The sequence below is a fragment of the Streptomyces apricus genome (genome assembly GCF_008369065.1).
GTDB lineage: Bacteria > Actinomycetota > Actinomycetes > Streptomycetales > Streptomycetaceae > Streptomyces > Streptomyces apricus.
In genome coordinates, this window is sequence record NZ_VDFC01000040.1 from 83320 (window position 1) to 133941 (window position 50622).

Annotated in this window: 48 protein-coding genes, 1 tRNA gene and 4 pseudogenes; 20 read left to right on the forward strand and 33 right to left on the reverse strand. The window is 69.7% G+C overall.

Going from position 1 to position 50622, the window contains the following annotated elements:
* Positions 1–29: 29 nt before the first annotated feature.
* Positions 30–584 carry a hypothetical protein gene (locus FGF04_RS13275; protein WP_149511513.1) on the reverse strand — a complete coding sequence of 185 codons (555 nt, stop codon included), beginning with the start codon at positions 582–584 and terminating at the stop codon, positions 30–32.
* Positions 585–742: 158 nt separating this feature from the next.
* Here FGF04_RS13275 and FGF04_RS13280 point away from each other — a divergent pair, with 158 nt between their 5' ends.
* From FGF04_RS13280 to FGF04_RS13290, 3 genes are all read left to right on the forward strand, one after another.
* Positions 743–1933: a sensor histidine kinase gene (locus FGF04_RS13280; RefSeq protein ID WP_149511514.1), complete on the forward strand. Its 1191-nt coding sequence runs from the start codon at positions 743–745 to the stop codon at positions 1931–1933.
* Positions 1930–2571, forward strand: a complete 642-nt coding sequence (locus tag FGF04_RS13285) for a response regulator (protein WP_149511515.1) — start codon at positions 1930–1932, stop codon at positions 2569–2571. The genes FGF04_RS13280 and FGF04_RS13285 overlap by 4 nt, the downstream gene beginning before the upstream one ends.
* 105 nt (positions 2572–2676) lie before the next feature.
* Positions 2677–4515: a glycoside hydrolase family 18 chitinase gene (locus tag FGF04_RS13290; protein WP_149511516.1), complete on the forward strand. Its 1839-nt coding sequence runs from the start codon at positions 2677–2679 to the stop codon at positions 4513–4515.
* A 110-nt stretch (positions 4516–4625) separates the two neighbouring features.
* Here FGF04_RS13290 and FGF04_RS13295 read toward each other — a convergent pair whose 3' ends face one another.
* From FGF04_RS13295 to FGF04_RS13410, 24 genes and pseudogenes are all read right to left on the reverse strand, one after another.
* Positions 4626–5072, reverse strand: a complete 447-nt coding sequence (locus FGF04_RS13295) for a DUF2550 domain-containing protein (RefSeq protein WP_149511517.1) — start codon at positions 5070–5072, stop codon at positions 4626–4628.
* Positions 5073–5200: 128 nt separating this feature from the next.
* Positions 5201–5575, reverse strand: coding sequence for a F0F1 ATP synthase subunit epsilon (locus tag FGF04_RS13300; RefSeq protein ID WP_149511518.1), 375 nt, complete (start codon positions 5573–5575; stop codon positions 5201–5203).
* A 129-nt stretch (positions 5576–5704) separates the two neighbouring features.
* The gene (gene atpD, locus FGF04_RS13305; RefSeq protein ID WP_149511519.1) at positions 5705–7141 is read right to left on the reverse strand and encodes a F0F1 ATP synthase subunit beta; all 1437 of its coding nucleotides are present in this window, start codon (positions 7139–7141) and stop codon (positions 5705–5707) included.
* Entirely contained in the window at positions 7141–8058 is a 918-nt protein-coding gene (locus tag FGF04_RS13310) for a F0F1 ATP synthase subunit gamma (protein ID WP_149511520.1), read from the reverse strand. Before FGF04_RS13310 ends, atpD begins: the two co-directional genes overlap by 1 nt.
* Before the next feature lie 21 nt (positions 8059–8079).
* Positions 8080–9669, reverse strand: coding sequence for a F0F1 ATP synthase subunit alpha (gene atpA, locus FGF04_RS13315; RefSeq protein ID WP_149511521.1), 1590 nt, complete (start codon positions 9667–9669; stop codon positions 8080–8082).
* Positions 9670–9810: 141 nt separating this feature from the next.
* Positions 9811–10626: a F0F1 ATP synthase subunit delta gene (locus FGF04_RS13320; RefSeq protein ID WP_149511522.1), complete on the reverse strand. Its 816-nt coding sequence runs from the start codon at positions 10624–10626 to the stop codon at positions 9811–9813.
* Complete coding sequence (locus tag FGF04_RS13325) at positions 10623–11177, reverse strand: F0F1 ATP synthase subunit B (RefSeq protein WP_149511523.1); 555 nt, start codon at positions 11175–11177, stop codon at positions 10623–10625. The genes FGF04_RS13320 and FGF04_RS13325 overlap by 4 nt, the downstream gene beginning before the upstream one ends.
* Positions 11178–11221: 44 nt before the next feature.
* On the reverse strand, positions 11222–11458 hold the full coding sequence (locus FGF04_RS13330; protein ID WP_067273352.1) for an ATP synthase subunit c family protein: 237 nt from the start codon (positions 11456–11458) through the stop codon (positions 11222–11224).
* A gap of 74 nt (positions 11459–11532) precedes the next feature.
* Positions 11533–12354: a F0F1 ATP synthase subunit A gene (gene atpB / locus FGF04_RS13335; protein ID WP_149511524.1), complete on the reverse strand. Its 822-nt coding sequence runs from the start codon at positions 12352–12354 to the stop codon at positions 11533–11535.
* 225 nt (positions 12355–12579) lie between these two features.
* The gene (locus tag FGF04_RS13340; RefSeq protein ID WP_149512250.1) at positions 12580–13017 is read right to left on the reverse strand and encodes a hypothetical protein; all 438 of its coding nucleotides are present in this window, start codon (positions 13015–13017) and stop codon (positions 12580–12582) included.
* 297 nt (positions 13018–13314) lie between these two features.
* Positions 13315–14649, reverse strand: a complete 1335-nt coding sequence (locus FGF04_RS13345; RefSeq protein WP_149511525.1) for an MraY family glycosyltransferase — start codon at positions 14647–14649, stop codon at positions 13315–13317.
* Positions 14650–14775: 126 nt separating this feature from the next.
* Positions 14776–16032, reverse strand: coding sequence for a serine hydroxymethyltransferase (locus tag FGF04_RS13350; protein ID WP_149511526.1), 1257 nt, complete (start codon positions 16030–16032; stop codon positions 14776–14778).
* 128 nt (positions 16033–16160) lie between these two features.
* Positions 16161–16841, reverse strand: coding sequence for an arsenate reductase/protein-tyrosine-phosphatase family protein (locus FGF04_RS13355; protein WP_149511527.1), 681 nt, complete (start codon positions 16839–16841; stop codon positions 16161–16163).
* Positions 16838–17485, reverse strand: a complete 648-nt coding sequence (locus tag FGF04_RS13360; protein ID WP_149511528.1) for an L-threonylcarbamoyladenylate synthase — start codon at positions 17483–17485, stop codon at positions 16838–16840. The genes FGF04_RS13355 and FGF04_RS13360 overlap by 4 nt, the downstream gene beginning before the upstream one ends.
* A 111-nt stretch (positions 17486–17596) precedes the next feature.
* The gene (prmC, locus tag FGF04_RS13365) at positions 17597–18442 is read right to left on the reverse strand and encodes a peptide chain release factor N(5)-glutamine methyltransferase (RefSeq protein WP_149511529.1); all 846 of its coding nucleotides are present in this window, start codon (positions 18440–18442) and stop codon (positions 17597–17599) included.
* A 66-nt stretch (positions 18443–18508) separates the two neighbouring features.
* A complete protein-coding gene (prfA, locus tag FGF04_RS13370; RefSeq protein WP_149511530.1) occupies positions 18509–19585 on the reverse strand; it encodes a peptide chain release factor 1 in 1077 nt (358 codons plus the stop codon).
* A gap of 149 nt (positions 19586–19734) precedes the next feature.
* Positions 19735–19956 (reverse strand): 50S ribosomal protein L31, encoded by a 222-nt coding sequence (gene rpmE / locus FGF04_RS13375; protein ID WP_010984345.1) that lies wholly within the window; start codon positions 19954–19956, stop codon positions 19735–19737.
* Positions 19957–20168: 212 nt separating this feature from the next.
* Entirely contained in the window at positions 20169–21263 is a 1095-nt protein-coding gene (locus FGF04_RS13380) for an LCP family protein (protein WP_149511531.1), read from the reverse strand.
* Positions 21264–21480: 217 nt separating this feature from the next.
* The gene (rho, locus tag FGF04_RS13385; RefSeq protein WP_149511532.1) at positions 21481–23598 is read right to left on the reverse strand and encodes a transcription termination factor Rho; all 2118 of its coding nucleotides are present in this window, start codon (positions 23596–23598) and stop codon (positions 21481–21483) included.
* A 385-nt stretch (positions 23599–23983) separates the two neighbouring features.
* Positions 23984–24901, reverse strand: coding sequence for a homoserine kinase (thrB, locus tag FGF04_RS13390; RefSeq protein WP_149511533.1), 918 nt, complete (start codon positions 24899–24901; stop codon positions 23984–23986).
* A gap of 268 nt (positions 24902–25169) precedes the next feature.
* The gene (gene thrC / locus FGF04_RS13395; protein ID WP_149511534.1) at positions 25170–26228 is read right to left on the reverse strand and encodes a threonine synthase; all 1059 of its coding nucleotides are present in this window, start codon (positions 26226–26228) and stop codon (positions 25170–25172) included.
* A 6-nt stretch (positions 26229–26234) separates the two neighbouring features.
* Positions 26235–27533, reverse strand: coding sequence for a homoserine dehydrogenase (locus FGF04_RS13400; RefSeq protein ID WP_149512251.1), 1299 nt, complete (start codon positions 27531–27533; stop codon positions 26235–26237).
* A 153-nt stretch (positions 27534–27686) separates the two neighbouring features.
* Positions 27687–29078 carry a diaminopimelate decarboxylase gene (lysA, locus tag FGF04_RS13405; protein WP_149511535.1) on the reverse strand — a complete coding sequence of 464 codons (1392 nt, stop codon included), beginning with the start codon at positions 29076–29078 and terminating at the stop codon, positions 27687–27689.
* 89 nt (positions 29079–29167) lie between these two features.
* Positions 29168–29590, reverse strand: a pseudogene (locus tag FGF04_RS13410) (DALR anticodon-binding domain-containing protein); the annotation flags it as partial.
* A 92-nt stretch (positions 29591–29682) separates the two neighbouring features.
* On the opposite strand from FGF04_RS13410, the gene FGF04_RS13415 reads away from it, so the two are divergent.
* From FGF04_RS13415 to FGF04_RS13425, 3 genes are all read left to right on the forward strand, one after another.
* A tRNA-Arg gene (locus FGF04_RS13415) sits at positions 29683–29754 on the forward strand.
* Positions 29755–30319: 565 nt separating this feature from the next.
* Positions 30320–30658, forward strand: a complete 339-nt coding sequence (locus tag FGF04_RS13420; protein WP_149511537.1) for an effector-associated constant component EACC1 — start codon at positions 30320–30322, stop codon at positions 30656–30658.
* Positions 30659–30665: 7 nt separating this feature from the next.
* Complete coding sequence (locus tag FGF04_RS13425) at positions 30666–32426, forward strand: caspase, EACC1-associated type (protein WP_268893773.1); 1761 nt, start codon at positions 30666–30668, stop codon at positions 32424–32426.
* A gap of 378 nt (positions 32427–32804) precedes the next feature.
* On the opposite strand, the pseudogene FGF04_RS13430 reads toward FGF04_RS13425, so the two are convergent.
* A pseudogene (locus FGF04_RS13430) lies at positions 32805–33496 on the reverse strand (transposase).
* 557 nt (positions 33497–34053) lie between these two features.
* On the opposite strand from FGF04_RS13430, the gene FGF04_RS13435 reads away from it, so the two are divergent.
* Complete coding sequence (locus FGF04_RS13435) at positions 34054–34413, forward strand: hypothetical protein (RefSeq protein WP_149511539.1); 360 nt, start codon at positions 34054–34056, stop codon at positions 34411–34413.
* 80 nt (positions 34414–34493) lie between these two features.
* Here FGF04_RS13435 and FGF04_RS42050 read toward each other — a convergent pair whose 3' ends face one another.
* On the reverse strand, positions 34494–34667 hold the full coding sequence (locus tag FGF04_RS42050; RefSeq protein ID WP_408055614.1) for a site-specific integrase: 174 nt from the start codon (positions 34665–34667) through the stop codon (positions 34494–34496).
* A gap of 441 nt (positions 34668–35108) precedes the next feature.
* On the opposite strand from FGF04_RS42050, the gene FGF04_RS13445 reads away from it, so the two are divergent.
* Positions 35109–35372, forward strand: coding sequence for a CopG family transcriptional regulator (locus FGF04_RS13445; RefSeq protein WP_149511540.1), 264 nt, complete (start codon positions 35109–35111; stop codon positions 35370–35372).
* Positions 35369–35625, forward strand: a pseudogene (locus FGF04_RS41045) (DNA-binding protein); the annotation flags it as partial. The gene FGF04_RS13445 and the pseudogene FGF04_RS41045, both read left to right, overlap by 4 nt.
* Positions 35626–35659: 34 nt before the next feature.
* On the opposite strand, the gene FGF04_RS13455 reads toward FGF04_RS41045, so the two are convergent.
* A complete protein-coding gene (locus FGF04_RS13455; RefSeq protein ID WP_235882321.1) occupies positions 35660–36232 on the reverse strand; it encodes an ATP-binding protein in 573 nt (190 codons plus the stop codon).
* Between the two features lie 249 nt (positions 36233–36481).
* Here FGF04_RS13455 and FGF04_RS13460 point away from each other — a divergent pair, with 249 nt between their 5' ends.
* The 3 genes from FGF04_RS13460 (at position 36482) to FGF04_RS13470 (ending at position 38541) form a co-directional block, all read left to right on the forward strand.
* Complete coding sequence (locus FGF04_RS13460; protein WP_149511542.1) at positions 36482–37366, forward strand: helix-turn-helix domain-containing protein; 885 nt, start codon at positions 36482–36484, stop codon at positions 37364–37366.
* Positions 37363–37566: a DUF397 domain-containing protein gene (locus FGF04_RS13465; protein WP_149511543.1), complete on the forward strand. Its 204-nt coding sequence runs from the start codon at positions 37363–37365 to the stop codon at positions 37564–37566. The genes FGF04_RS13460 and FGF04_RS13465 overlap by 4 nt, the downstream gene beginning before the upstream one ends.
* Before the next feature lie 144 nt (positions 37567–37710).
* Positions 37711–38541, forward strand: coding sequence for a DUF4142 domain-containing protein (locus FGF04_RS13470; protein WP_149511544.1), 831 nt, complete (start codon positions 37711–37713; stop codon positions 38539–38541).
* 115 nt (positions 38542–38656) lie between these two features.
* On the opposite strand, the gene FGF04_RS13475 is transcribed toward FGF04_RS13470, so the two are convergent.
* Positions 38657–39460: a nuclease-related domain-containing protein gene (locus tag FGF04_RS13475; RefSeq protein WP_149511545.1), complete on the reverse strand. Its 804-nt coding sequence runs from the start codon at positions 39458–39460 to the stop codon at positions 38657–38659.
* A 91-nt stretch (positions 39461–39551) separates the two neighbouring features.
* On the opposite strand from FGF04_RS13475, the gene FGF04_RS13480 reads away from it, so the two are divergent.
* The 4 genes from FGF04_RS13480 to FGF04_RS13495 all read left to right on the forward strand — a co-directional run bounded on the left by FGF04_RS13480 (position 39552) and on the right by FGF04_RS13495 (position 43728).
* Entirely contained in the window at positions 39552–40061 is a 510-nt protein-coding gene (locus tag FGF04_RS13480; protein ID WP_149511546.1) for a protein-tyrosine phosphatase family protein, read from the forward strand.
* A gap of 215 nt (positions 40062–40276) precedes the next feature.
* On the forward strand, positions 40277–40639 hold the full coding sequence (locus tag FGF04_RS13485) for an SH3 domain-containing protein (RefSeq protein ID WP_149511547.1): 363 nt from the start codon (positions 40277–40279) through the stop codon (positions 40637–40639).
* 117 nt (positions 40640–40756) lie between these two features.
* Complete coding sequence (locus tag FGF04_RS13490; RefSeq protein WP_149511548.1) at positions 40757–42253, forward strand: FtsW/RodA/SpoVE family cell cycle protein; 1497 nt, start codon at positions 40757–40759, stop codon at positions 42251–42253.
* A gap of 17 nt (positions 42254–42270) precedes the next feature.
* Positions 42271–43728 (forward strand): penicillin-binding transpeptidase domain-containing protein, encoded by a 1458-nt coding sequence (locus FGF04_RS13495; RefSeq protein ID WP_149512252.1) that lies wholly within the window; start codon positions 42271–42273, stop codon positions 43726–43728.
* Positions 43729–43776: 48 nt separating this feature from the next.
* On the opposite strand, the gene FGF04_RS13500 is transcribed toward FGF04_RS13495, so the two are convergent.
* The gene (locus FGF04_RS13500; protein ID WP_149511549.1) at positions 43777–44883 is read right to left on the reverse strand and encodes a ferritin-like domain-containing protein; all 1107 of its coding nucleotides are present in this window, start codon (positions 44881–44883) and stop codon (positions 43777–43779) included.
* 172 nt (positions 44884–45055) lie between these two features.
* On the opposite strand from FGF04_RS13500, the gene FGF04_RS13505 reads away from it, so the two are divergent.
* The 4 genes and pseudogenes from FGF04_RS13505 to FGF04_RS13520 all read left to right on the forward strand — a co-directional run bounded on the left by FGF04_RS13505 (position 45056) and on the right by FGF04_RS13520 (position 48288).
* A complete protein-coding gene (locus tag FGF04_RS13505) occupies positions 45056–45997 on the forward strand; it encodes an AurF N-oxygenase family protein (RefSeq protein ID WP_149511550.1) in 942 nt (313 codons plus the stop codon).
* Positions 45998–46048: 51 nt separating this feature from the next.
* Positions 46049–46717 (forward strand): annotated as a pseudogene (locus FGF04_RS13510) (TetR/AcrR family transcriptional regulator); the annotation flags it as partial.
* A 10-nt stretch (positions 46718–46727) separates the two neighbouring features.
* Positions 46728–47063 (forward strand): hypothetical protein, encoded by a 336-nt coding sequence (locus tag FGF04_RS13515; RefSeq protein WP_149511552.1) that lies wholly within the window; start codon positions 46728–46730, stop codon positions 47061–47063.
* A 106-nt stretch (positions 47064–47169) separates the two neighbouring features.
* Positions 47170–48288 (forward strand): C40 family peptidase, encoded by a 1119-nt coding sequence (locus FGF04_RS13520; RefSeq protein WP_149511553.1) that lies wholly within the window; start codon positions 47170–47172, stop codon positions 48286–48288.
* 8 nt (positions 48289–48296) lie between these two features.
* Here the strand turns inward: FGF04_RS13520 and FGF04_RS13525 are convergent, their stop codons facing one another.
* The 3 genes from FGF04_RS13525 to FGF04_RS13535 form a co-directional block, all read right to left on the reverse strand.
* Positions 48297–49550 carry a styrene monooxygenase/indole monooxygenase family protein gene (locus tag FGF04_RS13525; protein ID WP_149511554.1) on the reverse strand — a complete coding sequence of 418 codons (1254 nt, stop codon included), beginning with the start codon at positions 49548–49550 and terminating at the stop codon, positions 48297–48299.
* 55 nt (positions 49551–49605) lie between these two features.
* Complete coding sequence (locus FGF04_RS13530; RefSeq protein ID WP_235882322.1) at positions 49606–50199, reverse strand: GTP-binding protein; 594 nt, start codon at positions 50197–50199, stop codon at positions 49606–49608.
* 73 nt (positions 50200–50272) lie between these two features.
* Positions 50273–50622 (reverse strand): DUF742 domain-containing protein (locus tag FGF04_RS13535; RefSeq protein WP_149512253.1); only part of this gene is annotated, 350 nt, incomplete at its 5' end.

The window sequence follows — 50622 nt, forward strand, 5'->3', positions numbered from 1 at the left end:
ACCCGACACACAGCCCCGCCCCCGCGAGGTCACCGCTTCGTCAAGCCCGCCGCAGGCGCCTTCCTGGGCCACACCAGATACGTCAGCGCCACCACCCCGTGGATCCCGGCCGCCCGCCACGCCACGAACCGCCAGTTCTCCAGCGGCCCGACCCGCCCGGGGTCGTCGACGTACCAGATCGCGATCTGGYGCAGCAGCGTCGCGACCCCGGCGGCCACGACCGTGCCGAGCCACACCCGCCCCTCGTGCCGCGCCCGCGCCATCCCGTACCGGGGCGGCCCCGCGGGCGCGGGCGCGCCGCCGAACCGGTGCGCCGCGTGGCCGTCGAGCCACTTCACGGTCCGGTGCCCGTGCCCCACGGTGTACCCGATGTACAGCGCGGCCAGCCCGTGCGTCCAGCTGGGCTCGGCCCCGGCCTTCAGGTCCAGCGCGGTGACCACGAGCAGCACGACCTCCAGGAGCGGCTCGCACAGCAGCAGGGCCAGCCCCGTGCGGGGCATCCGCAGCAGGTAGCGGAAGGCCAGCCCCGCGGCCAGCAGCACCCAGAACCCGACCTCGCAGACGACGATCAGCGTGACGATCACGACGTACTCCTCCCGACTCCCGATCACCTCCCAGGCTCGCGCGGGCGGAGCCGGAGATCGTCGTCGGCGATGACGAACCGCCACTGCATCCTTCGATGTACCGGCGGACCGTCCCGCGGGACCAGGCGACGGGCGCACCCGCCGTGTTGGATGGAGCCATGCCCGTACGACGCCCCCGCCCGCACCGCGACGACGTACGCATCGCGCTGGCGGGGCTGCTCGGCGGACTCGTCCTGTGGACCACCGGCGTCCACACGCGCTCCGCCACCGACCCGATCGTGCTCTGGTCGGACCCCTGGGTGATCCTCCTGCCGCTCGCCGCGACGGTGGCCTGCGAGCTGCTGCGGCGCACCCGTCCGCGCACCGTCCTGCTGATCGGCGTCGCGGCCCTGACCCTCGACAGCGTCACCCGGGGCAACCTGGCGACCGTCGTGATGTTCACGGACCTCGTCTACGCCGCCGTGCTGTACGGGCCGCCCGCCACCGCCCGCCGCGTCCTGTGGATCAGCGGCCTGCTCACGGTGCTCGGCACGGTGGTGCCGGTCGCCCTCTGGCGGGAGCCGGAGGCGCTGCTGATCGGGGTGGTCATCGGGGCCGTGGCGTTCATGCCCGGCGCCACCGGCTGGGTCGTGCGCAACCACCGCGACGCCGCCGAGTCCGCCCGGCTGCGCGCCGAGCAGACCGCCCTGCTCGCCGAGATCGACCGCACCCAGGCCGTCACCGCCGAACGCGCCCGGATGGCCCGCGAGCTGCACGACCTGGTCGCCAACCACCTGTCGGCGATCGCCATCCACTCCACGGCCGCGCTCTCCCTGGACGACCCGGACACCTCGAAGGAGGCCCTGGGCGTCATCCGCGAGAACAGCGTCGAGGGGCTGGCCGAGATGCGCCGCCTCATCGGCATCCTGCGCGACAGCAGCGGCGACACCGAGCCGGCCGCCGCGCCCACCCTGGACGGGCTGGGCGCCCTCGTGGACCACGCCCGCGCCAACGGCCTCGACGTCGCACTCGACTGCGCGCACGCGGCGCTGCCGACCCCGGTGGAACTGGCCGCGTACCGGATCGTGCAGGAGTCCCTGACCAACGCCCTCAAGCACGCCTCCCCCGGCCCGGTCACCGTCTCCCTCGTCCAGCGCGAGCACGCCCTGGACGTCCGTGTGACCAGCCCGTTCGGCGGTGTCCGGGACGACGGCCCGCGCGCTCCCGGGTCGGGCGCGGGCCTGATCGGGATGCGCGAGCGGGTCGTCCTGCTGCAGGGCACGTTCGGGGCCGGCCCCGAGGACGGGGAGGACGGCAAGGCCTGGGTGGTGCGCGCCACGTTCCCGATCACCGAAGGAGAATCCGCATGATCCGCGTGCTCGTCGCCGAGGACCAGTCCGCCGTACGCGCCGGTCTCGTCCTCATCCTGCGCAGCGCCCCCGACATCGAGGTGGTCGGCGAGGCCGCGGACGGCGAGCAGGCGGTGGCCCTGGCCAGGCAGCTGCGGCCCGACCTGGTCCTGATGGACGTCCAGATGCCGCGCCTGGACGGCGTCTCCGCCACCCGCCGGGTCGTCGACGAGGGCCTCGCCGACGTCCTCGTGCTGACCACCTTCGACCTCGACGCGTACGTGTTCGGCGCGCTGCGCGCCGGCGCCGCCGGCTTCCTGCTGAAGAACACCGAGGCGGGGCAGCTCCTGGACGCGGTGCGCACCGTGGCGGGCGGCGAGGGACTGATCGCGCCCGCGGTCACCCGGCGCCTGATCGCCGAGTTCGCCGCGAAGCCCGTACGGGAGCCGAGGGCCGACCCGGCCGTCCTGGACGCGCTGACCCGGCGCGAGCGGGAGGTCCTGTCCTGCCTCGGCGAAGGCCTGTCCAACGCGGAGATCGGGGTGCGCCTGGACATGGCGGAGGCCACCGTGAAGACGCACGTCAGCCGCCTGCTGGGCAAGCTGGCGCTGCGCAGCCGGGTCCAGGCGGCGGTGCTGGCCCAGGAGTTGGGCGTGTAACAACTGGCCGCACCGCACCCTCTCAGTGGTCTGGACCTATTGACCTATGGTCCAGACCTTTCTATTGTCCTGCGCACCTCATCAAACTCCCCCAAGGAGACGCGGATGCGCCTCAGACGCAGACTCGGACACAGAGCAGTGGCGGGATTCACCKCCCTGCTGCTGCCGTTCGCCGCCCTGGTCGGGCTCGCCAGCCCCGCCTCGGCCGCCACGTCCGCGACCGCCACCTACGCCAAGACCCAGGACTGGGGCTCCGGCTTCGAGGGCAAGTGGACCGTCAAGAACACCGGCACCACGGCGCTCAGCTCCTGGACCGTCGAGTGGGACTTCCCCTCCGGCACCTCGGTCACCTCCGCCTGGGACGCCGACGTCACCAGCTCCGGCACCCACTGGACCGCCAAGAACAAGTCCTGGAACGGCACCCTCGCCCCGGGCGCGTCCCTCTCCTTCGGCTTCAACGGCTCGGGCTCCGGCGCCCCGTCCAACTGCAAGCTCAACGGCGGCAGCTGTGACGGCGGCCCCTCGGTCCCCGGCGACAACGCGCCCTCCGCCCCGGGCAAGCCGACCGCCTCCGACGTCACCAACACCTCGGTGAAGCTCTCCTGGAGCGCGGCCACCGACGACAAGGGCATCAAGAACTACGACGTCCTGCGCGACGGCGCCAAGGTCGCCACGGTGACCGGCACCACGTACAGCGACACCGGCCTGACCGCCGGCACCGACTACTCGTACACCGTCCAGGCGCGTGACACGGCCGACCAGACCGGTCCGGTGAGCGGCGCGACCGCCGTGCGCACCACCGGCGGCACCACCGACCCGCCGCCCACCGGCGACAAGGTCAAGCTGGGCTACTTCACCGAGTGGGGCGTCTACGGGCGCAACTACCACGTGAAGAACCTGGTCACCTCCGGCTCCGCCGCGAAGATCACCCACATCAACTACGCGTTCGGCAACGTCAAGAACGGCCAGTGCACCGTCGACGACACCTACGCCGCGTACGACAAGGCGTACACCGCCGACCAGTCGGTCAGCGGCACCGCCGACAGCTGGGACCAGCCGCTGCGCGGCAACTTCAACCAGCTGCGCCAGCTGAAGGCGAAGTACCCGCACATCAAGGTGCTGTACTCGTTCGGCGGCTGGACCTACTCCGGCGGCTTCGGCCAGGCCGCGCAGAACCCGGCGGCGTTCGCCAAGTCCTGCAAGGCCGTCGTGGAGGACCCGCGCTGGGCCGACGTCTTCGACGGCATCGACATCGACTGGGAGTACCCGAACGCCTGCGGCCTGACCTGCGACACGTCCGGCTTCAGCTCCTTCAAGACGCTCACCCAGGCGCTGCGCACCGAATTCGGCTCGAACTACCTGGTGACCGCGGCCATCACGGCCGACGGCTCGTCCGGCGGCAAGATCGACGCGGCCGACTACGGCGGCGCCGCGCAGTACCTCGACTGGTACGACGTGATGACGTACGACTACTTCGGCGCCTTCAACGCGCAGGGCCCGACCGCCCCGCACTCGCCGCTGACCTCGTACAACGGCATCCCGACAGCCGGCTTCAACTCGGCCGACGCCATCGCCAAGCTCAAGAGCAAGGGCGTACCCGCGAAGAAGCTGCTGCTGGGCATCGGCTTCTACGGGCGCGGCTGGACCGGCGTCACCCAGGCCGCCCCCGGCGGCACGGCGACCGGCGCGGCACCCGGCACGTACGAGGCGGGCATCGAGGACTACAAGGTCCTCAAGAACTCCTGCCCCGCCACCGGCACCATCGCCGGGACGGCCTACGCCTACTGCGGCAACAACTGGTGGAGCTACGACACCCCGGCCACCATCAACTCCAAGATGGCCTGGGCCAAGAACCAGGGCCTGGGCGGCGCGTTCTTCTGGGAGTTCAGCGGCGACACCACCAACGGCGAACTGGTCACAGCCATCAACAACGGCCTGAACTAACAGCGCCCCAAAGGGGCGCGGGGAACTGCGCGATCAACCACGACGCACCCGCAGACACCCACCGGCCCCAGCGCTCCTGAACGACAACCGCCCGGGCAGTGAGTGAATGGTTACGCCACATTCACTCGCTGCCCGGGCGGCGCCGCTTCAAGCCAGGCCAAGAACCCCGTCAAAGCATCTTCGCTCATCGCGAGCTCAAGCCGCGTCCCCCGATGAACACACGCAAGAATGATCGCGTCGGAGAGCAGCGCCAGCTCCTCCTCGCCCTCGGGCGCCCGCCGGCCCGCCACCTCGATGGCCGAGCGTTCGAGCACGCGGCGCGGCCGCAGCGCGTACGAGAAGACGCGGAACCACTCGATCCGGTCACCGCTGTAGCGGGCGATGCCGTACCCCCAGCCCTTGCCGCTGGTGTCGCCCTTCTCCGGAACGTTCCAGCGCAGGCTGCAGTCGAAGGTGCCGCCCGAGCGCTGGATCACCCGGCGACGCAGGCCGAAGGCGAAGAGTCCCAGGGCCACCAGCAGGACTACCGACCCGATCACAGTCAGAGCGAGGACCATCGACACCGACCTCCTCGTCTCCTAGGTAACGGAAAGGAAAAAAGCACCCGCATCGCCTCAGCCGCGACCCGGTCCGGAAGAGATCCGGTCCTGGCCGCGGCTGAGTCACTTCCTCCGGCGCGCTGGTCTCAGTGCGCCGACACCGCCCGCAGTCGGACGTCCGCGCGACGCTCGGCGGACGCGTCCGCGTCCGACTTCGCGCGCTCGAGCGCCCGCTCCGCACGCTGGACGTCGATCTCGTCCGACAGCTCGGCGATCTCGGCCAGCAGCGACAGCTTGTCGTCCGCGAACGAGATGAAACCGCCGTGCACCGCGGCGACGACCGTTCCACCGTCACTCGTACGGATGGTCACCGGGCCCGACTCCAGCACACCGAGCAGCGGCTGGTGACCGGGCATGACGCCGATGTCGCCGGACGTGGTACGCGCGACGACCAGGGTGGCCTCGCCGGACCAGACACTGCGGTCCGCGGCGACGAGCTCGACGTGCAGCTCAGCAGCCAAGGTGGGCTCCTCGGGTCACCACCCGGCGTTCGCTGCCGGGTGTTGGGTCAAAGTCTAATGGGCGTGTGGAGAAGGGCGGGACCCGCCCCGCGAGGCACGGCCCCGCCCTTCTCCTTCAGAACACGGGGTTCAGGAGACGCCGAGTTCCTTGGCGTTCTTCTTGAGGTCCTCGATGCCACCGCAGAGGAAGAAGGCCTGCTCCGGGAAGTGGTCGTACTCGCCGTCGATGATCGCGTTGAACGCGGTGATCGACTCGTCCAGCGGGACGTCCGACCCGTCGACGCCGGTGAACTGCTTGGCGACGTGGGTGTTCTGGGACAGGAAGCGCTCCACGCGACGGGCACGGTGGACGGTGAGCTTGTCCTCCTCGCCCAGCTCGTCGATACCGAGGATCGCGATGATGTCCTGGAGGTCCTTGTACTTCTGCAGGACATTCTTGACGCGCATCGCGGTGTTGTAGTGCTCCGCCGCGATGTACCGGGGGTCGAGGATGCGGGACGTCGAGTCCAGCGGGTCCACGGCCGGGTAGATGCCCTTCTCCGAGATCGGACGGGAGAGCACCGTCGTCGCGTCGAGGTGGGCGAAGGTGGTGGCCGGGGCCGGGTCGGTCAGGTCGTCCGCGGGGACGTAGATCGCCTGCATCGAGGTGATCGAGTGACCGCGGGTCGAGGTGATGCGCTCCTGGAGGAGACCCATCTCGTCGGCCAGGTTCGGCTGGTAGCCCACCGCGGAGGGCATGCGGCCGAGCAGGGTCGACACCTCGGAACCGGCCTGGGTGAAGCGGAAGATGTTGTCGATGAAGAACAGCACGTCCTGCTTCTGCACATCGCGGAAGTACTCCGCCATGGTCAGACCGGCCAGGGCCACGCGCAGACGGGTGCCCGGCGGCTCGTCCATCTGACCGAAGACCAGGGCGGTCTTGTCGATGACGCCCGACTCGGCCATCTCCTCGATGAGGTCGTTGCCCTCACGGGTGCGCTCACCGACACCGGCGAACACGGAGACACCGTCGTGGTTGTTGGCGACGCGGTAGATCATCTCCTGGATGAGCACCGTCTTGCCGACGCCGGCACCACCGAACAGACCGATCTTCCCGCCCTTGACGTACGGGGTGAGGAGGTCGATGACCTTGACGCCGGTCTCGAACATCTCGGTCTTCGACTCGAGCTCGTCGAAGTTCGGGGCCTTGCGGTGGATGGACCAGCGCTCGCCGTCGTACTGCTCGTCGACGTTCAGCACCTCGCCGAGGGTGTTGAACACCTTGCCCTTGGTGAAGTCGCCGACCGGGACGGTGATGCCCGTGCCCGTGTCGGTCACCGGGGCCTGGCGGACCAGACCGTCGGTGGGCTGCATCGAGATGGTGCGGACCAGGCCGTCACCCAGGTGCTGGGCGACCTCCAGGGTCAGCGTCTTCTCGGCACCGTCCTGCGCCGGGTCGTTGACCTGGACGTGCAGGGCGTTGTAGATCTCCGGCATCGCGTCGACGGGGAATTCCACGTCGACGACCGGGCCGATGACCCGGGCGACGCGGCCCGTGGCAACGGCCGTCTCAACTGTCGTCGTCATTACCTGTCACTCCCCGCGGAAGCGTCGGCCAGGGCTGCGGAGCCACCGACGATCTCGCTGATTTCCTGGGTGATTTCGGCCTGGCGGGCCGCATTGGCAAGGCGGGAGAGCGTGTTGATCAGGTCTCCCGCGTTGTCGGTCGCCGACTTCATCGCGCGGCGCGTGGCGGCGTGCTTGGAGGCGGCCGACTGGAGCATCGCGTTGTAGATACGGCTCTCGACGTAGCGCGGCAGCAGGGCGTCGAGGACGTCCTCCGCCGACGGCTCGAAGTCGAACAGCGGAAGGATCTCGCCCTTGGGCGCGACCTCTTCCGCGACCTCTTCGAGGCGCAGGGGCAGCAGTCGGCCGTCGACGGCCGACTGCGTCATCATCGAGACGAACTCGGTGTAGACGATGTGGAGCTCGTCCACGCCGCCCTCCGCCGTCTCCTTCTCGATCGCCTCGATGAGCGGACCCGCCACCTTCTTCGCGTCCGCGTACGTGGGCTCGTCGGTGAAGCCCGACCACGACTCCACGACCTTGCGCTCGCGGAAGTTGTAGTGGGCCAGACCGCGGCGGCCGACGATGTAGGTGTCGACCTCCTTGCCCTCCGCCTCAAGACGGGCGGTCAGCTGCTCCGCCGCCTTGATGGCGTTGGAGTTGAAGGCGCCGGCCAGACCGCGGTCGCTCGTGAGCAGCAGCACCGCGGCACGGGTCGGCGTCTCCGCCTCCGTGGTCAGCGGGTGCCTGGTGTTCGAACCCGTTCCGACCGCCGTGACCGCGCGGGTGAGCTCGGTCGCGTAGGGCGTGGAGGCCGCCACCTTGCGCTGCGCCTTGACGACGCGCGAGGCGGCGATCATCTCCATCGCCTTGGTGATCTTCTTGGTCGCGGTGACGGATCGGATGCGACGCTTGTAGACCCGGAGCTGGGCTCCCATGAGTCAGGTCCCTTCCTTACGTCACTTGGCCGCGGCCGGAGCGTCCTCGCCGAGAAGCTTCCCGTCCGAGGTCTCGAACTGCTTCTTGAAGTCCGCGATGGCGTCGGCGACGGCGGTGAGGGTGTCGTCCGACATCTTGCCGCCCTCCTTGATGGAGGTCATGAGGCCCTGCTCCTTGCGGTGCAGGTACTCCAGGAGCTCCTTCTCGAAGCGGCGGATGTCGGAGACCGGCACGTCGTCCATCTTGCCGGTGGTACCGGCCCACACGGAGACGACCTGGTCCTCGGTCGGCATCGGCTGGTACTGCGGCTGCTTGAGCAGCTCGACCAGGCGCTGACCCCGCTCCAGCTGCGACTTCGACGCGGCGTCCAGGTCGGAACCGAAGGCGGCGAACGCCTCCAGCTCGCGGTACTGGGCGAGGTCGAGGCGCAGTCGGCCGGAGACCTGCTTCATCGCCTTGTGCTGCGCGGAACCACCGACTCGGGAGACGGAGATACCGACGTTCAGCGCGGGGCGCTGACCGGCGTTGAACAGGTCCGACTCCAGGAAGCACTGGCCGTCGGTGATGGAGATGACGTTGGTCGGGATGAACGCCGAGACGTCGTTGGCCTTCGTCTCGACGATCGGCAGACCGGTCATCGAGCCGGCGCCCAGGTCGTCGGAGAGCTTCGCGCAGCGCTCCAGCAGACGGGAGTGCAGGTAGAAGACGTCGCCCGGGTAGGCCTCGCGGCCCGGCGGACGGCGCAGCAGCAGGGACACGGCGCGGTAGGCGTCGGCCTGCTTCGAGAGGTCGTCGAAGATGATGAGGACGTGCTTGCCCTCGTACATCCACTGCTGGCCGATGGCCGAGCCGGTGTACGGCGCCAGGTACTTGAAGCCGGCCGGGTCGGACGCCGGGGCGGCGACGATGGTCGTGTACTCCAGCGCGCCGGCCTCTTCCAGGGCGCCCCGCACGGAGGCGATGGTCGAGCCCTTCTGGCCGATGGCGACGTAGACGCAGCGGACCTGCTTCTTCGGGTCACCGGAGCGCCAGTTGTCGCGCTGGTTGATGATCGTGTCGACGGCCAGGGCGGTCTTGCCGGTCTGGCGGTCACCGATGATCAGCTGACGCTGACCACGGCCGACGGGGGTCATCGCGTCGACGGCCTTGTAGCCGGTCTCCATCGGCTCGTGCACCGACTTACGGGCCATGACGCCCGGAGCCTGCAGCTCCAGGGCGCGGCGCCCGGACGTCTCGATCTCGCCGAGGCCGTCGATCGCGTTGCCGAGCGGGTCGACGACGCGGCCGAGGTAGCCCTCGCCGACGGCCACGGAGAGCACCTCACCGGTGCGGTGCACCGGCTGGCCCTCCTCGATGCCGCTGAACTCACCGAGGACGATGGCGCCGATCTCGCGCTCTTCCAGGTTGAGCGCGAGTCCGAGGGTGCCGTCCTCGAACTTCAGTAGTTCGTTGGCCATGGCCGAGGGCAGGCCCTCGATCTTCGCGATGCCGTCGCCGGCAAGGGTGACCGTACCGACCTCCTCGCGCGAGGCCGCGTCCGGCTTGTACGACTGGACGAAGGTGTCCAGCGCGTCCCGGATCTCCTCCGGCCGGATCGTGAGCTCCGCCATCTGGGTTCCCTGCTCTCCTTGTTGGGCCCGAAGTTTTCTTGGGGGTCTGGGGTTGTTCCCCCAGGAATCCTCTGCACGGCCCAACCAGGGCCGTAAGCACTGCGGTGTACTGCTTGGTTCTGTACGCGTCTTGAGTTGGTGCTAGCTCGCCATGCGGCGGCTGACGTCCTCCAGCCGGTCCGCGATCGAGCCGTTGATGATCTCGTCGCCGACCTGCACCCGGACCCCGCCGAGGACCTCGGGGTCCACGTCCAGGTTGAGGTGCATCGGGTGGCCGTAGAGCCGCGTGAGGGCGGCGCCGAGGCGCTGCTTCTGCACGTCGCTCAGCGGAACCGCCGAGGTGACGACCGCGACCATGCGGCTGCGCCGCTCGGCGGCGAGCTTGGACAGGGATTCGAGTCCCGCTTCCAGGCTACGTCCTCGGGGCGCGGACACGAGGCGCGTGACCAGTCGCTCGGTGACGGGGTTCGCACGGCCGCCGAGCAGGCTGTGCAGCAGCTCGCTCTTGGCGGCGGCCGAGGCACTGCGGTCGGTCAGCGCGGCACGCAACGCCGTGTTCGAGGAGACGATCCGGCCGAACCGGAACAGCTCGTCCTCGACGTCGTCGAGTGCGCCCCTGCGCTGCGCCGCCGTGAGGTCGGCGGTGTCGGCCAGCTCCTCGACGGCGTCGACCAGGTCGCGCGAGCGCGACCAGCGGGACCGCACCAGACCGGCCACCAGGTCGGCGGTGGTGCCGCTGACCCGGCCGCTGAGGAGACGCCCGACCAGTTCGGCCTTCGCCTCACCGGGCTGCGCCGGGTCGGTGAGGACCCGACGCAGCGACACCTCGCGGTCGAGCAGCGCGGTGACGGCGGCCAGCTCGTCGGCGAGTCGCGTCGCGTCCACGGACGTGGAGTCCGTCAACGCGTCGAGACGCTCCCGTGCGGCGGCCAGGGCCTCGCGGCTCGCTCCGTTCATCGCGTGGCCTCGGCCTTCGAAGCGCTGTCGTCCAGACCGTCGAGGAAACGGTCGATGGTGCGGCTCTGCCGGGCGTGGTCCTGGAGGGACTCACCGACGAGCTTGCCGGCCAGTTCGGTGGCCAGCTGGCCCACGTCCTGGCGCAGCGCGGACGCGGCGGCCTTGCGGTCGGCCTCGATCTGCGCGTGACCCGCGGCGACGATCTCCTCGCGCTGCCGCTGGCCTTCCGCGCGCATCTCGGCGATGAGCGTGGCGCCCTGCTCCTGCGCCTCCTGGCGCAGGCGCGCGGCCTCGTGACGGGCTTCGGCGAGCTGAGCCTTGTACTGCTCGAGCACGCTCTGGGCCTCGGTCTGAGCGGCCTCGGCCTTCTCGATACCGCCCTCGATGGCCTCGCGGCGCTGCTCCAGAACCTTGTTGATGTTCGGGAGGAGCTTCTTGGCGAGGAAGCCGAAGACGATGACGAAGGCGATCAGGCCGATGACCAGCTCGGGGATCGGCGGGATGAGGGGATTTTCCATCTCCTCGGCCGCGACAGTGAGCAGCTGGCTCATATCAATGCCTTTCGTCTAGTGGGCGGTCTGTCGTGAATCCGACGTCAGACGCCGTAGACGAACGGCATGACCAGACCGATGAGGGCGAGCGCCTCACAGAAGGCGAAGCCGAGGATCTGGTTGGCGCGGATCAGGCCGGCGGCCTCGGGCTGACGGGCAAGGGCCTGGGTGCCGTTACCGAAGATGATGCCGACGCCGACGCCGGGGCCGATGGCGGCGAGGCCGTAGCCGATGGAGCCGAGGGAGCCGGAGACAGCGGCGAGGGTCTCAGTGGCAGCCATGCTGATTCTTCCTTCTCTGTACGGACCGGCGGGGGTTGGCCACCGGACGCTTAGGGGGTTCTACGGGAGGGGGCTCAGTGGTGCTCGGCGAGCGCGCCCTGGATGAAGGTGCAGGTGAGGAGCACGAAGACGTACGCCTGCAGGGCCTGGATGAACAGCTCGAACGCCGTCATGACGATCACCATGACGAACGAGACGCCCGCGTAGGCGATCCCGATGCCGTTGAGCAGGTACCAGCTGGCGATCGTGAACAGCAGCAGCAGGGTGTGGCCGGCGAACATGTTCGCGAAGAGCCGCACCGCGTGCGTGAACGGCCGCACCAGGAGGTTCGAGAGGAGCTCGATGAACATGGCCAGCGGGAGGACCGGGCCCAGCGACTTGTCGTAGCCGGAGATGTTCTTGAAGGCTCCGACGAATCCGTGCCGCTTGAAGGTCAGCGAGACCCACAGGACGTAGACGATCAGGGCGAGGACCGCGGGGTACGCGATGATCGAGGTGACCGGGAACTGCGCGACCGGAATGATCGACCAGAGGTTCATCATCCAGATGAAGAAGAACAGCGAGACGACCAGCGGGACGTACTTCTCGCCTTCCTTCCTGCCGATGGTCTCGTAGACGACACCGCGGCGGATGAAGTCGTAGCCCGCCTCGGCCACCATCTGCAGCTTGCCCGGGACGACCTTCGGCTTGCGGAAGGCGGCCCAGAAGAAGCCGACGACGATGACGGAGCCGAGCAGCGCCAGGAGCATCGTCTTGTTGAAGTAGACGCTGCTGTCCGCGTCGCCCACCAGGGGCTCGAACAGGAACGAGTGCAGGCCGGGGGCCGGGAATCCACAGCCGTCGAAGATGTGGCAGTCGGTCTCGAAGGCGAGCACCTGCGTCGGGTCAGCACTCACCGCGGGCTCCTTCAGCGTGGCGCATGGGTACGGCAACCTCGTTGTGTCGGCGCGACTGACAGCCGCGGTTCGGCACTGGACTGGTGTTACGGATGTGGGGGCGGCGAGAGGGCATCGAGCCTCGCTCTGGGGCAGGCGTCAGCTCGGATGCCCGCGCCCGCGATGCCGCAGTTGGCACCGGACGATAGCAGGATCTCCAACGCGCCTTTATACCGGCCCTACCCCTCACGACGAGTGCCCCGTCTTTTCGGGCTTGTCGCCCTTCGAGGAGTCGGGTTCGACGTAAAGGATCTTCGCCTTCATGTGGGCACGCGCCTGGGCGCCGATCCACGCGAGCGTGGTGACGAGAAGCGTCACGGCGAACGCCCTGGGGTTGAACAGCGTCGTGTTCTTGAACGTCGCGATGAAGATGAACAGCAGGAGGATCTGCGCCGTGTAGAGCATCAGACCCATCGCCTGGAAAAGATGGGGAAGCGACTTCGCCGTGCGGTTCAGGACGTACAGCCCGATACCCATGAACAGGATCACGACCAGCGTCGCCACGACGGCCCCGACCGCTCCCTTGCCACCGGCGACCACACCGCTGACGACGGTGGCGATCGCACCGACGGCGGCTGTGGGCACGGCGGCCTGGAGAAGCATCCGGGCGTCATTGGAGGGCATGGCGGCAACTCCGCTTTGCTCAAGGGGGCAGGTGTCGTCATGGACGAGCGTAGTCCCGGACAGCGAGAGAACCTCACCGCCGGTGAACCGTCGCATTGCGGTCCTTCGGCTCTGTCCTGGGTTCTCGTGAACCGTATCACAAACTATTTGATGAGGTCTTTACCTGGTTGGTGTGCCCGGCGTCACACATGAGGGTGAACATGCACGTCTGTGCGCTCACGGGACCCACTTGTCTGGTAATGGGGTACTTTCGGAGAGCCACCCCGAGGGTGGCTCTTGCACGATTCTTACCTGGCGTCAACGGCGACCGACGGCGGTCGCCCCGTTGGGACCCGATGCACCCACAGTCACCGGAGTGCGGTCCCCGGTGTCCGCGGCGCCGTCCCCGGCCTGTCCTTCCGGTTCCCCGTCCGTCGTCGCACCCGTGAACCCGTCGGCGTCCCCGGCGGGCAGGTCCACCGCCTTGCGCCGGCGGTAGCGGGGCGGCACCAGGTGCTCGGCCCAGCGCGGGGCGCGCGGCGTGAAGCGCGGCAGCAGGAGCAGGACCAGGCCCACCGCGCTCAGCGCCGTGATGCCGAGCACGATCCACATCGCGCCCGAGTTCGCCGAGTAGGCGAGGGCGCCGAAGGCGATCAGCGCCGACCAGAAGTACATGATGAGCACGGCCCGGCTGTGCGAGTGCCCGATCTCCAGCAGGCGGTGGTGCAGGTGCCCCCGGTCGGCCGCGAACGGGGACTGGCCGCGCCAGGTGCGCCGCACGATGGCGAGCACCAGGTCGGCCGCCGGCACCGCGATGATCGTCAGCGGCAGCAGCAGCGGGATGTAGACGGGCACCGTCTGGTGCACGGCCTCCTTCTCCGAGCCCGCGAACAGGTTCATCGCGTCCGGGTCGACCTGCCCGGTGATGGAGATCGCACCGGCCGCCAGCACCAGGCCGATCAGCATCGACCCCGAGTCACCCATGAAGATGCGCGCGGGGTGCATGTTGTGCGGCAGGAAGCCCAGGCACATGCCCATCAGGAGCGCCGAGAAGAGGGTCGCCGGGGCGGCGGACTCCAGCCCGTAGCCGTACCAGATGCGGTAGCCGTACATGAAGAACGCGGTGGAGGCGATGCACACCATGCCGGCCGCGAGGCCGTCCAGACCGTCGGCGAAGTTCACCGCGTTGATGGTGATCACGACGAGCGCCACGGTCAGCAGCGTGCCCTGCCACTGGGTCAGCGAGACCGAGCCGACGCCCGGGATCGGCAGCCACAGGATCGTCAGGCCCTGCATCACCATGACGCCCGCGGCGATCATCTGCGCGCCGAGCTTGATGAGGGCGTCGATCTCGAACTTGTCGTCCAGGACGCCGATCAGCCAGATCAGGGCGGCGCCGGACAGCAGCGCACGCGGCTCGTTGGAGTTCTCGAAGACCACGCTGAGGTTCGTCAGGTGGTCGGCGACCAGCAGGCCGGCGCAGAGCCCGAAGAACATCGCGATGCCCCCGAGGCGGGGGGTGGGTTCCCGGTGCACGTCACGTGCCCGGATCTCCGGCATCGCTCCGGCCACGATCGCGAACTTCCGCACCGGCCCTGTCAGCAGGTACGTCACCGCGGCCGTGATGCAGAGCGTCAGGAGGTATTCACGCACGGGCTTCCCCACAGGTCTCGCTGGCCATCTCAGCCCCACACCCTAGCTTCGTGCGCATACGGTTGGGGACTTCCGGGTAGAGCCGATGGTTGCACGAGTGGCTGTGCCGTTACGCCCGCCTCCCCCTCACCGGTCCGGACACGGCGGAAATCTCCCGGTCAGGTCCCGCACTTCTTCACGTACCCGGCGCCCCGCGGACTCGTCCCGCAGGGCCGTCGCCAACAGGACCGCGATGCGCGCCGCTTCGGCCTCGCCCATGCCCTGCGTGGTGACGGCGGCCGTGCCCAGGCGCAGTCCGCGGGCGTCGGGCCGGGGCAGCGCGCAGGTGTCCAGGACGATCCCGGCGGCGGCGAGCCGGCCGCGGGCGGTGCGGCCGTCCACGCCCAGCGGCGCCGGGTCGACGGTCAGCAGGTGGGTGTCGGTGCCGCCGGTGGTGACCGCGAACCCCTCGGCGGCCAGACCCGCCGCCAGCGCCCGCGCGTTGACGACCACCTGACGGGCGTACCGCGCGAACGCCGGCGTCGCCGCCTCGCCGAACGCCACGGCCTTGGCGGCGACCGTGTGCATCTGCGCACCGCCCTGGGTGAACGGGAAGACCGCCCGGTCCACCCGCTCGGCCAGCTCGCTCCCGCACAGCAGCATGCCGCCGCGCGGGCCGCGCAGCACCTTGTGGGTGGTCGCGCACACGATGTCGGCGTACGGGACCGGGCTGGGCGCCGCTCCCCCGGCCACCAGCCCGATGGGGTGGGCGGCGTCGGCGATCAGGTACGCGCCGACCTCGTCCGCCACCTCACGGAAGAACGCGTGGTCGATGTGCCGGGGGTAGGAGATGGACCCGCACACGATCGCTTTCGGGCGGTGCGTGCGGGCCAGCGCCCGCACCTGCTCGTGGTCGATGAGCCCGGTCCCGGGGTCGACGCCGTACCCGACGAAGTCGAACCACCGGCCGGAGAAGTTCGCCGGCGACCCGTGGGTGAGGTGGCCGCCGTGCGGCAGGCCCATCGCCAGCACGGTGTCACCGGGGCGCAGCAGGGCGGCGTACGCGGCCAGTACGGCCGAACTCCCGGAGTGGGACTGCACGTTGGCGTGTTCGGCGCCGAAGAGGGCCTCTGCGCGCCGCACGGCGAGCCGCTCGGCGGCGTCGACCAGTTCGCAGCCGCCGTGGTGCCGGGCGCCGGGGTACCCCTCGGCGTACTTGTTGGCGAGCGGCGAGCCCAGGGCGGCCAGCACGGCCGGTGAGCTGAAGTTCTCGGCGGCGATCAGCTGCAGCGTCGTCGTCTGGCGCGCCCGCTCCGCGAGGACGATCTCGGCCAGCTCGGGATCCTGCCGGCCCAGCACGTCGTCGACCGACGTCGGGCCTTCAAGCGTGTGTGCGACCGGCATGGCGGACTCCGGACCTCGGCGGGGGGGGGACGCTGTATCCAATGTAGGACCGACTCCCCCGCCGCGCCCGGCGTCACCACCGGCCGGCCCGCACGCCGTACCCGCTCAGGTGCGTGCGAGGGCTCCGCTCAGGTGCGTGCCGGTACCCCGGTCAGCGCCGTGACCACCGGGTCGAGCGCCTGGTTGATCTCCTCGCCCACCGAGCGGAAGAACGGCAGCGGGGCCCCGTACGGGTCGTAGACCTCGTCCGCCTCCGCCGTGGGGGCCAGCAGCCACCCGCGCAGCGCCGCCGCGGCGCGGACCAGGGCCCGGGCGCGTTCGACCATGCCGTCGTCCAGCGGCGGCAGGGTCGCGGGGTCTATGGCCCGGACCAGACGGGTGAACTCCTTCAGCGTGAAGGTGCGCAGGCCCGCCGAATGGCCCATGGAGATGACCTGGGCGCGGTGGTCGCGGGTCGCGGTGAGGACCAGGTCGGCCCGGATGACGTGCTCGTCGAGCAGTTCGCGGCCCGTGAAGCCCGACGCGTCCGCCCCGAAGTCCGCCAGGACCGCCTCCGCGTTGGCCTCCATGGGCGCACCCTCGTGCCCCCAGGTACCGGCGCTCTCCACGATCAGGCCGCCCCACAGGGGGTCGCCCAGCCGGTCCGCCAGGGCATGGCGGGTCAGCCGCTCGGTGATCGGCGAGCGGCACACGTTGCCGGTGCTGACATGGAGGATGCGAAAGGAGGAGTCGCCGAAGGTCCCGTCGCCGTAAGCCCCCGTGGTCCCCGTTCCCGTCCCTATGCCACGCCCCGCGTCAGGGGCTGTCAATTCGCCACCTCAAGGTCGGGTACCACCTTGCGCAGCTCCTCGGCGGACAGGGCCCCGGCCCGCAGCAGCACCGGCACCTTGCCCGTGACGTCGACGATCGAGGACGGGACGATGCCGGGGGTCGGACCGCCGTCCAGGTACACGGAGACGGAGTCCCCGAGCATCTCCTGGGCGGCGTCGCAGTCCTCGGGGGACGGGTGTCCCGTGAGGTTGGCGGAGGAGACGGCCATCGGGCCGACCTCGGTCAGCAGCTCGATGGCGACCGGGTGCAGCGGCATGCGCACGGCGACGGTGCCGCGGGTGTCCCCGAGGTCCCACTGCAGGGACGGCTGGTGCCTGGCGACCAGGGTCAGCGCGCCCGGCCAGAAGGCGTCGACGAGCTCCCAGGCCATCTCGGAGAAGTCCGTGACCAGGCCGTGCAGCGTGTTCGGGGAGCCGATGAGGACGGGCGTGGGCATGTTCCGGCCACGGCCCTTGGCGTCCAGCAGGTCGGCCACGGCCTCCGAGCTGAACGCGTCGGCGCCGATCCCGTACACGGTGTCGGTCGGCAGCACGACGAGCTCGCCGCGGCGCACGGCGGACGCGGCCTCGCGCAGCCCCGTCGTGCGGTCGGTCGCGTCGTTGGTGTCGTATCGCCGTGCCATGTCAGCAAGCCTCCTCGAGCACGCGGGCCCCGTCGGCCGCGTACCTAACGGTTTCTACGTCGTCCGCGTCGTGCACGTCGGCGGCGGCGCCGGCGCGGGGGGTCGCCGCGGTCACGGCATCGCCCTGCGGGCGGTCGCGAACCGCGGCCGGTTGTTGAGGTCGGGGTGGTCGGCGGCATCCGCCCAGCCCCGCTCCTCGGTGAAGATCCACGGCACCTGACCGCCCTGGGTGTCGGCGTGCTCGACGACGACGACCCCGCCCGGACGCAGCAGCCGGTGCGCGGTGCGCTCCAGGCCGCGGATCAGGTCGAGGCCGTCCTCCCCCGAGAACAGGGAGAGTTCCGGATCGTAGTCCCGGGCCTCCGGAGCGACGTACTCCCATTCCGTGAGCGGGATGTACGGCGGGTTGGTGATGACGAGGTCGACCTGGCCGTCGAGGTCCGGGAAGGCGTCCAGGGCGTTGCCCTGGCGCAGGTCGACCCTGGACCCCTCGACGTTCTTGCGGGTCCAGCGCAGGGCGTCCTCGGACAGCTCGACGGCGTGCACGCGCGAGCGCGGCACCTCCTGGGCGAGGGCGAGCGCGATGGCGCCCGAACCGGTGCACAGGTCGACGATGAGCGGCTCCACGACGTCCATCGCGCGCACGGCGTCTATGGCCCAGCCGACCACGGACTCGGTCTCCGGCCGGGGCACGAAGACACCCGGTCCGACCTGCAGTTCCAGATAGCGGAAGTAGGCCCGTCCGGTGATGTGCTGGAGCGGCTCGCGGGCCTCGCGGCGCGCGGTCACCTCCCAGTACCGGGCGTCGAAGTCCGCGTCCTTGACGGTGTGCAGCTCGCCCCGTTTCACGCCGTGCACGAACGCGGCGAGCTCCTCGGCGTCGTTGCGCGGCGAGGGCACGCCGGCGTCGGCCAGCCGCTGGGTGGCCTGGGCCACTTCCGCGAGCAGCAGGTTCACGCGTCCTCCGGGCTGAGCTGTCGTCCGTCGTGCGGATGGGGTGGTGCGGCGGTGCTGGTGCGTGCCTCAGGCCGCGGCGAGCTTGGCCGCCGAGTCGGCGTCCACGCAGGCCTGGATCACGGCGTCGAGGTCGCCGTCGAGGACCTGGTCCAGGTTGTACGACTTGAAGCCGACGCGGTGGTCCGAGATGCGGTTCTCCGGGAAGTTGTACGTACGGATCTTCTCGGAGCGGTCCACGGTGCGGACCTGGCTGCGGCGGGCGTCCGCGGCGTTGCGCTCCGCCTCCTCCTGCGCCGCGGCCAGCAGCCTGGAGCGCAGGATACGCATCGCCTGCTCCTTGTTCTGCAGCTGGCTCTTCTCGTTCTGGCAGGAGGCGACGACGCCGGTGGGCAGGTGCGTGATGCGCACGGCGGAGTCGGTGGTGTTGACGGACTGGCCGCCGGGCCCGGAGGAGCGGTAGACGTCGATGCGCAGGTCGTTCGCGTGGATCTCGACGTCGACCTCCTCGGCCTCGGGCGTGACCAGCACACCGGCGGCGGAGGTGTGGATGCGGCCCTGCGACTCGGTGGAGGGCACGCGCTGCACGCGGTGCACGCCGCCCTCGTACTTCATCCGGGCCCAGACGCCCTGGCCGGGCTCGGTGGCGCCGTTGCCGCCCTTGGTCTTCACGGCGACCTGGACGTCCTTGTAGCCGCCCAGCTCGGACTCGGTGGAGTCGATGATCTCGGTCTTCCAGCCGACGCGCTCGGCGTACCGCAGGTACATGCGCAGCAGGTCGCCGGCGAACAGGGCCGACTCGTCGCCGCCCGCGCCCGCCTTGATCTCCAGGATGACGTCCTTGTCGTCGCTGGGGTCCCGCGGGACGAGCAGCAGCCGGAGCTTCTCGGTGAGCTCCTCGCGCTGCTTCTCCAGCTCCTTGACCTCGGCGGCGAAGTCGGGGTCGTCGGCGGCGAACTCCTTCGCCGTCTCGATGTCGTCCCCGGTCTGCTTCCAGGAGCGGTACGTCGCGACGATCGGGGTCAGCTCGGCGTAGCGCTTGTTGAGCTTGCGCGCGTTGGCCTGGTCGGCGTGGACCGACGGGTCAGCGAGCCTCTTCTCCAGATCGGCGTGCTCGCCGATGAGTTCCTCGACCGCCTCGAACATCTCCGGCTCCAATGGACTGCCCCCGGCTCCGGCTCGGGGCCGGGCTCAGGGACTCAGGTACGACGAATGGGGGTGAATAAGAGACAGCGCAAAGCGCCGGTCCCGGCGCCCCCTGGTCGGAGGCGACGGAGACCGGCGCTGTGAGGTCGCTACTTCTTGGCGGCCGCGGCCTTGCCGAAGCGGGCCTCGAAGCGGGCCACGCGGCCACCGGTGTCGAGGATCTTCTGCTTGCCCGTGTAGAACGGGTGGCACTCGGAGCAGACCTCGGCGCGGACGGTGCCGCTGGAGATCGTGCTGCGGGTGGTGAACGACGCGCCACAGGTGCAGCTGACCTGCGTCTCGACGTACTCGGGGTGGATGTCGCGCTTCAAGGTGTCTCCTAGTTTCGGGAGGGCGCCGGGTCGCTGCCGCGGGATGCGGGGGCGTGAACCGGGGCCGACTGTCCAGTCTGCCAGGACTGGTGCCATCTCCCCAAACCGGGGGAGGTCGCCGACTATTCCCAGGCCCGGGACAGCGCCCCGTCAGGGGCGCGGGGAACTGCGCGACCAGCCACGACGCACCCGCACCTGCCCTTGGGGCATCGTCACGACGTGACGACGCCCTCCGCCTCGCCCGTGGCCGTGTCCTTCGTCGCCGACTTCGGGATCGGACGGTCGTTCTTCAGGGCGGTCCAGACCGACTCGGCCTTGTCCTTCTCGACCAGGACGCGGTTGCCGTCCGCCGGGTCGTACCGGACCGGCATCGTGATCATCTGCAGCTGCGACGAGCCGATCCCCTTGAGCCCGTTGGCGAAGGAGGCCAGGTCCTTGACCGAGGCGAGGTCGGAGTCGGTGGTGACGGCCCCGGTCGCCGTGTCGGCCAGGTCGTACAGCTTCTTCGGGCTGCTCAGCACCCCGATGTGCCGGACCTGCTCGACCAGCGCCTTGACGAACGCCTGCTGGAGCTGGATGCGGCCGAGGTCGGAGCCGTCGCCGACCCCGTGCCGCGTACGGACCAGGCCGAGCGCCTGCTCGCCGGTCAGCCGGTGGGTGCCGGCCTCCAGGTCGAGGTGGCTCTCCCGGTCCTCGATGTCCTTCGTCGTGGTGACCTCGACGCCGCCGAGTTCGTCGATCAGCTTCCGGAAGCCGCTGAAGTCGACCTCGACGTAGTGGTCCATGCGGATGCCGGTCATCGACTCGACGGTCTTCACGGCGCAGGCGGCGCCGCCCGTGGTGTACGCCGAGTTGAACATCGCGAACGAGGCGGCGTCGTGCGTGACGCCCTCGGCGTCGGTGCACTCGGGGCGCGGGACGAGGGTGTCGCGGGGTATGGAGACCACACTGGCCTTCTTGTGACCCTCGTAGACGTGCACGATCATCGCGGTGTCGGAGCGGGCGCTGCCGTCGTCGGCGCCGCCGCCCAGCTTCTTGTTGCCGCCGGAGCGGCTGTCGGAGCCCAGGACGAGGATGTCCTGCGAGCCGTCGTCGACGTCCAGGGGCCGGTCGGTGCCCAGCGCCTGGTCGATGTCGACGCTCTTGATGTTGTCGTTCAGGTTGACGTACACGTACCCGAGGCCGGTGCCGCCGAGCGCGAGGACGCCCGCGGCGGACCACGCCGTGACGAGGAGCGCCTTGCGGCGTCCGCTGCGCGGTGTGCGGCGGCCCGTGGCCCCGGCTTCCGGCGTGCTCTCGTCAGGCATGTCGTCCTCAGTCCTCGCTGTGGTCCCGGTTACCCCCTGTGCTCAGGGTCAGGCGTGGTCGTCCCTGGTCGGGTGCTGTCAGGTCAGACGTCGCAACCCGGAGAAGGGTTGCACAGGAAACCATGAGCACCTGTGGTGGAGGTCTCCGCAGCACGGAGGGCCGCCCCCCGCTTCGCCGGGGACGGCCCTCCGTGGTGCCGGCCGCGCCGGCGGTGACTCAGTCGTTGCCGTTGCCCGGCATCGGCGTCGTCTTCTGGATCTGCAGCAGGAACTCGGCGTTCGACTTCGTCTGCTTCATCTTGTCGAGCAGCAGCTCGATCGCCTGCTGCTGGTCGAGCGCGTGCAGCACGCGACGCAGCTTCCAGGTGATGGCGAGCTCGTCGCTGCCGAGCAGGATCTCTTCCTTGCGGGTACCGGACGCGTCGACGTCCACCGCGGGGAAGATGCGCTTGTCGGCGAGCTTGCGGTCGAGCTTGAGCTCGGCGTTGCCGGTGCCCTTGAACTCCTCGAAGATGACCTCGTCCATGCGCGAGCCGGTGTCGACGAGCGCGGTGGCCAGGATCGTCAGCGAGCCGCCGTCCTCGATGTTGCGCGCGGCACCGAAGAAGCGCTTCGGCGGGTACAGCGCGGTCGAGTCGACACCACCGGACAGGATGCGGCCGGAGGCCGGGGCGGCGAGGTTGTACGCACGGCCCAGACGCGTGATCGAGTCGAGCAGCACGACGACGTCGTGGCCCAGCTCCACCAGGCGCTTGGCCCGCTCGATGGCGAGCTCGGCGACCGTGGTGTGGTCCTCGGCGGGGCGGTCGAAGGTCGAGGAGATGACCTCGCCCTTCACCGACCGCTGCATGTCGGTGACCTCTTCCGGACGCTCGTCGACCAGGACGACCATCAGGTGGCACTCGGGGTTGTTGTGCGTGATCGCGTTGGCGATCGCCTGCATGATCATGGTCTTGCCGGTCTTCGGCGGGGCCACGATCAGACCGCGCTGGCCCTTTCCGATGGGCGCGACGAGGTCGATGATGCGGGTCGTCAGCACGCCCGGGTCGGTCTCCAGGCGGAGCCGGTCCTGCGGGTAGAGCGGCGTCAGCTTGTTGAACTCCGGCCGTCCGCGCCCGGATTCGGGCGCCATGCCGTTCTGCGAGTCCAGCCGGACCAGCGCGTTGAACTTCTCGCGGCGCTCGCCGTCCTTGGGCTGGCGGACCGCGCCGGTGACGTGGTCGCCCTTGCGCAGGCCGTTCTTGCGGACCTGGGCCAGCGACACGTACACGTCGTTCGGACCGGGCAGGTAGCCCGAGGTGCGGATGAACGCGTAGTTGTCGAGGATGTCCAGGATGCCCGCGACGGGGATCAGCACGTCGTCGTCGGCGACCTGCGGCTCGTTGGGGCCGAACTCGTCGCGCCCGCGGCGGCCGCGGCGGTCGCGGTACCGGCCGCGGCGTCCGCGGCGGCCACCCGCCTCGTCGTCGTAGCCGTCGTCCTGCGGACCGTTGTCGCGCTGGCGGTCCTGCCGGCCGCCGCCCTGCTGGCGGTCCTGCCGGTCCTGCCGGTCCTGCCGGTCCTGGCGCTGCTGGTTGCCGCCGCCCTGACCGCCCTGGTTGCCGCCCTGGCCGCCCTGCTGCTCGTCGCCCTTGCCGCCGCGGCGGTCGCGGTCGCGGCCCCCGCGGTCACGGTCGCCGCGCTCACCGCGGTCACCACGGTCGCCGCGGTCACGGCGGTCACGGCGGCCCTGCCGGCCCTCGGCGCCGCCGTCCTGGCCGTCGCCCCTGCTCTCGCCCTGGGGCTGCGCGGGGGCCTCGGTCCTGAGGTCGCCCTTCGCCTCGGCGGTCACCGTCTCGGGGCTGCCCGCCTCGGCGGTGGCACGGCGCCGGCGGCGCTCGGCCGGGGCCTCCTCGGCCTCGCCGCGGGACGGTCCGCCGTCGGGCTGGCCGGGGATCTCGATCTGCTGCTGGGCCACGGCCTTCTCGGCCTGGGCCACCGCCTTCTCCTCGGCGGGGGAGCCAGCCTCGTCACCCGTACGCGCCTTCGAGGTGGCCCGGCGCTTGGGCTTCGTCTCGGGGGCGTCCCCGGCGGCGGCCGCGGCCTTGGCGGAGGCGCCGCTTCCGCCCTGCGCCTCCTTGATGACCTCGATCAGCTGGCTCTTGCGCATCCGCGCGGTGCCCCTGATGCCGAGGCCGGATGCGACCTGCTGCAACTCGGCCAGCACCATGCCCTCGAGGCCGGTACCGCGGCGCCGACGGGAGCCGGCACCGGTGGCAGGCGCGGAGGCGTCCGTGGCGGGCGCGGCAGCGGTCTCCTCGACACGTGCGCCCATCAGATCGGTGGTGTCGCTCACGAAGGGTCCTTCCCTGGAGCGGACGTCGGCCTGTCTGGCTCGGCGACCGGTTGTGCTGTCCGACAGTGGTCCGTCTTGTGTGGACCGTGCCGGGGCGGTGGTCCGCCCAAAGGCGGAGGGAATTTCTGGGATGACGTTTCCCGGGGCCATGGACCTGAGGTGCTGTGTCCATCGGCTCGTTCACGCCGGTTCCGGAGCGTGCTCAGCACCGCTCAGCGCGTAGCACCCAATGCGTGACGCAAAGCAGTTTGGGGGGCTCCCGGAAGAATGGTTGTCCCGGACGGGGACGTGAAGCACCTCGCCATGGTGGGGTCGGGTGCAGACTTGAGGTTAACACTACCGGATCCAACAAACATTCCCCCTCTCGAAATCCGGCGACCGGGTGTCACGGAGCAAGCGGCAGCACGCTCGCTCCGGTGGCGTCGAGGCTCAGCCGGTTGGCCGCCCAGCCCTCGCCCGCCAGCCTTGCGACCTTGTCGGCGGCGGCCTCGTCGGCGAGCGCGAGCACGGTGGGTCCGGCGCCGGAGATGACCGCGGGGATCCCGTCCGCCCGCAGCCGCTCCACCAGCGCCGCGCTCTCCGGCATGGCCGGGGCGCGGTACTCCTGGTGCAGGCGGTCCTCGGTGGCGGCGAGCAGCAGCTCGGGGCGCCTGGTCAGGGCCTCGACGAGCAGTGCGGCGCGGCCCGCGTTGGTGGCGGCGTCGACATGCGGGACGGTGCGCGGGAGCAGTCCGCGGGCGGTCTCCGTGAGCACGGCCTTGCCGGGTACGAAGACGACGGGGACGACGGAGTCCGCGGGCTCCATGCGGATGGCGCGGGCGGCCCCGTTCTCCAGCCAGGAGAGGGTGAATCCGCCGAGCAGACAGGCGGCGACGTTGTCGGGGTGGCCCTCGATCTCGGTGGCCAGCTCCAGGAGCGCGGTGTCGTCGAGCTTGCCGTCCCCGCCTATGGTCACGGCGCGGGCGGCCACGATGCCGGCGCAGATCGCGGCGGACGAGGAGCCCAGGCCCCGGCCGTGCGGGATGCGGTTCGCGCAGACGATCTCCAGGCCGCGGGGCTGCCCGCCCAGCAGGTCGAAGGCGGTGCGCAGGGAGCGTACGAGGAGGTGGCGCTCGTCACGCGGGAGGGTCTCGCTCCCCTCGCCCGCGATGTCGATGTCCAGCCCGGAATCGGCCACCCGGACGACCACGTCGTCGTACAGCCCCAGTGACAGGCCGAGGGCGTCGAAGCCCGGGCCGAGGTTGGCACTGGTGGCGGGGACGCGCACCCGGACGGCGGCGGCGCGGAACGCTGGACCGGCCATCGCTCGATGACTCTCCTTGAGCTTGAGCTGCGAGATTCTCGAAAATCCTGCGAGACGTACGGGGAATGCGGAAGACCCGGAGGCCGCAGGGACGGCGCGGCACCGCGGCATATGCGGCGGGCGGGTTCGGTACAGCTTATCGAAGGAAGCTTCCGTGGCGACATAGGGCGCACAGGAGGCGCACGATGCGTGTCGTAAGCCCGCATGTGCACCCCCTGCCGGGTGCCTCTTCCTGTGCCCTGTCGGGCGTGTGTGCCGTGTGGTGCGGTTACGCGAGACCCAGGCGCTCGGCGGCCGTGGCCGCGTCGACCGGGACGGTGACCGGCTGCGGGGCGCCCGCGACGGCCCAGTCGGGGTCCTTGAGGCCGTTCCCGGTCACCGTGCAGACGATGCGCTGGCCCGGGTCGACCTTGCCCTGCTCGGCGGCCTTGAGCAGACCGGCGACGGAGGCCGCGGAGGCCGGCTCGACGAAGACGCCCTCCTGCGCGGCCAACAGACGGTAGGCGCGCAGGATCTCACGGTCCGTCACCTCGTCGATGAAGCCGCCCGACTCGTCCCGCGCGGCCAGCGCGAACTGCCAGGAGGCCGGGTTGCCGATGCGGATCGCGGTGGCGATCGTCGAGGGGTCCTTGACGACCTCGCCGCGCACGATCGGGGCGGACCCGGAAGCCTGGAAGCCCCACATCCGCGGGGTGCGCGCGGCGACCTTGTCGGCGGCGTACTCGGTGTACCCCTTCCAGTACGCGGTGATGTTGCCCGCGTTGCCCACCGGCAGGACGTGAATGTCGGGGGCGTCGCCCAGCATGTCCACGATCTCGAACGCGGCGGTCTTCTGGCCCTCGATGCGCACCGGGTTGACCGAATTGACCAGCGCCACCGGGTAGTTGTCGGACAGGCTGCGCGCGAGCGTGAGGCAGTCGTCGAAGTTGCCGTCGACCTGGAGGATCTTCGCGCCGTGCACGAGGGCCTGGCCCATCTTGCCGAGCGCGATCTTGCCCTGCGGGACGAGCACGGCGCAGACCATTCCGGCGCGCACGGCGTAGGCGGCCGCCGAGGCGGACGTATTGCCCGTGGAGGCACAGATGACGGCCTTCGCGCCCTCCTCCTTGGCCCGCGTGATGGCCATGGTCATGCCCCGGTCCTTGAAGGACCCGGTGGGGTTGGCACCCTCGACCTTGAGGTGCACCTCGCAGCCCGTGCGCTCGGAGAGCACCTGCGCCGGTACGAGCGGCGTACCGCCCTCACGGAGCGAGACGACCTCCGTGGTGCCGGAGACCGGCAGCCGGTCCCGGTACTCCTCGATGATTCCGCGCCACTGGTGGGTCATTGCTCGTTACTCTCCTTCAACCCGCATGATGCTGGCGACACCCCGCACGGTGTCGAGGTTGCGCAGCGCCTCGACGGTCCCCGTCAGGGACGCGTCGGACGCGCGGTGCGTGACGACCACGAGGGAGGCATCGCCGCCTCCGTCCTGCCGTCCTTGCTGACGAACGGTGTCGATCGACACCCCGTGTTCGGCGAAGACGGTCGCCACCTGGGCCAGGACGCCCGGTTTGTCCGCCACGTCGAGGCTGATGTGGTAGCGGGTCACGACCTCGCCCATGGACGAGACGGGCAGCCGGGCGTACGCCGAGTCGCCGGGCCCGGTCGCGCCGCTGAGCTTGTTGCGGCACACGGCCACCAGGTCACCGAGGACGGCGGACGCCGTCGGGGCGCCGCCCGCGCCCGGCCCGTAGAACATGAGCTGCCCGGCGGCGTCCGACTCGACGAACACGGCGTTGTACGCGCCGCGCACCGAGGCGAGCGGGTGGCTCAGCGGGATCATGGCGGGGTGCACCCGCGCGGTCACCGATCCCCCGTCGGCGGCCCGCTCGCAGATGGCGAGCAGCTTGATGGTGCAGCCCATGGCCCGCGCCGAGGCGAAGTCGGCGGCGGTGACCTCGGTCATGCCCTCGCGGTACACGTCGTCGAGGCGCACGCGCGTGTGGAAGGCGATCCCGGCGAGGATGGCGGCCTTGGCTGCCGCGTCGAACCCCTCGACGTCGGCGGTGGGGTCGGCCTCCGCGTACCCGAGGGCGGTGGCCTCGTCGAGGGCCTCCTGGTAGCCGGCGCCCGTGGAGTCCATCTTGTCGAGGATGAAGTTGGTGGTGCCGTTGACGATGCCGAGCACCCGGTTGACCTTGTCGCCGGCGAGGGACTCGCGCAGCGGGCGGATCAGCGGGATGGCGCCGGCGACGGCGGCCTCGTAGTAGAGGTCCGCGTCGTGGTCCTGGGCCGCCGCGTGCAGCGCGGCGCCGTCCTGCGCGAGCAGCGCCTTGTTGGCGGAGACGACGGAGGCGCCGTGCTCGAAGGCGGTGGTGATGAGGGTGCGGGCGGGCTCGATGCCGCCGATGACCTCGACGACGACGTCGATGTCCCCCCGTTTCACCAGCGCGGTCGCGTCCGTGGTGACGAGGGCGGGGTCGATGCCCGCACGCACCTTGCTGGGCCGCCGCACGGCCACGCCGGCCAGCTCGACGGGGGCCCCGATGCGCGCGGCGAGGTCGTCGGCGTGCGTCGTCATGATGCGCGCCACCTCTGAGCCGACGACCCCACAGCCCAGCAGCGCCACCTTCAGCGGACGCGTACGCATCATCCGACCTCGTTTCCTCTTACCGTCACGGTGGGACCAGTCTCACTCACCGGACGGGGGTTTCTGCCCCACGTCCGGATCGTGAGATGTCTATTTCATTTACGCGGGGGCGGAAAACAGGAGATCTTCCGCCGGACCCGCCTGTCGTCCGGGTCAGCCGACGTCGAGACGCAGCAGGTCCTCCTCGGTCTCGCGGCGGACGATGACCCTGGCCTCGCCGTCGCGGACCGCGACGACGGGCGGACGCAGGGCGTGGTTGTAGTTGCTGGCCATCGAGCGGCAGTACGCGCCGGTGGCGGGCACCGCGATGAGGTCCCCCGGCGCCAGGTCGGAGGGCAGGAAGGCGTCCTTCACGACGATGTCCCCGCTCTCGCAGTGCTTGCCGACCACGCGCACCAGCATGGGCTCCGCGTCGCTCGTACGCGAGACCAGGGCGACGCTGTACTCGGCGTCGTACAGCGCGGTACGGATGTTGTCGGACATGCCGCCGTCGACGGAGACGTAGGTGCGCAGCCCTTCGAGGGGCTTGATGGTGCCGACCTCGTACAGGGTGAAGGCGGTGGGCCCGACGATGGCGCGCCCGGGCTCGACGGAGATCCGGGGCGTGCGCAGCTTCGCGGCCTCGCACTCGCGCGTCACGATCTCGCCGAGCGCCTTGGCGATCTCGTGGGGCTCGCGGGGGTCGTCGTCGCTGGTGTAGGCGATGCCGAGGCCGCCGCCGAGGTCGATCTCGGGCAGCTCGATGCCGTGCTCGTCGCGGATCGCGGCGAGCAGCGACACGACGCGCCGCGCGGCCACCTCGAACCCGGCCATGTCGAAGATCTGCGACCCGATGTGGGAGTGGATGCCGATGACCTCAAGCCCGTCGAGGGCGAGCGCGCGCCGTACGGCCTCGGCGGCCTGTCCGTCGGCGAGCGCGATCCCGAACTTCTGGTCCTCGTGCGCGGTGGCGATGAACTCGTGCGTGTGGGCCTCGACGCCGACGGTGACGCGGATCTGCACGCGCTGCCGCCTGCCGAGGCTCTGCGCGATGTGCGCGACCCGCACGATCTCCTGGAAGGAGTCGAGGACGATGCGCCCGACGCCGGCCTCGACGGCCCGGGTGATCTCCGCCACGGACTTGTTGTTGCCGTGGAAGGCGATGCGGTCGGCGGGCATGCCGGCGGAGAGGGCGGTGGCCAGCTCGCCGCCGGAGCAGACGTCCAGGTTGAGCCCCTCCTCGTGCAACCAGCGCACGACGGCGCGGGAGAGGAAGGCCTTGCCGGCGTAGAAGACGTCGGCGTCGTGCCCGAAGGCGGTGCGCCAGGCGCGCGCCCGCGCACGGAAGTCGGTCTCGTCGAGGAAGTACGCCGGGGTGCCGAACTGCTCGGCGAGCGTCGACACGTCGATCCCGCCGACGCTGACCGAGCCGTCCTCGGTACGCGTCACGGTCTGCGCCCAGACCTTCGGGTCGAGGACGTTGAGGTCGTCGGCCGGGGCGGAGTAGTGGCCCTCGGGCAGGACGTCGGCGTGGCGGGGCCCGGCGGGGTGTGCGGAACGGCTCATGTCTGTGGGCTCTCTCAGAGATGTTCTACGAGGTGTTCCAGACGTGCTCCGGAGACATTCGGCATGTCGAGAAATGCTCCGGGGCGCATCTAGAGGTGTTCTGGCGCGTCGATGCCGAGCAGGGACAGGCCGCCGGCCAGCACCGTCCCGGCGGCTTCGGCGAGCGCGAGCCGGGAGCGGTGGGCGGCCGAGGGTTTCTCGTCGCCGAGCGGGAGGACGGTGTGCTGGAAGGCGAGCAGCGCGTCGGCGACGGTGACGAGGTGCCGCGTGAGCCGGTCGGGCGCGCGGTGGCGCGCGGCGGCGGCGAGGGCGTGGGGGTAGGTGTCTAGGGCGTCGAGGAGGGCACCGGTTTCGACTCCGGCACCGTCCTCCGTGCCGGGAACACCGGTGAATCCGAGCTGGGCGGCGTTACGGCTGAGGGCCCGGGTGCGGGCGTGTGCGTAACGGACCCGGAAGAAGGGGTTCCCCTCCCGCTGGACGAGGTGCTCGTCGGTGATGCGGGGCCGGTCGTGGGACCCTCTCCCCCACCCCCAAAACCTGTTCATGACGACCCCGAAAGAGCTGGTAGGGTTCTACCCGTCGCCGCAACCACAGCGCCCGACACGCCCCCGTAGCTCAGGGGATAGAGCAACGGCCTCCGGAGCCGTGTGCGCAGGTTCGAATCCTGCCGGGGGCACCTCGTAGTAGGTGCCCAAAGACCCCGCCATCAGCGGTTTCGCTGAGGACGGGGTCTTGGCGTATGTGCGGCCGTGCGCAGGCGGAGGCCGCCGAAAGCAGCCGTTTGCCGGTGATCACGTTGTAATAGCGTGTTGATCTTTCAGAGGGACCCCGCACGTCAGAGGCTGTCTTCCCGTCTCGTCAGCGTAGCCGTGCAGACATGGCGAAAGCCCCGGATCTCTCCAGGGCTCACGTCCATCGGTCCTGCGGACCGTTTCACTTCCAGGTGTCGCCCTACTCCCCCCAGACCCTTCAAGGCGGCTCGCTCCGCTCCCCGCGCGCGGCCCAGCTCCCGGCCGGGCTCATGGCAATCAGCCGCCTGACGCCAGAGAAGGGCCACATCGTGGCGGGGCGGTCGGCTCCACGACTTTACGGAGCCATGATCACTTGCGCCAAAGCCGCTTCATCGCCCTGAGCTAGTGCGCCTTCTTCTCCGTTCCTCAGAGAACTGTCAGCACGAACGGAAGTTGACCTAAGCTGTACTGCGACTAAGCCAGTTAGTGGGTCAGGGGGTTGAGACCGTGATGCGGATCAGCATGGTTGGCCGGGGTGCTGAGGAAGAGTTGCGCTCACTCCGCACGTGGCTTCTCGAAGATCCAAAGGTTCGCCAGCATTCGAAGGTGTTTTGGGAGACTTCACAGCCCCAACCCGGAGCAATGGGGGCCGATGCATTTTCCGTTCTTCAATTGGTCACAGATAACTTCTGGCAGATCTCCACCTTCTCGATCACTTACGCCGCCTGGCGAAAAACTCGGACTCAAGCACCTCGCGTGACAATTGAGCATAACGGAAAATCTGTAACGATTGAAGGAAGTGACACGGAAACACTTGAGCGCATGATCCGCTCGCTGAGTGCAGAGTAGTTATTCCGTGACCCTACCTCGCTCCAAATATTCTCGCGCAGTACTAATTGGCGTGAGCGACTATACGCAATTGCCCAGACTGGCTACGGTGCGAAATAACATCGAAGCTTTAAGGGGAATTCTCACCAGTTCCGCTTCATGGAATCTTTCACCGGAACACTGCGCGGTCGTGCACGACCCTCGCACGCCAGAGGAATTGGTGGACCCCATTCTGCATGCTGCCGAGGAAGCATCAGATGCGCTACTAATTTATTACGCTGGCCACGGACTCAAGGGCCCGAATAGAGGGGAATTGCGCCTTACCCGGTCAACCTCTCGCACGGGCGCACCACACACTTCCACCGACTACAATGATATTCGAGAAACATTGCTGGGATCGACAGCAAATCGCCGAGTTGTGATCCTCGACTGCTGCTATGCCGCCAGCGCTCTCGGCACTATGACAGATCCTGCTAGCAGCATCGCCGATGACGCCCTCATCGAAGGGACGTACCTTATCGCTGCCGCAGGCGAAACGGAATCCGCTATGGCAGAAGACGGTAGCGGATTTACAGTATTCACCGGCGAACTAATTCGCCTGCTCAGCGAGGGTATTCCAGAACCCAAGTGCGATCTATTGGACCTGGATACCGTATTCAGCCATTTGCATAGGGAGCTCCGCGCTAAATCCCGGCCTCTGCCGCATAAGCGGGTGCGCAACTCTCTTGGAAAACTTGCATTGGCCAGAAACTCGTTCGGGCGCGCGGGAGAGTTGCGTACAAGCAACACCATTCCCGTGACCCCCTCCATGATCCCCGAATCTCAAAGCGAGGCCAACTTTCTCGCTAAGGAGATTCGAGGCGGCGCGGACGGAGCTTCCTCGGGGGCCGATGAAGCTCGGCTCCATCGGCTTTCTGCGCAATCTCCCCACACTGGCGCACTATGGCATAAACCAATGTCAGAAGCAGCCTCCGGTGAGGCCGCAGGCAGCTTGCCCGAAAAAGCAGAAGCGGTCGATCCAACGCCTACTCCCGGCGACCTTACAGGACCCGAAATTTGGCCAACTGTACGACAGACCTGGCCAATGGTAGCCGCGTCGCGCGAGTCTCCACAAACAGGGCATGTAGAAATCATATGGAAAGAGATTCTGAATAGAATAAAGGAGCGGCGACGCTTCGCGTGGATTATTCTGACTCAAAATGTCAGGATTGCATCCTTCAACGGCGAGATTCTTGAGCTTGCTTTCAGTAATGAAGCGGCTGAAAATTCTTACCGTTCGAATGGAATCGACAACCTTCTCGGCAATGTAATCAGGGAAGACTTCGGGCTGAATTGGAAGGTCAGAGTAGGCGCTGCCACCGGCCTTAATCATGGCCAGAATCATCTGAGATCGAATTCTACGGTAAGACGCCCTGGCCAATGGCCCACTTTTCGGGCAAACGACACTGCTGCACGAACCGAGTCACGGCATGCCGAAAGACCTCAACCTGTTTCAATTGCTTGGCCTCCAGTGCGCAAGCCGCCCCCTCCGGAAGACTTTCAACGGATTCAAGAACTCTGGCCTAAGGTGCTAGATGAAGTCGGAAAACGGCGACGGACTTTTTGGTATCTGTTGTCTCAAGATTGTAAGCCAGTCGGCGCAGTGGGAAAAAAGATTTTGCTCGGATTCAATAACGAGCAGGCCAGGATTTCATATCTCTCATGCGGTGCTGACAAGCTACTCGAAGAGGTTGCAACAGAGATCCTTCGCTTCGCATGCAAAATAGAGCCCATGACGATTTCCGAGTAGTTCTTCAGGGAACAGCGGGGAACCACGGTGAAAGCGAACGGAGCCCGCGCTAGGGCTTCATACGTACAGGTCAGCACACCATTAGGATCTTGCCGAACGTAGCTTCCCAGGCTGAGTGTGCAGACGGCGTTATTACGGGACGGCCGTCCCGGCTTGCTCTGGTTGACGACATAGCAGCGTGGCTGAGACGGATGGGGGTGCAGCGAGACACACACGCCTAATCAGTCGGCGCACCCGGCGTCGTGGCCAACTGTCGTCGGCTGAGGCCCAGGCGGTGTTCACCGGGAGATGCTGGCTGTTGGTTGTGTGCGGCGGATCCGGATGTCACCGCCTTGCACGTCCTTCCGTCTCAGTTTCCTTCTCATTCAGTGAGCTCTTTCAGCGGTGCCGCTCCAGGGTGAGGACGGCCTTAGGGATTGACGTCATGCGGTTTGGGCTGCATCGGGCGCTGCGGAAGATTCGCCAGGATTTGAGGCGGGCGATTCCTCGTTCGACGGGTGCACGGGCCGCGGACAAAGCCCGGTTGGCCGCCTGCTCGGTCGAGGTGAGTTCGCCCTGGGGTGGCCGGCGTTTGGGAGTGGTGACCCACTCGCCCGCACCGATGTAGGCCATGTCGGCGAGGACGGGGACTCCCTGGCGCTCGCAGATCTTGATGATCTTATGGGTGCGGGCGGCGGTCAGGTCGTGCGTTCGGCCGGGCAGGGCGGGTGAGAGCCACAGGATGCGACCGGCCGGATCCGTGATGACCTGCACGTTCACGCCGTGGCGTTTGTGCTTCGTCGAGTAGTCCGCGCGCCCGTCGCCGACCCGGTCGCATTCGGCGAGCGTGCCGTCCACGAGAACATAGTCGGGGTCTGTCTCTCGCAGGACCTTCAGCAGGCCCGGCGCCTTGTCGGCCAGGTGCTCGACGACGGTGGTGACGTACGCGTGGGCGGTGCCGACGGAGATACGGAAACCCGCGGCGAGTTGAGCCAGCGGGTCGCGCCAGCGCAGGTACGCGAGAGCGATCACAGACGCTCGGACGGCCGGAGTTTGCAGCGCCGGTCACCCTCACGGGTGACGATCAGCATCGTCACCCACTCCACGAGTGCATGCGGCAGGATACGGGACCAACAGGGCTCCTGAGCTGGAGAGTTGAGACCTAGACACCTCTCTCAACAGCACGGGAGCCCTGTCCGTTGCCTACGGTCCCGTCGTCACCCGCCCGGGGGCCACCCTGAAAACCCTCACTGTTCGCGCACTGTCTGCGATACATGCATTGAGGCACGGCGCGCACTTACGCCCTACTCCTCAGGCTTGAAGCCGTGCGCGTCACGCCATGCGTACAGATCCTGCTCGCTCGGCAACTCGTGACCGTTCGGGCACCTGGGCGGGGTGCTGCCGTCCTGAAGGTCGACAGGGTCAGTCCTGCCCACTGGACGAAACCGGCGCCCCTTCGCCAATAGGCGTGCCTCGCAATTTGGGCACCTGAGCCCGTGGATGTCTTCGATCCACTCAGTAGCCATGGCTTCCTCTCCAGTGACTGAGGCTGAAGAATCAGGTAGGACTCATTTTCGCCACAACACCCCACATGCCCCCCAGTGCCGGGAATGATGCCTTCCCCAACAGCGCCATCCCTGGGGGACCCATGCGCCACACCGCCATCATCACCACTGCCCTGCTAATCGCCGGACTCACCGTCGGCTGCTCCAGCAACGACAAAAACGACGCCAAGCCGGAAGCAGCAACACCCAAGGCGCCCGCCAGCGTCACCGCTACGCAGGTCCTCAGCGAAGAAGAGATCAGCCAGCAGTGCACGGACGCCGTCGCCGAGGCAGCTCCCGGCTGGGAAGACTGGAACCTCGACATCGCAGGCTGGAAAGACGCCACCGAGACACCCGAAGTGTGCAAGTCGCTCGACAACCTCGCGTTCCACCAAGCGTTCATTGACGGCCTGGACATTGCCGCCGCATGCGACACCCCAGCCGCCCTACCAGGTAAGTGTTGATCTGATGGAATGCGCATGGCGCCCCACCATCAGATGGGAGCGCCTTCGTCATGCGGTCAGGGGCGCGACATCACCACGAGCTACGGCATGTCACCTTCCTCTTCCAGCGCCTGTGCAATCTTCGCGTTGGCAGCTTCCTCGTGCCCGTCGATGCAGCCGTAGTACCGGCGGTGGATCACTTCGGGGGAGTTGCCGACCCGCCGGGCCACTTCAGCGATCGGGACCCCGGCATTTAGCCATCGCGTGATGCACACGTGCCGCAGGTCGTAGGGGCGAGCGGCGATTCGACGCGGTCCGGCGGGAGCGCGAACAGTCGTGCCTCTTCCCACACGCGCCAGTACATAGACGAGCCGACCACTCCCCCGCGTTCGTTCCCGAACACACGACTTTCCTTGGCAGTCTCGAACTCTTTCAGGTGGGTCCGCAGGATGGTGACCAGGACGGGTGGGATGGGGACCGGACGGTCCGTGTCTGCCTCCCGCGCCTTCAGGCTCCGGCGGTCGTGCCGCTCCCCCGAGTCGGTCCACTGCTTGCCGGAGATGGGACGTGTCTCCCGCAGCGTCAGCGTGCCCCAACCCGCGTCCGGCAGGGACACCGTGCTCCGGCGCGAGGAGGCCGCTGCGATACGCGAGGTCGGCCGTGGAAACTGTCGGTGGAGGACCGAGCCCTGGATGATCAAAGGTGGGATAGATCGCATGAGCGAGCGTATCGGCAAGTACTCGATCACCATGCCTCGCGATATCGCCGAAGCCGCCAAGGCCCGCAGCGGCCCCTCCGGACTGTCCGCTTACGTCGCCGCAGCCGTCGCCCGCCAGATCGAGCGGGACGATCTCGATGAACTCATCACGGTGGCAGAGGCCGAACACGGCCCCGTCAGCGATGACGAGGTGCACGCTCTACGTGACCAGCTCCGCCAAGCCCGACAGCAGCAGGCCCGAGGCGGGACAAACGTCGCCTGACTTTCTGCTCCGCCAGCCTCGGCGGCACCTTGGTCCTCGACCCCGAAGGGTTTGCCAAGGCCGTCCTGTGCGACCGAACGGTCATCGGTTGGCTCGCCCTCGCCCGCGCCGATGACCTGCGGGTGATCACTTCCGCAGCCACTCTCGTGGAAGTTATTCACCCACGAATCAATCGTCCGGCCCTGAAATGGTCGCCGACGCCGGCCTGCACGGCCACAAGCACACCATCGACGCCATGCTCAGCGTCAGGGCCGAACGCAGGCATGGCGGCTCGGCGTGCTGCGCGCTCATGAGTCCTTCTCGTGGTGTCGGACCGTGAGTGGTTCGGTTGCCCGGACTCGTAGCGGCGGGCCCTCGTCCAGGCTCAGGACCAGGGTGGGGTCGTCCCCGTTGCGCTGTTCGCTGCAGGTGCCGACGACCGTGCGCCACTCGCCCCATACCCTCAGCAGGTGGTCCGGGCGGACCATGGCCGCCGCGATCTCCCGCTCGACGGGCTCGGCGACGAGGTCCGGGGCCTTCAGTTCGGCCCATACCGTTTTTCCGGTACCGGCCTCGTGTTCCTCTACGCCCCAGCGGTGGGCCAGTGCCTCCACCAGCAACAGCCCACGTCCGCCGGTCTCGTCGTCACCGGGCGTGCGTACTTCGGGGCGGCCCGGGGCCTCGTCGCTGACCTCCATCATCAGCAGGCCCTCCTCCGTTGATCGCGCGATCCGGACGCCGACCTGTCGGCCGCTCGGGGCGTGCGCTCGCAGGGCGTTGGTCACCAGCTCGGAAAGCAGCAACTCCGCGGTGTCCAGTACGTCTTGGTCGATGCCCCATTCTCCGAGCACGGCGTGTGCCAGTGCTCGCGCTCTCGGCACGCTGCGACGGGAACGCGTGAGCCGAAAGGTGACTTCGTTCTGTGCAGCCATGACAGCCCCCAGGGGGTCGACGCCTGGTCGGAGACCCACAGAGACGGCCGGTCGGCCGTGGGTGCCGATGTCCATGGACAGCAGCATGTAGGCGTACCAACTCAATCTGCAACGTTGCCGATTAAGATGGCGGCAATCTTCCCCCTTTCGAGTTACCGCAGGTCCTGCCGTATCCATGACTCTGCTAGAGGTGTTGGCGTGTCTATCAAGAGCACCGCCCCGAACCCCTCGACCGTGCTTGGACGCCAACTCGGTGACGAGCTGCGCCGGTTGCGCGAGGCAGCCAAGCTGACCACCACTCAGGCGGCTGAGGCCCTCGACTGCACCAAGGGCAAGATCAGCCGGATCGAGAACGGCCGTGTGGCGGTCCGGCTTCCGGACCTGACAGCCATGCTGCACGCGTACGAGGCGGCACATCCCGCCCTGTTGGAGCGGCTGAGTGCGCTGGCCCGCAGCGCCAACCGCCGCCGCAGGCAGGGCTGGTGGAACCAGTACGGGGCTGTTCTCGCCGACACGTACCGCGACTACATCGCGCTGGAAGCCATGGCCGGGGAGATCCGCACGTTCCAGGCGCAGCTTGTCCCCGGTCTGCTCCAAACCCCGGAGTACGCCCGTGCCGTGACGGTCGCCTCGCGGCAGTGGCAGACAGCAGACGAGATCGAGAAGTTCGTACAGGTGCGACTCGCTCGTCAGGAACGGCTCACCGGCGACTCTCCTCTGCAGCTTTGGGCCGTGCTGTCAGAGGCCGTCCTTCTGCAACAGGTTGGCGGACCTCAGGTGATGCAGGCGCAGCTGGAGAGCCTCTTGGCCGTCTCCGAACGACCCAACGTGACCCTTCAGGTGCTGCCGTTCGTACGGGGAGCCCACGCGAGTATGTTCGGCCCGTACGTAGTACTGGGGTTCCCGGAGGAAGCAGCGCTGGACGTGGTGCTGGCGGACAACCCGACCGGCTCCATCTGGTTGGAGCGGGAGGCGGAAGTCGCCCGTTACCAGGACCTGTTCGATGCCGCTCGCACGTCCGCGCTCTCCCCGATGGAATCCCGCGCCGTCATCCGACGCAGGTCCAAGGAGCACAGAGCATGAATCGCCTACGCCACAGCACGCCGGGTCCGTCGGGTGCGAGGTGGCGCAGCAGCACCTACAGCGGCGGCAACAACGAGTGCGTCGAGGTCGCCGTCAACCTCGCCCACCTCATACCCGTCCGCGACAGCAAGCGTCCCGCCAGTCCCGTACTCGTCTTCTCCCGCGGTGCATGGACCACCTTCGTCGATCACCTGCGCTGAATCCACGGTGGCCGCAGGCCCGGCGGTGCCCTCATGTTCGGTCGGCCCAAATCCACGCGAGTGCAAAATTTAGTCTGGGCAATGATTGCTCTGTGCTTCTCGTACGTATCCCCTGTGACCGAGTCGTTCGTCTCAGGAGGCAGCATGCGGGTTTCGCAACGCACCGCAGGGACCGTGTTCGTGATCGGTGGGCTGGGCGTGACGCTTGCCGCGCTTGCCTATCCGGCGTTCCTCGGGGTGGAGAAGACCACCACCGGGCAGGACCGGATCATCGCCAACACCCGGTACGGGCCCCTGACCGAGGCCGATCGGGATTTTGTGGTCAAGGTGCGGGCCGCCGGGCTCTGGGAGCACCCTCTCGGGCTCATGGCCATGGAGCGCGGGACCKCCCCCGCCATGAAGGAGGCCGGGAAACACCTCGTCGCCGGGCACTCCGGGCTCGACGAGATGTGCCGGAAGATCGCCCCCGAGCTGGGCGTCACCCTGCCCAACCAGGCCAGTCCGCAGCAACAGCAGTTCGTCGCGACCGTGGACGGGAGCACCGGCAAGCAGTTCGACACGACCGCGGTCAACATCATGCGCGTGACGCACGGGCAGATCTTCCCCGTCATCGCCAAGATCCGCGCCAACACCAAGAACACCATGGTCCGTCAGCTGGCCGACCTCGCCAACGACACCGTCCTCGACCACATCACCGTGCTGGAGAAGACCGACCTKGTCAACTACGACCAGGTCACCTTCCAGCAGACCTCCCCGCCCAAGCTCCCCAAGGCCGAAGTGACCCCGCCCGCACCTCAGCCCGGTTCACCCGTCCTCGTGCTCGACAGGCCCGAAGGGCTCGACGTGGGTGGCGGGGGCCGGATGCCGGGTGCGGGCCGTCTTGGGTTGCTCGCGCAGTTCCCCGCGCCCCTAAAAGACTGCGCCGTTCCCCGCGCCCCTAAAGGCAAAAGACTGCGCCGTTGCCCGCGCCCCTGAAAGACAAAGACTGCGCCGTTCCCCGCACCCACATGCGCCGGCGCGCTTTTCAGGGGCGCGGGGAACTGCGCGATCAGCCCCCGCCCAGCCGCAGCCGGTGTCGAAGCGAGAGGCCTCAGACCCGCACCCACGTCCCTCGGTCACGGGCCATCGCGTGCAGTGCCTCGATGTCCGCCGGCTTCAGGACACCGCCCGCCCGGGCCAGTGACGTCACGTCGGTGTCCAGCAGGATGCGCGCCTCGCGCAGCGGTGCCGTCACCGACACGTCCCTGGCCGCGAAGAAGGCCAGTACGGGACGCACCTCCGCGGTGAGCGCGTACGACGCGCGGTCCGCGTCCGCTCGGACCTCCCGTAGCAGCGGCCGCGCCTCCAGCCGCCCCACCCGCACCATCGGGTCCGCGACGATCACCCGCTGCCTGCGGGCGTACACCGTGTGCACGGCGAACAGTCCCCCCGGCCCGATCACCAGATGGTGGACACGGTCCCCGCCGGGCAGCGGCACCGAGTGCAGGGTGTGCCACCCGGCACCCTCCAGCCGGTCCAGCGCCTCCCCCACCGCCAGCTCCGCCTCCAGCGCCCGCCGCCGCGGGTCCGCCCGCAGCCGCCGCTGCGGACCGGGCTCGTGGTCGAGCACGGACTGCAGCGCCTCACCGGGCCGGTTCGGCGCGAGGTCGTCGTCCGGGTGCAGCGACAGCCGGGCGAGTTCGGCGGGGGTCGGCACCGGCGGCGGCCCGACCGTCACCTCCCCGGTCAGGAACGGCCCGAGCGCGTCGAGCACGTCCTCGCGGCGCTCCTCGCTGAGCAGGTTGACCCGGGCCGCCTCCCTGTCGTACCAGGCGAGGTTCCTGCCGTCCGTGCGGCAGACGTAGAGCCGTTCCCGGCCGTGCCGCCAGGTCGGTATGACGCGCAGTCCTTTCATGCACCATCACCCCACGACCATGGGAACAGGCGGGGTGCTCCAGGGGCAAGAACCCGGTTACCTTTGGGAGCAGTTGGAGGGGGAGGCGCCGTTGCGCACGCGCAGGAACCAACCCGATGTGCCGGCCCCGGACAGCCCGTGGAGCGAGATCGTGCCCGGCCTGTGGATGGGCGGGCACGAGTACGCGGGCCGGTCCGGAGGAGATCCGGAGTTCGCCGTCGTGCACGACGAGTTCGATCTGGTGCTGACCCTGTTGCGCATGCCCGGCCACGGGCCCGCCCCCGGTGTCGAGCACCATGTGTGGCCCATCCCGGACGGGCCGCTGGACGGCACCCAGCTGGCGGGCGTGATGCGGCTGGCCGAGACGGCGGGCGAGGCGCTCGGCGACGGCCGGCGCGTACTGGTGCGCTGCTTCCACGGCTACAACCGCTCGGGGCTGGTCGTCGCGCACGCCCTGGTCCTGGCCGGGTACTCGGCCGACGAGGCGATACGGCTGATCCGGGTCCGCCGGTCGCCGTGGGCGCTGCACAACGAGCTGTTCGTGGCGTACCTGCGGACGGGGCTGGCGACGGCCCGGCTCCTGGAGGAGCTCGCCGAGTAGCCCCTCCCGGGGAGGGCGCCCCAGGGCCCACCGCATGCCGGGCGCGGGTACGTCGTGGCCGGTCGCGCAGTTCCCCGCGCCCCTTAAGGGCGAAGCCCGCCACGAGGCCCCCGGCATCCCGATGGCTCAGTGTGACGGGCGGTCCGCGCAGCGGGCTCTTAGCGTGGCGGTTAGTCCGCCAGTCCGCTGGTCACCCCACCCCGGAGGAGCCCGCCATGTCCCTGCGTACCGCCCTCACCCGCCTCTGCATAGCTGCCGCCGGCGGCGCCCTCGTCGTCGGCGCCGCGAGCCCCGCGCTCGCCGGTGACGACTGGGGCCACCACCCCGACGGCGGCCACCAGAAGTACCACAAGGGCCGCGTCAACGCGCCCGGCGGCCTGAACCTGCGCGACAAGCCGACCCGCGGCAGCGCCGTCATCGGTTTCGCCGAGCACGGCGAGGTCGTCTCCATCTTCTGCAAGACGCCCGGCGAGAAGATCAAGGGCAACCATGTGTGGTACCTGCTCGCGGACGGCACCTGGGCCTGGGGGTCGGCCCACTACATCGACAACATCGGCGCCTCGCCCCGCTGGTGCTGAACACCCGCCCGGGGACACCCGGGTGACCGCGGCAACCGGAGCGACCGGAGCAGCCGGAGCGATCCGACCGTCCGGACATAACAGGACATCGGACGAACCCCTTGCTAACTTCCGGACATGATCTCGCCCGGAACAGCCGGAAAGGCCGGACCGACCGGAACGACCGGACCGACGGGAACACCCGCAGCCTCCGGCACCCCCGGACCCACCGGACCTCCCGGAGCGACCGTGCAGGCGGATCCCCCGGACCCCGCCGTGCGCCTCTCCCGACCCCGGCGCCGCGGCGTCGAGTTCACCCTCGTCGTCATGGCCGTCCTGCTCTGCCTGTACGGCTACTGCGAGGTCGGCCTCGCCCGGACCGGATCCGTCCCGCCCGGCGCCGCGGGTCACGGCGCCGGGCTGGGCGCGCTCGCGCTCCTGGCGCACGTCGCGGTCCGCCTGCGCGCCCCCCGCGCCGACCCGCTGCTGCTGCCGATCGCCGTCCTGCTCAACGGCCTGGGCCTGGTCCTCATCCACCGGCTCGACCTGGAGACCCCGGCCGACCGGGCGGCGCCCACCCAGCTCGTCTGGTCGGCGCTGGGCGTGGGCCTGTTCATCGCGGCGGTGGTGCTCCTGCGCGACCACCGGGTGCTCCAGCGCTACACGTACGTGTCCGTCGCCGCCGCGCTCGCCCTGCTGGTCCTGCCGATCTTCTTCCCCGCGGTGAACGGCGCCCGCATCTGGATCAGGGTGGCCGGGTTCTCCATCCAGCCGGGCGAGTTCGCCAAGGTCATGCTCGCGCTGTTCTTCGCCGGGTACCTGGCCGCCAACCGCAACGCGCTCGCGTACACGGGCCGTCGCGTCTGGCTGCTGCAACTGCCCACCGGGCGGGTGCTCGGCCCGATCCTCGCGGTCTGGCTGCTGAGCGTCGGCGTCCTGGTGCTGGAGCGGGACCTGGGCACGTCCCTGCTGTTCTTCGGCCTCTTCGTGATCCTGCTGTACGTCGCCACCGGCCGCACCGGCTGGATCGCGGTGGGGCTGCTGCTGGCGGCCTGCGGGGCCGTCGCCGTGGGCTGGCTGGAACCGCACGTGCACAGCAGGGTCGAGGACTGGCTGCACCCGTTCGCGTCGATCGAGGCGGGCCGGGGCCCGAACCAGCTCGCGCAGTCGCTCTTCGCGTTCGCCGCCGGCGGTTTCCTCGGCACCGGGCTCGGCGCCGGCCACTCGATCCTCATCGGCTTCGCGGTGAAGTCGGACTTCGTCCTGGCCACGGCGGGGGAGGAGCTGGGCCTGGCCGGTCTCAGCGCGATCTTCCTGCTGTACGGGCTGCTGGTGGAGCGCGGCCTGCGGACGGGCCTCGCCGTGCGCGACCCCTTCGGGCGGCTGCTCGCGACCGGGCTCGCCTCGATCGTCGCGCTCCAGGTCTTCGTGATCGCGGGCGGGGTGACGGGCCTGATCCCGCTGACCGGCATGGCCATGCCGTTCCTCGCGCAGGGCGGTTCGTCGGTGGTCACCAACTGGGTCATCGTCGCCCTGCTGATCCGCCTCAGCGACTCGGCCCGCGGCCGCTCCGAGGAGGAACCGGAACCGGGACACCGCACACGCGGGCCGGACGGCGGGGAGGATGCGCCATGACGGGCAACGGACGCCCCATGACCCGGTACATCCGGCACACCGCCGCCTTCTGCGCGCTCCTCCTGCTCGCGCTCCTGGTGAACGCCGTCCGGATCCAGATCGTCCGGGCCGGGGCGTACGACGCGAACCCCGCCAACCGCCGCCACGACCTGGCCCGCTACGGGCAGCCGCGGGGCGACATCCTCGTCGGCGGCCGGGCGGTCACCGGCTCGCGGGACTCCGGGCAGCGGTTCCGCCACGAACGGACGTACCGCGACGGCCCGTTGTACGCGCCCGTCACCGGCTTCGCCTCGCAGGTGTACGGGACGGCCCTGCTGGAGAACGCCGCGGACGGCATCCTGTCGGGCACCGACCCCGCGCTCTCGCCGCTCCCGCTGTACGACGACCTCACCCGGGCCCGTGACCCCGGCGGCCACGTGGTCACGACCCTGGACGCCCGGGCGCAGCGGGCGGCGTACGCGGGACTCGGCGGCCGGCGCGGTGCGGTGGCCGCCCTCGAACCGTCCACCGGCCGGATCCTGGCCCTGGTCTCCTCCCCCTCCTACGACCCCGGGGAGCTGTCGGGGACGGGCCCGGAGGTCGCCCGGGCGTGGGCGCGGCTGAACGGCGCGGCGGACCGGCCGATGCTGAACCGGGCGGTGCGGCAGACGTATCCGCCGGGGTCGACCTTCAAGGTGGTGACCGCGGCCGCGGCCCTGGACTCGGGCGTGGTGCGCGACGTGGACGAGCCGACGCGCTCCCCGGACCCGTACCGGCTGCCGGGGAGTTCGGCGCGGCTGACGAACGAGGTCGTCGGGTGCGCGGACGCCTCGCTGCGCTACGCCTTCCAGTGGTCGTGCAACACGGTCTTCGCGGGGCTCGGGGTGGCGGTGGGCGTGGACGCGATGAGGACGACGGCGGCCGGATTCGGGTTCAACGACCACGGGCTGGGGATCCCGTTCCGGGTCTCCCCCAGCACCTTCGACACCCGGGTGGACGCGGCGCAGCTCGCGCTCTCCTCGATCGGCCAGTACAACACCCGGGCCACGCCCCTGCAGATGGCGATGGTGGCCGCGGCCGTCGCGAACCAGGGCGCGGTGCGTGCGCCGCACCTGGTGGAGCGGACGACGACGGACGACGGCGACACGGTGTCCGCCACCGGGCGGCGGACCCTGCACCAGGCGATGAATCCGGCCACGGCGGTACGGCTGCGCGAGCTGATGACGGACGTCGTGGAGAAGGGCACCGGCACCAACGCCGCCGTCCCGGGTGCCACGGTCGGCGGCAAGTCCGGCACGGCCCAGCACGGCCTCCACAACTCCGGTACGCCCTACGCCTGGTTCATCTCCTGGGCGCAGGCCGACGACGCGATGGAGCCGGCGGTGGCCGTCGCGGTCGTCGTGGAGGACGCGGCGGCCGACCGGGGCGACATCAGCGGCGGCGGGGACGCGGCGCCGATCGCCCGGGCGGTGATGGAGGCCGTGCTCGACCACTGACGGCCTACCGCCGCCCGAGCCCGAAAACCAACCGGGCCAGGGCCAGGGCTAGGGCTCCGCCCCCACCCGGATCGCCTCGGCCACCTCGGCGACCCTCGCCTCCTCCTCCGCCGCGAAGCGCTCCGCGTCCAGCTGCTCGGCGATCTCCTCGTCCTGGGTCATCAGGAGGTCGAGGTTGGTGTTGCCCATCTCGAAGACGCCCATGTCGACGTAGGCCTGCTGGAGGCGCTTGCCCCACAGGCCGATGTCCTTGACGCAGGGCACGATGCGGGAGAACAGCAGCTGGCGGAAGATCGCCAGGAACTCGGACCGCTCGCTGTACTCCTCGGCCTCCGGCGTCGGGATGCCGAAGTTCTCCAGGACCTCGACCCCGCGCAGGCGGTCGCGCATCAGGTAGCAGCCCTCGATGACGAAGTCCTCGCGCTCGCGGCGCTCGGCGTCGGTGAGCTGCTTGTAGTAGTCGCGCAGCGCCATGCGGCCGAAGGCCACGTGGCGGGCCTCGTCCTGCATGACGTACGCGAGGATCTGCTTCGGCAGCGGCTTGTCGGTGGTGTCCCTGAGCAGGCCGAACGCGGCGAGGGCCAGTCCTTCGATGAGGACCTGCATGCCGAGGTAGGGCATGTCCCAGCGCGAGTCGGCCAGGGTGTCGCCGAGCAGGGCCCGCAGGTTGTCGTTGACCGGGTAGACCATCCCGATCTTCTCGTGGAGGAAGCGGGAGTAGATCTCCGCGTGCCGCGCCTCGTCCATCGTCTGGGTGGCCGAGTAGAGCTTGGCGTCCAGGTCGGGCACGGACTCGACGATCCGGGCCGCGCAGACCATGGCGCCCTGTTCACCGTGGAGGAACTGGCTGAACTGCCAGGAGGCGAAGTGCTTGCGCAGCTCGCCCTTGTCGCGGTCGTTCATCTTGGCCCAGTACGGCGTGCCGTAGAGCGAGATGGCCTCGTCGGGGGTGCCGAGCGGGTCGCAGGGGTCCACCTCCAGGTCCCAGGCGATGCGCTTCTGGGCGTCCCACTGCTTGTCCTTGCCCTTCTGGTAGAGGGCGAGGAGACGCTCGCGCCCTTCGTCGTACTCCCAGCTGAACCGTGCCGCGCCGGTCGCGGGCACCTGCCAGAGGGGAGCTCCGGGGTCCATGGCGTACAGGTCGTAGGTCGGCATGTCCCGCAGGCTCACACGTGGTGGACGAGGGGTCAACAAGTTGAGCGGAAGGGATTGACGAGCTTGCTGACGAGCAGTCTCATAAGACGTGACCGGTGGTAACCCCGACCGCCGGCCGATCACCGAACCAGCGGCTTCCGGTACGACGAGGTACGACGAGGTGGGCACAGCCATGACGACCGTGACGACGGACGAGGGCGCAGTCGAGGGTCTGCGCGACGCGCTCGGCCTGCTCAAGGACCGCGAACAGGTGGCCGAGCGGCTGCTCGACTCCTCCGCGAAGCACTCGTTCGACCCGGACGAGGAGCTGGACTGGGACGCGCCCTTCGAGGAGGGCAAGTGGTTCTGGCCGCCGGAGCTGGTGTCGCTCTACGGCACCCCGATGTGGAAGCGGATGAGCGAGGAGCAGCGGATCCTGCTCTCGCAGCACGAGGCCGCGGCGCTCGCCTCGCTGGGCATCTGGTTCGAGATCATCCTGATGCAGCTGCTGGTGCGGCACATCTACGACAAGCCGGCGACGAGCGCGCACGTGCGCTACGCGCTGACCGAGATCGAGGACGAGTGCCGGCACTCGAAGATGTTCGCGCGCCTGATCGGCCGGGGCGGGACGCCGCACTACCCGGTGAGCCGCGCGCACCAGAACCTGGGCCGCTTCTTCAAAACGGTGTCCACGACGCCGGGTTCGTTCACGGCCACGCTGCTGGGCGAGGAGGTCCTCGACTGGATGCAGCGGCTGACGTTCCCGGACGAGCGGGTGCAGCCCCTGATCCGGGGCGTGACGCGGATCCACGTGGTGGAGGAGGCGCGGCACGTGCGGTACGCGCGCGAGGAGCTGCGCCGCCAGATGATGACCGCGCCCCGCTGGTCGCAGGAGTTCACCCGGATCACCTCCGGTGAGTTCGCCCGCGTCTTCTCGGTCGCCTTCGTCAACCCCGACGTCTACACGAACGTCGGGCTCGACCGGCGGGAGGCGATGGCGCAGGTGAAGGCGAGCGGCCACCGCCGGGAGGTCATGCAGACCGGCTCCAAGCGCCTCACCGACTTCCTGGACGACATCGGCGTCCTGCGCGGCCCGGGCCGCCGCCTGTGGAAGTCGAGCGGCCTGCTGGCCTGAAGCGCCCCTCAAGGGGCGCGGGGAACTGCGCGACCAGCCCCCACCGGCCGCCAGCTCCTCGACGCCGCGCTGTCCCTGTTCGCGGTCCGGGCCCCGGAGGACGTCTCCCTGGACGACGTGGCGGAGGCGGCCGGCGTCTCCCGCCCCCTGGTGTACCGCTACTTCCCCGGCGGCAAGCAGCAGTTGTACGAGGCCGCCCTGCGCTCGGCCGCCGAGGAGCTGGAACACTGCTTCGCCGAGCCGCCGGACGGCCCCCTCACCCGCCGCCTGTCCAACGCGCTAGACCGCTACCTGGCCTTCGTGGACCAGCACGACGCCGGCTTCAGCGCGCTCCTCCAGGGCGGCAGCGTGGTGGAGACCTCGCGGACCACGGCCATCGTGGACGGCGTGCGGCGGGCCGCTGCCGAGCACATCCTCAGCCACCTGGGCACGCAGGAGCCGCCGGGCGACCGGCTGCGGCTGACCGTCCGGATGTGGATCACGGCCGTCGAGGCGGCCTCGCTGATCTGGCTGGACGAGGAGAAGGAGCCCCCGCTGGACGAGCTGCGCGACTGGCTCGTCGAGCAGTTCGTGGCGTGCCTGGTGGCGACGGCCGCCCGCGACGAGCAGACCGCGGCGGCGGTGCGGGCCGCGCTGCCGCTGGAGTCCGCGGACGGGCCGATGGGCTCCCTCGCCCGCCGGGTGCTGCCCGTGGTGAGCGACGCGGCGCACCTGCTGTGACACTGGCTGCGTGAAGAGCGAAGACACCCCCTTCGAGGGCGGCCCCCTGGACGGCCGCGTGCTGCCGGTCCTGCTCGGCCCGACCGGGCACCCCCCGAAGGCGTACCGGGTCCCGGTGCCGGACGCGGCGGGCGGCCCGCCCACGGTCCTGGTCTACCTCCGCGTCCAGGCGGGCGCGAGCCGGAAGCTCGGTCTGCACCAGGGGTGGAAGTACGTGTACGACCCCACGGGCCGCGCCGGCCGGATCAGGTGGCCGTGGTCGAAGCCGGACCCGGCACCGGACCCGGTGCCGGACGCCACGCCAGACACCACGCCGGACGGCAAGCCGGAGGACACCCACGGGTGACGCGGTTGGGCCGGACCGCCCACGGCCGGCGCGCGCGGTGCGCGCGGGCGCCCGATGCTCACGGTGCGGAGGAGCGGAAGGGCCGCCCCGCACCGGAGGTGATGACGTGTCAGGAAGGCTTCTGCGCCTGGTCTGTACGGCGGCGATCGCGGCCGGCGCGGTCCTCGCGCCGGCGCCCGGGGCGGCCGCGGCCCCCGTGCCGGACGAGCGGCCCGTGGCCGAGCTGCTCACGGACCTCCAGCGGCTGTACCGGGAGGCGGAGGCGGCCGCCGAGGCGTACAACGCGACCGAGGAGAAGCTGCGCAGGCAGCGGGCCGAGGTCGCGAGGATCGACGGCCGGCTCGCGAAGGCCCGGCTCTCCCTGCGCGACAGCCGCGGCGCCGCCGGACGCCTCGCCCGGCAGCAGTACCAGGGCACGAGCGAGATCGGCCCGTACGTGCGGCTGCTGCTCGCCCGGGACCCGGAGCACGCCCTCGACCAGGGCCAGGTGCTGCGGCAGGTCTCGCTCCGGCGGGCCGGCACGGTGCGGCGGCTGACGGGCAGCGAGCGGCGGGCCGGCGAGCTGGCCCGCCGGGCCCGTACCGCGCTCGACCGCCGGCTCGCCCTCGCCGAACGGCAGAAGAGGGACCGCGACCTCGTACGGGAGCGGCTGGACGACGTCGAGGAACTGCTCGCCTCGCTGACCGAGGAGCAGCTCTCGCAGGTGGCCGAGCTGGAGGCGGCCGGGGTGGCCGAGGCCCAGGAGGAGCTGGTGGCGTCGGGGGCGCTCAGTGGCACGGGCCGGCCCACCCGGGAGGGCGCCGCGGCCCTGCGCTACGCCGTGGACCAGATCGGCAAGCCCTACGAGTGGGGCGCCGAGGGCCCGGACGCGTACGACTGCTCGGGGCTCACGTCGCAGGCCTGGGGCGCCGCGGGCCGCACCGTCCCCCGCACCAGCCAGGAGCAGTGGGCCGGGCTGACCCGCGTGCCGCTGACCGACCTGCGCCCGGGCGACCTGGTCGTCTACTTCCCGGAGGCGACCCACGTGGCGCTGTACCTGGGCGACGGGCTGGTGGTCCAGGCACCCCGTCCGGGCGCGCGGATCAAGGTCTCCCCGCTCGCGGCCAACCCGGTCCTGGGCGCGGTCCGCCCGGACCCGTCCGGAGAGCCCCTGCGGCACTACACACCACCGAGGCTCCCCAAGGACGCACGGACCGGCCCGGACGAGGGCCACGACCTCACGTAGAGCGCCCCTCAGCCACCCGCGACGGACGCCAGGTACGCCCCCGTCTTCTCCGGCTCGTAGAAGAAGTTCTCGAAGTCGGCCGGGTCGTCGAACCCGTTGGCGAAGCGGTCGGCCGCCGGCTGGAGTTCGCCGGCCGCGCCGATCAGGTTCAGGACGTGCTCCGGCGGCGGGCCGAGCATCGCGTTCGTCCACTTCGTGACGTGCTGGGCGGTGTCCCAGTAGCGTTCGAAGGTGGCCCGCATCCACGCCTCGTCGAACTCCTTGTCCCCGTGGCCGAGGATCGAGTCGAGGTAGGAGGCGGCGCACTTGGCGGCCGAGTTGGAGCCCTGGCCGGTGATCGGGTCGTTCGCCACGACCACGTCGGCGACGCCCAGGACCAGGCCCCCGCCGGGCAGCCGGCCCACCGGGGTGCGGACGGTCGGGGTGTAGCGGCCGGACAGCGTGCCGCCCGCGTCGGTGAGTTCGACCTTCGTCGCCCTCGCGTACTCCCACGGCGTGAACCGCTCCATGAGTTCCAGCGTCAGGGAGAGGTGCTCGGCCGGGTCCTTCACCCCCTGGAAGACGTCCAGCGGACCGCCGGGTATGCCCTCCCAGAAGAGGATGTCCGCCCGCCCGGAGAGCGTGTACGTCGGCATGACGAACAGCTCGCCGACGCCGGGGACGAGGTTGCAGCGCACCGCGTCGAACTCCGGGTGCTCGGGCCGCGGGCCCAGACCGTGCACGTACGCGACGGCCAGCGCGCGCTGCGGCTGCGTGTACGGGGAGCGCGAGGCGTCGCGGCCGAACATCGACACCAGCTCGCCCTTGCCCGCCGAGACGAGGACCAGGTCGTACGTACGGGCGAAGTAGTCGAGGTCGGAGACCGCGGCGCCGTGGATGACGAGCTGGCCGCCCCGCTGGGCGAACGTCTCCATCCAGCCGGCCATCTTCACGCGCTGGTCGACCGACTGCGCGTACCCGTCCAGCCTGCCCACCCAGTCGATGGCGCGCTGCGAGGGGCCCGGGTCGAAGGAGCCGGGGGCCGCGACCGAGACGCCGAGCCCTTCGATCCGCGGGGCCTGGGACTCCCAGAAGTTCAGCTGGAGGTCGCGCTCGTGCTGCAGCGCCGTGTGGAACATGCACTGGGTGGACATGACCCGCCCGGTGCGTATCTCGTCCGCCGTCCGGTTGGACATCAGGGTGACCTCGTACCCGTGGGACTGGAGTCCGAGGGCGAGCTGGAGTCCGGACTGACCGGCTCCGACGACGAGTATCTTCCGCATACTGGTCCTCACTGTGCGTGCATCGTGCTCCGGAGCCGGCGCCGGCCGGGCCGGGCTACTCGGGGCTGGTGTCGAGGGCGTGGCCCACCAGCGCCAGCAGGCTCTCGATGACCGAGATCCGGCGGCGCGCGTCCATGATCATGACAGGTATGTGCCGGGGGATCGTGAGCGCCTCCCGCACGTCGTCCGGCTCGAACCGCTCGCTGCCGTCGAAGTGGTTGACGGCGACGACGTACGGCAGTCCGCAGCTCTCGAAGTAGTCCAGCGCCGGCCAGCAGTCCTTGAGACGGCGGGTGTCGGCGAGGACCACGGCGCCTATCGCCCCGCGCACCAGGTCGTCCCACATGAACCAGAACCGCTGCTGCCCGGGCGTGCCGAACAGGTACAGCACCAGGTCGTCGTCGAGCGTGATGCGGCCGTAGTCCATGGCCACGGTGGTGGTGGTCTTCTCCGGGGTCGAGCTGAGGTCGTCGACGTCCTCGCTCGCCCGTGTCATCAGCGCCTCCGTCTGGAGGGGCGTGATCTCGGAGACGGTGCTCACGAGGGTGGTCTTGCCCACCCCGAAACCGCCCGCCACCACGATCTTCGTGGCGATCGGCGCGCGGGTCCGGTCCTTCTGCCAGGCTTTCAGCTCCTCGTCGGGCTCCACGACGTGGAAGCCGGCTCCGGCTTCGGTCCCGGGGAGGCCGGACGATCGGGAGGCATCCGAGACGCGGGAGACGTCAGAGACGACGGAGTCCACTCAGCACCCTTTCCAGCAGAGCACGGTCGGGCTGTCCCGGACCGTGACCCGTTCCGTACACACGGATCTTGCCCTGGTCCGCCAGGTCGCTGAGGAGCACCCGGACCACGCCGAGCGGCATCTTCAGGAGGGCCGCGATCTCGGCCACCGTGCGCATCCGGCGGCAGAGTTCGACGATGGCCCTCATCTCCGGCATCACCCGGGTGGAGAGTGAACCATTCTCCAGTTCACGGCGCTCCTCCGGGGCCTCCAGGGCCGCCACGAACGTCTCGACGAGCAGCACGTGCCCGAAGCGGGTGCGGCCGCCGGTGAGCGAGTAGGGGCGTACGC

What these genes read in the sequence shown, in the direction of transcription:
- atpD (WP_149511519.1), bottom strand. Translation starts at nt 7,141, where the DNA reads ATGACGACGACAGTTGAGACGGCCGTTGCCACGGGCCGCGTCGCCCGG.
- FGF04_RS13420 (WP_149511537.1), top strand. Translation starts at nt 30,320, where the DNA reads ATGCGGATCAGCATGGTTGGCCGGGGTGCTGAGGAAGAGTTGCGCTCA.
- FGF04_RS13500 (WP_149511549.1), bottom strand. Translation starts at nt 44,883, where the DNA reads ATGCCGACCTACGACCTGTACGCCATGGACCCCGGAGCTCCCCTCTGG.
- FGF04_RS13485 (WP_149511547.1), top strand. Translation starts at nt 40,277, where the DNA reads ATGTCCCTGCGTACCGCCCTCACCCGCCTCTGCATAGCTGCCGCCGGC.
- FGF04_RS13380 (WP_149511531.1), bottom strand. Translation starts at nt 21,263, where the DNA reads ATGCCTGACGAGAGCACGCCGGAAGCCGGGGCCACGGGCCGCCGCACA.
- FGF04_RS13285 (WP_149511515.1), top strand. Translation starts at nt 1,930, where the DNA reads ATGATCCGCGTGCTCGTCGCCGAGGACCAGTCCGCCGTACGCGCCGGT.
- FGF04_RS13320 (WP_149511522.1), bottom strand. Translation starts at nt 10,626, where the DNA reads ATGAACGGAGCGAGCCGCGAGGCCCTGGCCGCCGCACGGGAGCGTCTC.
- FGF04_RS13330 (WP_067273352.1), bottom strand. Translation starts at nt 11,458, where the DNA reads ATGGCTGCCACTGAGACCCTCGCCGCTGTCTCCGGCTCCCTCGGCTCC.
- thrC (WP_149511534.1), bottom strand. Translation starts at nt 26,228, where the DNA reads ATGACCCACCAGTGGCGCGGAATCATCGAGGAGTACCGGGACCGGCTG.
- atpA (WP_149511521.1), bottom strand. Translation starts at nt 9,669, where the DNA reads ATGGCGGAGCTCACGATCCGGCCGGAGGAGATCCGGGACGCGCTGGAC.
- FGF04_RS13280 (WP_149511514.1), top strand. Translation starts at nt 743, where the DNA reads ATGCCCGTACGACGCCCCCGCCCGCACCGCGACGACGTACGCATCGCG.
- FGF04_RS13400 (WP_149512251.1), bottom strand. Translation starts at nt 27,533, where the DNA reads ATGCGTACGCGTCCGCTGAAGGTGGCGCTGCTGGGCTGTGGGGTCGTC.
- FGF04_RS13525 (WP_149511554.1), bottom strand. Translation starts at nt 49,550, where the DNA reads ATGCGGAAGATACTCGTCGTCGGAGCCGGTCAGTCCGGACTCCAGCTC.
- FGF04_RS13475 (WP_149511545.1), bottom strand. Translation starts at nt 39,460, where the DNA reads ATGAAAGGACTGCGCGTCATACCGACCTGGCGGCACGGCCGGGAACGG.
- FGF04_RS13445 (WP_149511540.1), top strand. Translation starts at nt 35,109, where the DNA reads ATGAGCGAGCGTATCGGCAAGTACTCGATCACCATGCCTCGCGATATC.
- FGF04_RS13490 (WP_149511548.1), top strand. Translation starts at nt 40,757, where the DNA reads ATGATCTCGCCCGGAACAGCCGGAAAGGCCGGACCGACCGGAACGACC.
- thrB (WP_149511533.1), bottom strand. Translation starts at nt 24,901, where the DNA reads ATGGCCGGTCCAGCGTTCCGCGCCGCCGCCGTCCGGGTGCGCGTCCCC.
- FGF04_RS13295 (WP_149511517.1), bottom strand. Translation starts at nt 5,072, where the DNA reads ATGGTCCTCGCTCTGACTGTGATCGGGTCGGTAGTCCTGCTGGTGGCC.
- FGF04_RS13360 (WP_149511528.1), bottom strand. Translation starts at nt 17,485, where the DNA reads ATGGCACGGCGATACGACACCAACGACGCGACCGACCGCACGACGGGG.
- FGF04_RS13435 (WP_149511539.1), top strand. Translation starts at nt 34,054, where the DNA reads ATGCGCCACACCGCCATCATCACCACTGCCCTGCTAATCGCCGGACTC.
- FGF04_RS13505 (WP_149511550.1), top strand. Translation starts at nt 45,056, where the DNA reads ATGACGACCGTGACGACGGACGAGGGCGCAGTCGAGGGTCTGCGCGAC.
- FGF04_RS13350 (WP_149511526.1), bottom strand. Translation starts at nt 16,032, where the DNA reads ATGCCGGTCGCACACACGCTTGAAGGCCCGACGTCGGTCGACGACGTG.
- FGF04_RS13465 (WP_149511543.1), top strand. Translation starts at nt 37,363, where the DNA reads ATGAATCGCCTACGCCACAGCACGCCGGGTCCGTCGGGTGCGAGGTGG.
- FGF04_RS13310 (WP_149511520.1), bottom strand. Translation starts at nt 8,058, where the DNA reads ATGGGAGCCCAGCTCCGGGTCTACAAGCGTCGCATCCGATCCGTCACC.
- FGF04_RS13325 (WP_149511523.1), bottom strand. Translation starts at nt 11,177, where the DNA reads ATGAGCCAGCTGCTCACTGTCGCGGCCGAGGAGATGGAAAATCCCCTC.
- prfA (WP_149511530.1), bottom strand. Translation starts at nt 19,585, where the DNA reads ATGTTCGAGGCGGTCGAGGAACTCATCGGCGAGCACGCCGATCTGGAG.
- FGF04_RS13340 (WP_149512250.1), bottom strand. Translation starts at nt 13,017, where the DNA reads ATGCCCTCCAATGACGCCCGGATGCTTCTCCAGGCCGCCGTGCCCACA.
- FGF04_RS13495 (WP_149512252.1), top strand. Translation starts at nt 42,271, where the DNA reads ATGACCCGGTACATCCGGCACACCGCCGCCTTCTGCGCGCTCCTCCTG.
- lysA (WP_149511535.1), bottom strand. Translation starts at nt 29,078, where the DNA reads ATGAGCCGTTCCGCACACCCCGCCGGGCCCCGCCACGCCGACGTCCTG.